We start from the raw sequence: 57671 nt of genomic DNA, 5'->3' as shown, positions 1-57671 counted from the left end.
AGGCTGAAACAATGATGCGCCTGGAATCAGGATCATTTTTCAGTTGCTGGATCACTGTACTGAGCTGGTCAATATGACGACCGTCAGGGGCAGTCCATGAACGCCATTGCTTACCATATACCGGCCCTAAATCACCGTTTTCATCAGCCCATTCGTCCCAGATAGTGACATTGTTCTCATGCAGATAAGCGACATTGGTCTCCCCTTTTAAAAACCAAAGCAGCTCATGAACAATCGAGCGCAAATGGCATTTTTTGGTCGTGACCAAAGGAAAACCTTGTTGCAGATTAAAACGCATTTGATGACCAAAAATAGACAACGTACCGGTACCAGTACGGTCATCTTTTGGTGTCCCCTCTTCGAGTACTGTTCTCATCAAATCAAGATACTGTTTCATGTCACCTCACGACGTTTGTGGTTTGGGGATACCGGCGATAGGCCCAAATCATCATGATAACACCGCCCACAATCATCGGAATCGAAAGGATTTGCCCCATGCTGATGTATTGCACCCAAGTTCCGGTAAACTGGGAATCTGGCTGGCGGAAAAATTCAACCACAATGCGGAACACGCCATAGCCGATTAAAAACAACCCAGAAACCGCACCGACTGGACGCGGTTTGCGAATAAAAACATTCAGAATAATAAACAGCACAACGCCTTCCAGCAGTAATTCATAAAGCTGAGATGGGTGACGCGGCAGCACACCATACTGATTAAAAAGGGATTGCCATTCCGGGTGTTTAGCCAGCAGACCGATATCTTCGCTACGGGACTCCGGGAACAACATCGCCCACTTAAAGCCAGGATCAACACGCCCCCACAACTCGCCATTGATAAAGTTTCCCAGACGCCCGGCCCCCAATCCAAATGGGATCAGTGGTGCAATAAAATCAGAAACCTGGAAAAAGGTGCGTTTGGTTCGGCGAGCATAAATAATCATGACGCAAATGACACCGATCAGCCCACCGTGAAACGACATTCCCCCGTCCCATACTTTGAATAAGTAGAGTGGATCGGCAAGAAAAACAGGGAAATTGTAGAAAAAGACATACCCTAGCCGCCCGCCGAGGAATACCCCGACAAAACCAGCATACAGTAAATTCTCGACTTCATTTTTTGTCCATCCGCTACCAGGACGGCTAGCACGACGACCAGCAAGCCACATAGCAAAGACGAAGCCGATTAGGTACATCAAGCCGTACCAGTGCAGGGAAATTGGCCCAATAGAAAAAAGTACCGGATCAATATTAGGGAAACGCAGATAGCCACTGTTCATCTGTCACCACAAGCCGTTGTTACACCACTATAATTACACAGTGGGATTACAAGTACGCATTATCAAGAATGCGCTCCGAAAGCAGCGCATCATAGCATAAAGGCAAGAATTGATTGATGAAGGAAGTTGTAAAAGATCTGTAATGCTACTTTCCCCATAGACGATAACCGCCTGTCTTAACGGCCCCCACCAATCAGGCCATCTATTCCACGCTTACTCATAAATTCAGCGACTTGCTGATGAACTTCTGCGGCAGTATCCGCCTCTGTGCAACAGATAGCCAAAGCCTCAACCTCTTCTCGCTCAATGTGGCGTAGCAAATACTTAACACGGGCCACCGAGCGGCCATTCATCGACAAATGGCGATACCCTAATCCGATCAGCAGAGCAACACACTGAGGATCCCCCGCCATTTCCCCACATACAGCGAGATCGATATGATAGTCTTTTGTCTCTTTGGCAATCATCGCCAATGCTCGCAGAACCGCAGGATGCAGGCTATCGTAGAGATTAGCAACTCGAGTATTGTTCCTGTCTACGGCCAGCAAATATTGGGTTAGATCGTTAGTACCGACGGAAATAAAATCGACTCGCCCCGCCAGATGTTTAAACATAAACACCATCGAGGGCACCTCAACCATAATCCCTAAACGCAATTGGGGCAGTTCGTACCCCAGTGATGCTTCCACTTCACGCTCTGCACGTTGAATAAGCATGCGTGCTTCATCCAATTCCTCAATGCTAGTTATCATCGGTAGCAGGATACTGAGATTACCTGTCGCCGCATTGGCCCGTAGCATGGCACGAACTTGAATTAAAAAGATTTCAGGCTGATCGAGAGTGATACGGATCCCGCGCCACCCCAGGGAAGGGTTTTCCTCAATAATAGGCATATAAGGCAACGGCTTATCAGCCCCTACATCCAGTGTACGCAAGGTTACGGGCTTACCGTTAAACAGCTGCAGCATGCCCTGATACTGAGCTATCTGTTCTTCTTCTGATGGGAAGCCACTCTGCAGCATAAAGGGGATCTCTGTACGATATAGTCCAATACCGTCAATACGCGCACCGAGATTACCCTCATGTTCTGGGCTGAGTCCTGCATTGAGCATAACTTGAACCCGCTCGCCACTTTTTAACTGACCGGCCTGTTCCGCTTTATCTTCCACCAACCGGGTCAGTTCGTTCTCTTCACTGACCAGACGTTGGTACTCATTTAGCAGCACCTGTTCTGGTTCAACCAGCAATTCGCCACGATAACCGTCAACGATCAACATGCGGCGATGTAATGCCGAAGGCTGAATATCAGCCCCCGTGACGGTTGGGATCCCTAACGCACGAACCATAATCGCAGCGTGGGAATTAACGGCACCATCACGAACAACAATACCAGCAAGACGATTCTGCGGTAACTCAGCCAGAGTTGCCGCCGACAGCTCATCCGCCACCAGAACGAAGCGTTCGGGCCAAGTATTAGGGCTTTGAATCGTATCATCAAGGTGAAAAAGCAAGCGCTGCCCCAGTGCTTTTAAATCCCCGGAGCGTTCTTTTAAATAACTGTCTGACAGGCTGGCAAACTGGGCCACAAATTTCTCAATAACTTTCTTAACGGCCCATTCAGCAACAGAACCACGGTCAACTTCTTCAAACAGCTCGCGACGCAGGTGGACGTCACTGAGTAAGTGAGAGTACAAGTCAAAGATGGCGGCGGTCTCTTTTTGCGCCCCGGCCGAGAAACGTTTACTGTAACGCCGGAATTCTGCTGCGGCCTCTTCCAACGCCGTCATCAAGCGTTCGCGTTCCGAAACAATATCCAGTGTTGATGCTTCAGACACCTGTTCAATGAGCGGGGGCGTCACATCCACCCAACCTTCAGCGATCGCAACCCCAGGAGAGGCGGGCAGAGCACGAATACGTGTGTGTCGATACTGTCTGAATAATGCCGTCAGTTGAGACTGGGATAAGATAGCAGCCACTTGGGTGGCGAGCGTAACCAGGAATGACTCTTCACTTTCATTATACTGACGCAGCTCCCGCTGCTGAACGACCAGAACCCCCAAGAGTTGTCGACGTTGGATAACAGGCACGCCAAGAAATGCGCGAAAACGTTCCTCTTTTACCGCCGGAATATACTTAAAACTGGGGTGTTTTTGAGCATCAGCAAGGTTGATAGGCTCAGCGAGCCGCCCGACCAAACCAACCAGCCCTTCATCAAATGCCAGGGTAACAGTTCGACCACGAGGCTTTTTCAAGCCTCGTGTAGCCATAAGGTAAAAACAACGTCGGCTGTTATCGGCTAAATAGACAGAACAGACCTCAGTGTCCATTGCCTCACAGATTTCAGTAACCAGAAGATCCAGCGCCTCATTGAGACGCGGAGCACTGGCAACCTTTTCGACAATCTCTCGCAAACGAGTCAGCATCTTCCGCGTGACTTAGCCTCTTTTACGTCGCCATGGGGGCGCACTGTTACGGGGGGGAGTCACTTCCTGCAGTGGCATCACCAGGCTGGAAAACTCTTTCATTACACGGCGATAAACATCGCGCTTAAATGAAACAACCTGCCGCACAGGATACCAATAACTTACCCAGCGCCACCCATCAAATTCAGGGGTACTGCTGGTTTGCATATTAATAGCCGTATCATTACCCACCAGCTGCAAAAGAAACCATTTTTGTTTTTGGCCGATACAAACCGGCTTTGTGTCCCAACGCACCAAACGTTTGGGTAATTTGTAACGCAACCAATTTCGGGTTGAAGCAAGAATGCGTACATCTTTTCGCTGTAAACCGACCTCTTCGAAAAGCTCCCTGTACATTGCTTGCTCAGCGGATTCGCCTGGATTGATGCCACCTTGCGGAAATTGCCAGGAGTGTTGACCGAAGCGACGAGCCCACATGACCTGTCCTTGCCGATTACATATTACGATCCCAACGTTTGGGCGGTAGCCATCATCATCGATCACCGGACTACCTCAAAACAAACTTAGATTATGACGATTGTTTCATACAAGTGTCAGGCGGTAAACCACTCTATAAACATGCTATAGATAGAATAACATTTGAATAACTCACAAAAAAATGCAGTGTTATAAACAGGGGAAGCCCATTCCGCTCGATTTTATTCACTTTTTCTGTGGATATCACTGTGCAGAACCACATAATTACATTGGGACAACTTAGAAATCCATTTGAAAAACTCAGGGAGCAAATCATATCAAATCGTTTTAAATCAATGTATTGTGAATTAAATTATCGTTTATAAAATCAATTAAGTGATGTGGATCACACCCTGTCACGCCCCACTGATGAAAGATCGTACAGCGTCGTTTTTATCCACAGTTTGTGCAAACATGTTAATCAAAAAACCTTGTGATATTGATGTTTTCTCTCTCGTCAAGGCTGTAAATGGAACCAGTAGTAAGTCATTTTATCACTTATCCCATTTTTCTGTGGATAACATGGTGTAAGATCCTGTTCATTGTCAGTGACCAGATTGGGAAAAGCTTTTTCCACCACGAGTAACACTGGCAAAATGAATAAAAAAAACCTGATAAATCATAAGATTGAAATTTATCTATTTATCGTTTTTTATCGTTTATTCATTGTGAATAACATGCGTTCATTTTTTAATCAAAAGACAAGTATCCATGATGGCATCAATACGACCTTTTACGTCACCACCGGACAGCGCTTCCGCTTTACTCAAACAAGCACAGTCCATTGCAGGGTATACACTGGGCGAACTCGCCCAGCTTGCTGGCATGCCGGTTCCCCCCAATCTTAAACGTGACAAAGGCTGGGTTGGTGGGTTACTGGAGTTATGGCTGGGTGCCAGTGCTGGCAGCAAACCGGAACAGGACTTTGCGGCTTTAGGTATTGAACTCAAAAGCATTCCCGTTGATGCCCGGGGCAGACCACTTGAAACAACCTTTGTCTGTGTCGCACCACTCACCGGTAACAGTGGCGTCGTCTGGGAAACCAGCCATGTGCGCCATAAACTGAAGCGCGTGCTATGGGTTCCTGTTGAGGGAGAAAGACACATTCCCCTCGCTGACCGGCATGTGGGGTCACCATTACTGTGGAGTCCCAGTGCTGAAGAGGAACAACAATTACGCCTGGATTTTGAAGAGCTGATGGACTTAATTGTTCTCGGGCATGTAGAGCGAATTACAGCCCGACATGGGGAGGTCATGCAGCTACGCCCTAAAGCGGCTAACAGCCGGGTATTAACCGAGGCTATCGGTATTGATGGGGCCCCAATTATGACGTTACCCAGGGGCTTCTATCTGAAAAAAAATTTTACGGCCGCCCTGCTGGCCAGATATTTTAGCCATTAATCTGTTCACCTGTTTGTTATCAGAATTAACTGCTTTTATTACTCGCTATGTTACGTTACTACTAGAGTATGGCTCCAGCAGCTGCTTGCAGGCACGGTGCATCCTGTTAACCAATCAGCTGATTAGGAACGCTTATAAAGGCAATATCCAAGCCAGTTAAAATATGGTGGGTATCAATCATTAATTCCAGACAGGGCTTCATAATGAAAAAATGGGCTGTAGCAATTTCCGCCATTGGCCTGGTATTTGCTGTTTCAGGCTGTAGTAGTAACTATGTGATGGCAACAAAAGACGGGCGCATGATCCTGACAGAAAATAAACCCACGATAGATGAAGAAACCGGGCTTGTAAGCTACCGTGATACCGCGGGTAATGAAATCCAGATAGACCGTAAAGATATCTCGCAAATTATCAAACGATAGTAATAAAGGGCAGTTTTTACGCCGACCTGCCCTGTTTTCTTTCCTTTCCCCTTTTTCTTTATGCGCTCCTCTGCCATGTTATAACACGTGGTCAGGATTATTCCCGACCGTTTAACACACTAAGGAAGCTCACTATGCACTATCACCGTATTCCCTGGAGCTCACTTGAAATAAGTACCCTGGGGCTGGGGACCATGACATTTGGTGAACAAAATAACGAAGCCGAAGCGCATCAACAGCTCGACTACGCCATTAGCCAGGGTATCAATTTAATTGATGTCGCGGAGATGTATCCAGTGCCTCCGCGCCCGGAAACCCAGGGCTTAACCGAGACCTATGTTGGTAGCTGGCTAAAAGCTCGTGGCAACAGAGAAAAACTGGTGATCGCTTCAAAAATTAGCGGCCCACCACGTAATACCGATGCGGGTATCCGCCCGAACCAAATCCTTGACCGCAAAAATATTCGCCAGGCACTCGATGCCAGTCTGCAACGACTGCAGACAGATTATCTTGACCTCTATCAGATTCACTGGCCACAGCGTTCAACAAATTATTTCGGCAAACTGGGTTACTCGTGGAGCGATACGACCACCCTTCCCGTCACCATTCTGGAAACGCTGGAAGCACTCAAAGAACTACAACGGGCAGGAAAAATTCGCTATATCGGGGTATCTAATGAAACCCCGTGGGGGGTAATGCATTACCTGAAACTGGCGGAAAAACATGACCTGCCACGTATCGTCACAATTCAGAACCCTTACAGCTTGCTGAATCGTAGCTTTGAAGTCGGCCTGTCTGAAATCACCCAGCATGAAGGTGTCGAGTTACTGGCTTACTCCAGCCTGGCATTCGGTACCCTGAGTGGTAAATATCTTAATGGCGCCAAACCGGCAGGAGCACGTAACACCCTGTTTAGTCGCTTTACTCGCTATAGCAGCGAACAGTCACAGAAAGCGATAGCCGCCTATGTGGAGATTGCCAGACACCACAATTTAGACCCGGCACAAATGGCACTCGCCTTCGTTCGTCGTCAGCCATTTGTTGCCAGTACGTTACTGGGGGCGACAACACTGGATCAATTAAAAAGTAATATTGATAGTCTGCATCTTGAACTGAGTGAGGATGTCCTTAAAGAGCTTGAGGCAGTACACAATATTTATACTTATCCCGCGCCATAACAATGCTCCTGCCCCTTACGGGGCAGGCCATTATACTACTGTCAGTAACTTGGGCTATTTTTCTGTCTACGCTGCCAGATCCATAGCGCGGCAATAGCCAGTGCGAAGAGAGAACCAAAACCGATACCAATCCCCACTACCGGTAACCCCACCTTTACAGCCAGAGAGTAGAGTCCCAGCATCAGTAACATAGCGGTATTTTCACCGAGATTCTGCACCGCAATCGCATGACCAGCACCGACGGTCTCTTTGCCTTTAGCCTGTAGTAATGCATTCAGCGGCACCACAAAGAAACCGCCGCATATCCCTATTAAGGTGAGTAAGACATAAGCCGGGAGTAACGCCTGCTGGATAGCAAAAAATAGTACGCCAACCCCCAGTATAATGCCGGCAGGCATACACCGTGCCACTGTTTTAAGCGTGACCATTTTCGCCGCCAGGCCCGCGCCAATCACAATACCGACTGCGACCATAGCATTCAGATAGGTCGGGGTGGCATTATCCGTGATTCCCAGAGCGACGGGTACCCAGAGTACCAGCAAAAAGCGTAACGTCACCCCCGCCCCCCAAAACAGACTCGTTCCGACCAAGGTAAAACGTGTTTCCGGGTTTTTCCACAGGATGCGACAAGCAGCAAAAAAATGGCGTAGCACGGTGAAAAAATGCCAGGACTCCCCAGGACGGGCCGGGGAAAGTTTAGGAATAAACAAATTTGCGACCACAGCAGCGGCATAAACCACCACACACACCAGTAATGCCACAAATAGATTCAAATCAGCCAGTATGCCGCCGACAACAGACCCTAACAGAATAGCGACAATGGTTGATGATTCCATCAAACCATTGGCTTTTACCAGGCTTGCGCCAGTAGTCAGCTCCCCCAAAATACCATACTTGGCTGGAGAATAGGCCGCGGCTCCGACGCCCACCAAGGTATAGCCGATAAAGGGATCAAGCCCCACACAGATGCAGCCAGCCCCTAATAACTTAAGACCGTTTGCCAGCATCATAACTCGCCCCTTGGCGAAACCATCAGCGACTTGCCCAACAAATGGGGCAAACAGAATATACGCACCGACAAACATCATCTGGAGTATCGGCTGACTCCAGTCTGGATAAAACTGTTGCTTCAGCACTGCAAGCGTCACAAACAACAGTGCATTATCCCCAAAAGCCGAGAGAAACTGAGCCCCGGTGACCGCGATCATACCCCGGGAGTAAAGTGAGCTTTCTCTAATCACAGAATTAGCCATGGCTATGCTCCACTTCATCCAGCTGTGCTTTCAATGTGATGAAATCAGGCTTACCACTCCCTAATACCGGTAGCTGTTTCAAAAAACGAATGTCCCGGGGAACGGCCAGTTCAGGGATGCCATGCTGGCGGGCATAGCTCAGTAAGCTATCGCGTCTCAAGTCTGCATCACTGGTGAACAACACCAAAGCTTCCCCTTTTGCCACGTCATCTCGTACTACGGTTGCATGCAGTTTTTCCGGTGAAATCGCAATGGCCATTTGTTCAACCATTTCCAGTGATACCATCTCGCCGGCTATTTTAGCAAAGCGTTTAGCCCGTCCCTGAATAACACAGTAACCTTGTGAATCAAACGTGACGATATCCCCGGTGTCATACCAGCCGCTTTCCAGTTTACCTTCCGCATCTTCCGCCACCGGCGGTTCCAGAACGCCAGGGTTGTCGACCCGGAGATAACCATTCATGATATTAGGCCCCTTTAACTGCAAACGCCCGCCCTCTTCAATGCCAGGCACCGCGATCAGACGCGCATCCATCGTTGGTAAGATGCGTCCAACCGTTCCTGTTTTCGAGGCCATGGGGACGTTAATAGACACCACCGGGGCACACTCAGTAACCCCGTAGCCTTCCAGTACACGAAGACCAAATTTATCCTGCCATAACTGGCGGGTGCTCTCCTGCAGTTTTTCAGCGCCAGACACCACATAACGAATACGATAAAAATCATAAGGCGAAGCGAAACGTGCATAGTGGCCAAGAAAAGTTGACGTGCCAAACATCACGGTACAGTTGTTGCTGTAAATCAGTTCCGGGACGATACGGTAATGTAGCGGGTTCGGGTAGAGGAATACCTCTGCCCCGGTCAGTAAAGGAGTGAATAACCCTACAGTAAGACCAAATGAGTGAAACAGTGGTAAAGCCGACATAAAGCGATCATTCGCCGTGAAATCTGAAATCGTGCGAATTTGCTCCACATTCGCCAACAAACTTTTATGACTATGTACCACCCCTTTAGGATGCCCCTCAGAACCTGAAGTAAAGAGGATAATAGCCGCCTGTTCTGGCTGTTGTTTCACCTGAGCCAGACGCGGCATCAGCACATGAGTCATGATCCAGAGTTTATCGCCAGTGGTTACTGTATTTTTTAAATCTTCTAAAAAGATCCAGCGAACCTGAGTTAACTGTTCTGGCAAATGCCACAGTTTTCCTTTATCCAGAAACTGACGTGAGGTAAAAACCGTCTTAATTTGTGCGGCGGTAATAGCACTGGTTAACCCCTTAACACCGGCACTATAATTCATCATTGCCGGGATACGCCCACGTAAAGAGGCCCCAAATATAGCCGCGGCGGTGATAGTCGCATTCGGCAACATCAAACCAATGACTTCACCAGCCTGACTGTACTTGTCCAGAATACGCCCAACAGAAAGACTCTTTTTCACTAAAGTGCGATAACTGTCCGGTTTAAAATTAATGTCTTCAAGACATTTTTTACCTCCACCATAACGGTATTTTGCACCCAGTAACGCGTCAAATAACGTCTCCCTTGGTCTTACAGCCATGCGGGCTTCCATCATCACCTGATGCAACATCTCACCAGCGATTTTCCGACGCTCGCGCGGGCGGCGTGCTTCTGGCATTGGCAGCGTCGTGGGCGGTAATAAATGCAGAGTAATACGTGGAAACAGGCGCTGTTTGACCAATCCCTTCAGACGGCTGAAAAAGGTGAGTTCTGCTCCATCAATACGAACAGGGATCACCGTTGCTTTAGATTTTGCCGCAACGAAACCAGCCCCGTCATAGATTTTCATTAACGAACCACTAACGGAAATGCGCCCTTCCGGGAAGATAACCACCGGACGGCCCTGCTCCACCAGTCTTACCAGATGCTTTATCGCCAACGGACGCGAAGGGTCGAGCGGGACAAAATCGATAATCGATGTCAGCCAACGCATAAACCACTGTTCCGCGATGGAAGAGTAAACCGCAAATACCGGTTTTACTGGCAAAAAGAGCGCCAGCAGAATGCCATCAATAAATGAGACATGGTTAGGTATGATTATCACACGCTGCTGTTTCAGGCTTTGAATATCACCATATAAACGTACCCGAAAAAGCAGGCGAAAAACGGTGCGTAAAAACGTAAATAGCATGCAAAATCCTTTTATTATTCTTGAGTAAGTGGTCGCAACGCACAGAGTACACCAGTTTTGGCATACCCGAAAAATGACAGATAAAAAATAAGAGGGGTACCATCACCATCTACTCACGAGTTGTGATGACACCTCGTTTGAAAATCATGGGAGTATAAGACCATTTACTTGGAACTTGGGTATCGCCATACCCCACAGGAGTTAATGCCCGGGAAAGTATCATCATCGTCCTGGCATCGCGCAGATATCTGCTGACAGTCATTATCAGTAAAAAGCGGGGCAACATGCGAGCAGGAAAACTAACCTCAGGCCATTTTCAACAGGCAAAAAAAAACCTGCGCATATGCGCAGGCTGGTGCAAGTGAACTGTACTCTGTTGAGTAACAAGAATGCTCACCAATCAATACCTCTGGGACAGAAACTCTAGCAGTGGAGTGCATTGTTCATCTATGGATAAATGGCAACAGCGGAATGCAAAATGTAAGGAAAGATTTGACCTGAAATGTTTTTTTGATATGAGTTCATAAATATGAAGTGGTGTTGCTAACGATTTAACCTGCTTTTCATTTAGATGTATTAATTCAATGAGTGATTAGAGCCCATTGCCGTCATTCTCTTGAAGTAAAGGGCAATTTCCGTAACACTGGGCATAATTCAACCTTAACGGAGCAAAAAGGATTTTTATGGCGACAATTAAAGATGTAGCACGGCTCGCCGGAGTCTCCGTCGCCACAGTATCTCGTGTGATCAATCACTCCCCAAAAGCCAGTACTGCTTCCCGGGAAGCGGTAAACAGCGCGATGGAAGCCTTAAACTACCATCCCAATGCCAATGCTCGGGCACTTGCACAACAAAATACCAAAACAATTGGCCTGGTGGTGGGGGATGTCTCCGATCCTTTTTTTGGTGCCATGGTCAAAGCCGTAGAACAGGTTTCCTATGACAGTGGTAACTTTTTACTGATCGGCAATGGCTATCACAATGAACAAAAAGAGACCCAGGCTATTGAACAGCTGATACGTCACCGTTGTGCGGCCCTGGTAGTCCACGCCAAGAAAATCCCGGATTCCAGGTTAATACCTCTCATGGAACAAATACCGGGGATGGTATTAATTAACAGGACATTAAAAGGGTTCGAGCAACGCTGTATTGCGCTTGATAATCCCTATGGTGCCTGGCTTGCTACTCGTCATCTTATTCAGCAAGGCCACCGTCAGATAGGCTACCTCTGCTCTAATCATAAGATTTCAGATGCCCAGGAAAGGTTACAGGGGTACCTTAACGCCCTTCAGGAACATAACATTCCTCCAGACGAACGGCTGATAGCCTTTGGTGAACCAGATGAAAGGGGGGGAGAACAAGCCATGATTGAGCTGTTAAGTCGGGGGAAAAACTTTACGGCAGTAGCCTGCTACAACGACTCAATGGCAGCGGGAGCCATGGGGATATTAAATGACAATGGCCTCGAAGTACCGAGTGCCATCTCACTTATCGGCTTTGATGATATCTTAATTGCTCGCTATATGCGCCCACGACTCACCACAGTACGTTACCCGATCATCAGTATGGCGACTCAGGCAGCAGAGCTGGCGCTGGCGCTGGCTGAAAACACAGCACTCCCTGAGGTGACCCATATATTCAGCCCGACACTGGTACGCCGACAGTCAGTACAGGTGAATAATACCGACACACTATAGGGCACTGGTAAATTAGAAAATTTCCAGTGCCAGTAGTTCAGCAATGGTCTGACGACGACGAATCAAATGTGACTCCCCATTATCAAACAATACTTCGGGCAATAATGGGCGTGTATTGTAGTTAGAGGACATGGATGCCCCATAGGCACCGGTATCATGCAGAACTAAATAGTCACCGACCGCCACAGCAGGGAGTAAGCGATTTTCTACTTTCCCGCCTTCTAGCTGGGTAAAAACATCCCCGGACTCACAAAGCGGCCCGGCAACCACCGTTTCAACCAAGTCAGCGGACGCCAGCGGACGCCCGTCACGGGGTAAAACAGAAATATGATGATAGCTCCCATACATTGATGGGCGCATCAGATCATTAAAACCAGCATCTATCAGGACAAAGTGACGCGTTCCCATCTCCTTCACAGCCCGGACTTGGGCAACCAGTACACCGGCTTCTGCCACCAAAAAACGCCCTGGTTCAATTTCAAGTTTAACCGGATGGCCTAAATGAGAGGCAATCACTTCACGCGCAGCATTCCACAGTCCAAAATAGTGCTGAGTATCAATAGTTTCATCACCGAAATGATAAGGAACAGAGAGCCCTCCTCCCGCAGAAATCGCTTCAATGTCCTGCCCAAAGTCGATCACCTGACGAACCATAGCACCACAGACCTGCTCAAGATGACCATAGTCAACACCGGAACCAATATGCATATGCATACCCACCAACTGTAGCTGGTAGCGCTGCATCACTGCTAATGCCTGGAGCAAATCCTTGTGCCAGATACCATGCTTGCTATTTTCTCCGCCAGTATTGGTTTTCTGGCTGTGTCCATGGCCAAAACCGGGGTTAATACGCAACCAAACACGATGCCCGGGGGATACCTCACCAAGCTGCTGCAGCATGTCGACAGAACCGATATTGACGGCAATATTATATTCAGCCACCAGTGCCAGTGTCGCATCATCAATCACATCAGCAGTGAAAACCACATCATCCGGATTATCCAACGGTTGATAACCCGCCGCCAGGGCACGTTCTATCTCACCCTGGGATACGGCGTCCACTTTAACGCCCTGTTCACGCATTAATTTCAGAATATGAATATTAGAGCAGGCTTTTTGGGCAAAGCGAATCACATCAAACTGACGTAACTGAGCAATTTGCTGACGAATAATTTCTGCATCATAAACCCAGACCGGGCAGCCATATTTTTCAGGCAAAGGCAGCAGATTATGTGCATTCAGAGAGGTAGTGGTATCCGTCAGCAGGCGAGGCATAGTAGAACTCCGGTAAACAATCATTTCCATTATTACGCCATACTTTGTAAAGGATAAAAAATATCGTTTTCTCTTGAGTCTATTCAAATATGATATGGATAAAGGAGAGACTATGGCTACCATCACCCTGCGTCATATTGAGATATTCCGCGCTGTTATCACAACAGGAAACCTGACAGAAGCGGCAACGTTGCTGCATACGTCACAGCCCACTATCAGCCGCGAGCTGGCTCGCTTTGAAAAACTTATCGATTTGCAACTGTTTGTTCGTAGCCGTGGGCGTCTTCATCCCACAGTGCAAGGCCTGCGTTTATTTGAAGAGGTACAACGCTCCTGGTATGGGCTGGATCGTATCCTTAACGCCGCTGACAGTTTGCGTGAATTTCGACAAGGGGAGTTATCTGTAGCCTGTTTACCCGTATTTTCTCAATCCTTTCTGCCACGGTTATTACAACCCTTTTTAGCCCGTTATCCTGACTTGAGTCTGAATATTATTCCCCAGGAATCTCCGTTGCTCGAAGAGTGGCTTTCCGCCCAGCGTCATGATTTAGGCTTGACAGAAAACCAACAGACGCCTGCCGGAACAGAACGCCAAACCTTACTAACCCTGAATGAGGTTTGTGTGTTACCCGCCGGCCATCGATTAACAGCAAAGCCGGTGTTAACCCCCCAGGATTTTGCCGCTGAGAATTATATTAGTTTGTCTCCCACTGACAGCTATCGTCAGTTACTGGATTCGCTGTTTCAGGAATTTAACGTCAAACGGCGCCTGGTCGTTGAAACCCATAGTGCCGCCTCAGTCTGTGCCATGGTCAAGGCAGGGATCGGGATATCAATCGTCAACCCACTGACCGCACTGGATTATGCAGAACAGGGCGTGGTGGTACGGCGATTCAGCGAGACAGTGCCTTTCACTGTCAGCCTGATCCGCCCACTTCACCGCCCTGCATCCGCACTGGTTGATGCATTTAGTGAGCATTTACAACGCAACACTCATCTCTATCGTGATCCACTTTGTTCACTTCTGAACTTATAATCCGGTCACAGAATAAGGCTGTGCCGGGCGACGCTTGAAGGTGATCAGACAAATAATTAAACCGATGACCGCCAGGCCAGCTGCTGCAACGGGTACTGTCGCCAGGCCATAGCCACTACCGATAACGATACCGCCGACCCAGGCCCCCAAAGCATTGCCAACGTTAAAAGCGGCAATGTTCAGAGTGGAAACCAGGTTTGGTGCACCGCTACCATGTGTCAGCACATTAATTTGCAAAGCAGGGACGGTCGCAAAAGTCGCTACCGCCCATAAGAATAAGGTAATTTCAGCCATCCAGGCCGCATGACTGGTCCAGCGGAATAGCAGTGAAAAAAGAGCAATTAAGCTAAAACTCAGTAATAAACTCACCGCAACTCGCCAGTCAGCCAGACGTCCACCTAAGATATTACCAATGGTCAGACCGGCACCAATCAGGAATAGCGTCCAGCTCACGCCTTCAGGTGTAATGCCTGTAATCTCCAACAGCATCGGTGCAATATAACTAAATAGTGCGAACATCGCAGCGGCAAAAAATACTGTCATACTCAGAGACAGCCATAGCTTACCATTAGCCAGGGCTTTGACTTCTGCTTTGATATTCGTGACTTCAGTATTCTTTTGTGACGGCAGGCTAACAAAAAGACAGATAAATGCCACAATGCCGATAACAGCAACCCCCCAGAAAGTCGCACGCCAGCCATACAGCTGCCCAAATGCAGTCCCCATAGGGACACCCAGCACATTCGCCAGGGTCAGCCCGGTAAACATCAGTGCAACGGCTGATGCTTTACGTCCTTCCGGAACCAGACTCGCGGCAACGACGGCACCAATGCCAAAGAAGGCACCATGGCAAAGTGCCGTAACCACCCGAGCCAGCATCAGGAACTGATAGTTCAAGGCAACAGCACATAATCCATTACCGATAATAAAAATAATCATCAATAAAATTAATGAGAGCTTCCGCGGTAAACGGGCGGTCAGTAGTGCCATAATGGGAGCGCCGATGGCAACGCCCAGGGCATAACCACTGATTAACCAGCCTGCTGTGGGAATAGATATATCAAGACTCACAGCCACTTCAGGCAACAACCCCATGATCACAAACTCGGTGGTACCAATGGCAAAGGCGCTGATCGCCAGCGCCAGTAAAGATACAGGCATGAAAAAACTCCGATTAAAAAAGACGCAATAACAACAGCGGAATATCTATTCGCCATGATGACGATGCTACTCATTTCGTACCATAGTGTTCTGCATCTGGCCGATAATCAGTAGCAAAATGTGTGCTGACACTTTTAATTTACAGGCTGATAACAGCCTCGTTCAAGAAATCTGTAACCTGTGCCAGTAAATGGAAAATAAAAACATTCGCTAGTCACCACTAAGCATAAAATCAACCGCAGCCTGCGCGTGAATCCCAGTGGTATCAAAGACAGGTAACACACTGTCATTCTGATTAAGTAATAAGCCAATCTCAGTGCATCCGAAAATGACACCTTCAGCCCCTAACTCCTGAAGTTCACTGATAACTTGTTGGTAGTAGCGTTTTGAAGCTGGGTGATTCATTCCCTTGCAGAGTTCATTGAAAATAACGTGATTAATTTTCATACGCTGCATTTCATCAGGAATAATGGAAGTGATCCCAAAAGACGCTTTCAACCGTCCTCTATAGAAGTCTTGCTCCATTGTATAGCGAGTCCCCAGCAGGGCGACCTGCTGGAATCCTGCCTGCTGGATGGCCAGTCCAGTGGTATCTGCGATATGTAAGACAGGTAACCTGACCTGGTCCTCGATCTGCGAGACAACTTTATGCATGGTATTCGTACATAACATAATGGCATCAGCCCCGGCTTTTTCCAGGCCCAGTGCTGCCTGTGCCAGCAGATCCCCGGCTTTATCCCATTCACCATTGCGTTGAAACATTTCTATCTCATAAAAATCAACACTATGCAGTAAAATTTTCCCTGAATGCAGGCCACCAAGGCGCATGTTAATGCCTTGGTTAATGAGCTGATAATAAGGAATCGTCGATTCCCAACTCATACCGCCTAACAGCCCAATAGTTTTCATCATTATCACCTTTTTATAGCGCGGTTTTAGCTCAGATTGAGAAGCCAAAAAAGCATGTTCTGGCATTCAGCCATCTCTATCCCATTATATTTTATTTGTATTTTTATAAGAAAAATAAAACAATATTTCACTCAACGGTGAAATGACCTTTTTTTATTCTCTTAAAGGTACTGGATCATCCATTGATTAAAAATGCACTCTCGAAATGTCACTTGCAGGAAAAAGAGATAGTCATAGATGATACAAGGTTAGTTCAATACATTACTATATCTATGAGCCGTCGTTTATGTGCCACCTACAGAATCAGAATGGCTCGTTACAGAAGCAAGTTATTTTGTAAAAAATATTTTTTACAAAACAAACATTCATAAAGGTATCGTATCCCTTTCTAATTTTAAAGCTGAATTAATAATTTTATTCCACGCCTCATTCAAAACATATCACAGTCCTCACAAATCCCCGCATTTATCACTCCATTTACAAGGACAACCTGCATTATTAAGTAAATATCTTTACTGAAAGTACATTTTCTTTCCAGGATACAACAAATCGTAAGGAAACTTTTTATTTATATTTAAAAAAGGTAAATATGTTAATTTCAAAAACGATCCTTGCGATACATAACCTACTATTTAGCAGCAGAGAATGCTCATGCCGGTACGGCGATACGATAGTGGATAGTCTGTGCCAGGAACACCCAATTTAATTGAGAAACAGAGTTCGATTTACTATAGAGGATACTATGTTACAAAGCATTACGGAATTGTCGGCTCAAAAGAGCAGTCTGTATGATATTTATCTGCATCATAATAAAAAAACACATGGTAATGAACTCTATGCGTCTGCTCTTTATGAAAAATTGAATAAGGTGAAGAATACACCTTACAATAGGGTACACAGTTCAGCGCATGCATCAAAAGATACAGCGACGAGCAATAAAATAGATTTACTGGCATGTTTACTGGTCTGGAAGACATTGATAACAGGGGTTCAGAAATATACCCCATCGACGGATATCGGCGTCAATAATAATGCCGATGCTTTCAATACATCTAGCCCCGGCCATAAAAAAAATAATCACCACGCAAATACAGAAAAACACAATCAGGACGTTGCCACAAAAATGGCAACAGAGAACCATAAGCAGGCAATAACAAAGCAGCCTGCCTCAAACGTAATGGAAGGTTTAGCAGTCGCTCATTCTGCTCACTGCCCACCGGCAGCATCGAATAACAAATACCCACATGACAGCCAGCGAAATATTTATTATGAAACAGTATCAAAAAATATTTTATTCCCGTTAGGCAGAGAAATATATGAAGCTCTGGATGAATTTTGTCAGTCAGAAATTAAAAGTATTGTTGATAAATCATTCAATGCAGACCTGAATACGCGTCATGAGTTACTGAGTTATATCATAGATAAAATCAGTAACTATAAGTTATCCCAAGATAATCTCAGGGAGATAAATGTTAACAAGAAACATTTATCTCCCAAAGAGCATGCAGAAGAAATTATAATCAGAAGAAAACTGATAGTTCTCTATTTGGCTGCTGAATCGGTCATCAGGAATAATAGTGCAAGTTATTTTCATATGATAGCAACAAGCGATCTTAGAAATTATTCAGATAAGATGCTAATACAAAAAGAGAATAACATCATGCGTTATGCATCCGGAAATGATGTTATGAATGAAGATTAATGCGTCTTTAAGTCATTTATCACAACTGTGTTTATCTGAAATGTTCAGCAACGGGTCAAAACAACTACGCCAGTATGATGCGTAAAGGATACCCGCCCGACATCCCCCTCAGTATTAATCACTGGGGGGGAACCACCGTTTTTAGCGAGGAGCCTGAGTCATTTCACCCATGACGAAAGCAAGATTAGCTGCGGCCACTAACACCGCGGTGCGGGCATCGATCTCCATTTGCTGGGCAAGCAGCAAATTATTAGCCGCTTCATTTACGACGGTGATCGTCCCGACCCCATGCTGATAGGCATCAAAAGCAGCATCATAGGTAATAAGTGCAGTTTTTACCAAATGAACTGCTGCAGTATTAGAGGCGATGGCTGACTCCAGAACGTCACTTGAGACCACGATTTCGCGGGCAGCAACCTCACGGGTTTTCTCAAAAGTGTCATGTGCGGCAGTCGCCCGGGACTGTGCTTCCTGGACCCGCACGGCGCGCATACCGCCATCATAGATAGGCACACTCACGGCCAGTAAAATATTAGAGGCTGAGGTTTGTGGCCCGATAGAAGGCATCCCTTGAATATCAAAGCGGGAATGGGCATCTGCCAGCCCACCTGCCAGTACTATTTTGGGGAAATAATCAGCTTCTGCTGCTGTTATTCCCTCTTTGGCTGCCTGGGCTAAGGCATAGCTTGCCAGGACATCCGGACGACGGGATAACGCCTGCTCGATCACTTTTTGTGTTGGGGCAACAACATGTAACGAGGAGGCTTTATACTCTTGTGCATCTACCCCCAGTTGCGAGGTTGCTGGCAGACCTGTTGAAGCCAGTAATGCCTGCCGGGCATCCCGTTCAGCCCCACGTGCCACGACACGGTTAAGCTCGGCCTGTGCCACCAACTGTGTCGCCTGAGCTACCTCCAGTGAAGTACCAATGCCCTGTTGACGTTTAGCCTCTGCTGCCGCAAGGATACGCTTGCTATTATCGAGCATTTCTTTGGTTATTCTGTACCGAGACTGTGCTGCGCCATATTGATAGTAGGTGCGGGTAACATCATAAATAATTTTCTGATGGATACCGTTAAATCCAATATTGGCCGCAAATGATGCATGCTCCGCCGCATGTAATAATGCGCGGCGCTGCCCAAAGTCAAACACCAGCCACTGTAGTACTAACGCCGGGATCACTGCACTGGTATTGGTTTCCAGATCACTTTTGTCGAGTATATTGGATGACAAAGGTGTGCGTGTGTGCTGATACCCACCAACAACACTCGCTGAAATCATGGGTAAAAATAGCGTTTCGGTTAACCCCACAGCCAACGCAGCTTGACGTGCTTGTTGCCAGGCAATTCGCGTATCCGGGTTTTCCAACTGAGCGATGTTAATCAACTCCGGTAGCGTGTAAGCCCGGCCTTGTTCAATCTTAGGCGCTAGCTGCCCATCCAGTACTTGTAAATTTGTCGGGACAGCAAAAGAGTCCACCACCGTGGTTTTGCCGGCTCCCGAAGGCTGCCAGGGTGTCGAAGGGGATGCTGGTGCACGTTTTATCGAATCGGTCACACAGGCACTGAGCAGAGAAGTAATGGTTGTGACCAGCAGCATCTTTGTGACTATTTTTTTATCCATACGCACCATGGACGTCTTCATTTCAGAAGTCCCTCAAGTCTGATTAAACTACGCCTTAGGGCATCTTGCGCAGCCAAAGGTTCAGGTGGAAGCTTGACCTCAGCCACGTCAGTATTCACACGATCTTCAGCTTTAACTAAGTCAGTACTACACAGGGCTCGTAGCCGCTCATGATCGTCGGCATTCCTTTCCATCGGTAAAAATAGCACCCGACATGCGATATCAATTTCCAGCAATATTTCTGCAAGGCGTTGATACTCTTCTTTCGATGGCCGTAAATACTTCGGCTCAAAAGGGACCAAACGTAATGACTCAATATTCTTCGCGACCGATTGTTCAATACGGGCGGCCTGCAACGTTACCTGCATTCGAGCCTGCGTCGGTAACCCAGCCAATAGCGATAAATTTTTTAAGTTACTGCGGATACCCGAACGAACCGAATCAACAATACCCACAGGCCAAATATGGGTAAAGATAACGTAAATGACAACATTACCCAACAGCACGCCCAGAATACGTCCGGTGGCAGTATCCAGATCATTAGTCGGCGCGAATCCATGCAATACGGTCAGCAGAAATGCCAGCCCTACCTGAATTCCGGCATAAGCAATACGCTCATTCCCCGTTGAAATCCAGGCGGAGAATAACAATGCGATGAAGACCAGAATCATCAGCTGACCAATATCATCCATTCCCGGGACAATAAAAATTAGCGACAACATCCCCATCGTCGCGCCAATCAGACACCCAGTGATCCTTAACACTAATTTATGTACTGTTTCACCGGTAGTGCCCAATACGGCCACATAGCAGGTTATCATGGCGGTATGGATGCTTTGCCATTCCAGCAAGGTATAGGTGAGATAACAAATAAGGCTCGCCAGTGTCGTTTTAAGCGCAAAAAAACGATGTGCTGGGTTAGTTAATGCGTCTGCGGCAAAGAAAGGTATTTTGATCCCGCCTGGCAGTGGCTTGTCATCCGGTGTCGCGAATGCAGCCAACGCACTGGCCACTTCATTATCAGCAATCAGCGGTGACCATACAGGGATCTCGGGTATTCGCCTGTCTTTAAGTTGTTTTGCAGCGACAGAACACCAGTCAGCCATTTCCTTACGCGCGGCTTCGGGCAATGTTTCCGCCAGCTCAGAGATAGCCATCAAAACACGGTAACTATTGATAACCGCCGCTGGTTGCCATTTATTTTCAGCCCCACGCCCGAGATGGAATGTTTTTACAAACATGGCTCGTTGTGCAAGGTCATTTTGATCATCCAATAGTTGCAGGCGAACCTGTCTTATCTGGCTAATATCCGGGTCACGTAACGCCGCTTCAGCGATCAGTAAACGTTCCGTCAGGCTTTCATAGACCAGCATTACGGGGGAACGACCAAACAGATAATTAAAGGCCAGTAGCAATAACATTGGTGACGCGACCATCAGCCAGGCATAAAGTATCGCCCTGGTGGCAATTTCCCCCGTCGGGGCATAACCCACCAGCCCCATAATAAAAGCGATCACCAAAGCAATAATGCTGCCAACTTCCCCTAACTGACTGGCAGATCCAAGCCACAGGAAAACGAATGAACTACCGATTAATATCGTCATCCGTACCGGGCCGTATTCCAGAGTCATCGGCAGAAGTAGCAAAATCACGCCCACAACCACGGTAACCAGTATGATAATAGCCACAGCCATTATCATACTGGTTACTGCATCAGGCTTCATAATAAAGAGGATCAGATAACAGCTAATCGCTGACTCTGGAATGCCATAGAACATGGCAACAAAACTCATCAGTGCCGCTAAAACACCAATGCGCCAGGCCATTGCAAAACGCCCAGGAAAATAGCGTAAATCCGCCTTAACCTGGCGAAACATGGAATGACCTAAATTATCAGCAATCATTGTCATTTCGCACAATAGTCACTGCTGTTGCACCAATTCTCATCAAATCAGGAGGAGGATTGTCTAATATAATTCGGACAGGGAAGCGTTGCTCAACACGTACCCAATTCAGCGATTTGGGTACATAAGGTAAACTACGCGGAATATTAATCTGCTCGTCGGACTGAACCCCCCAGCCAATACCCTGAACTCGACCCGTGATCATTTTATTACGGTTGGCCAGGACATAGACGGTGGCACAGCTACCTATTTTAATATTCTGTAAATCAGTTTCGCGATAATAAGCAGACGCATGCCATTGCTCTGTATCAATCAGAGTAAAGATGACCTGGTCTGGCACGATAAACTCACCGGAAGAGGTTTGGAGCCCCACCACTAATCCATCATGCGGTGCGCGTATTTCAGTATGTGCCAGCATCCTTTCCGCTATAGCCAGTGCTGAACGGCGAGCACTCACTAACGCTTCGGTACTGTCAGTATTACTCACCAGGGCTTCAGCTGCCACCGACTGTTTTAACGCTTGTTGCAGCATAACCTCTGCATTACGCTTGGCGGTTCTCGCGTCATCAACTTGTTGCTTAGTTACATAACCTTTAGTTTCCAATGGTAACAATCGTGCCAAGGTCTGTGTCGCTAACTGCAAGTTCGTGCGCGCAGCAACTATCTGGTCGTTAGTGATCCCCGAGTTAGATTTTTCAGCAATGACATTACGATGCTGCGTATTCATAGCAGCTTCAGCCATCTGCAAATCAGCCCTGGCCTGATCAACCTGAAGGCGATAGATGTAAGGATCGATAGTGAATAACAAGTCGCCTTTCTTGACCCGACTGTTTTCTGCTACGTTGATAGACGCAATACGTCCGGGAACCTCACTGCTAATTTTCACTACATTACTGCCAATCACCGCGTCTTCTGACATCGGACTGCGCGTATTTTCACGAAAAATAAGCCATCCAGTAACAAGAGCAGAGATAACAATAATGACTCCAATAGCAATCGCTATTTTAGATTTCAACCCTGATGAATGAGAATGATCCATTTTTTAGCCCATGAAGAAGAGCAAAGACGAAAGGAATGACACCGTAAGCATCAGACAAAGATAAACCAGAAGCCGCGCAGGTAACACATCATCAATACCGATTTTAATCAAAAAAATCCGCACAATGATCGTAATCACCAGGCCTATCGCTGCGCATACCATCCAGTAAGGAATAAAAGACCCGACCAAGGTAAAAGCAGGTGCGCCCACCTGTACACACCCTGTCAGTACCAACGTACTGACAGAAATGAGGAATAACGAGCGATGACGCAATAAGCTACTGCACAGTTTCAAATAACACTGATGCAGAGATGCCACCGTCTTATGTTCCATTATTTTAACTCCCTGAACAATGTCTATAATATTCAGTCAATAACCAGGCATTATAGGGTATGTTTAAAAATAGCCCCTTCTTTCATAATCAGTTTGAAAGACGCATCTGGTTGGGCGATTAATTCTATATTTTCCAGAGGATTGCCGTCGACAATTATCATATCAGCAAATGCGCCTTCTGTAATCACACCAAGTTTACCGGGATAAGGATTACGTGGGCCTGACATGGCACACAGTTCACCATTGACACTGGTCGCCATTTTAAGTATTTCCAGCGGAGAGTACCAGCGCTTGAGTTTTGCCAGTTGCGCACCCTGCCGGGTCGCCAGATGCTCATTAAATAAAGTGTCAGTCCCCCATGCCGTTTTAATATTATATTTCTTCGCCAGCTGATAGGCATTATCTGTACCATCAGACATTATCCGCTGTTTTGCCTGTGACGCAGGCGTTGCCATTGGGACGGCGTCTTCGTCATTCAAAAAAGGCTGTAAACACCACCACAAGGATTTGTCTGCCATAATTTTTACCGTTTCGTCATCGAGCATTTGTCCATGCTCAATACACTTCACCCCGCCCTTAATGGCCATTTGTACCGCTCGTGGAGTATAGGCATGCACTGTGACATAAGTACCCCAGTTTTCTGCGGCAGTAACAGCCGCTGCTATCTCGGCTACGGAACCTTCGGTGACATCAATACCGTCATACATGGAGGCTACCCCACCACCTGCCATATATTTAACCTGGGAAGCCCCTTTCATGAGTTGCTCACGTGCTTTTAACAACACATTATCAGCCCCATCTGCCAGTGCAGATATTCCCACCTGTTCGGTATAACTTAGTGGCGTACCCGCAGAACGTGGTATTTCATGCAAAAAACGGAAGTCACCATGCCCCCCCGTTTGAGAAATAAAAGCACCAGATGGATAGATACGTGGCCCGACGGTAATTTGCTCATCAATAGCACGTTTGAGGCCAAATACAGGCCCTCCCATATCTCTTACCGTAGTAAAACCGCGCAACAGCGTTGACTGCGCTTCTGCAATCGCCAGGGCCTGGATATAATTAAAATCAGCAGTCATTGCTGTCATCATGGAAGGTCGGGCCATGATTGCATGCCAGTGAGCATCAATCAGGCCTGGCATAAGTACCCCGCCCTGCCCATCAATTACTTCAGCATCATCTGGCAGTGGCGTATGGGCAGGCAGTAATGCGCTAATCGTGTTGCCCTGAACAACAACCTGCAATCCCTCTTTCAGCTGATCCGAAACACCATCAAAAATACGCACGTTAATAAGTATTTTGACATCACGCGTGTTAGCTGTGTTTTGCCCCTTCGCCGAGATGGCATCAGGCACAGCTGTTCTGACCGTAGCGGCACTAATCGGCGGAGCTTTGGCAGCTTCTTGTGTCAGAACAGTGTTGATGCGTATAAATGCCTTGCTGTGACAAAGACAGGGCTCATCATGCTCATGACGATGATGATAAGTGGTGGCAGTATTTGACATCAGGCGAAACTCCTTATGGCATTGCTCTTCAAAATAGGGATCACATTGTGTGATGGTTCTGGCAGTATGATCGATTATTCTCGATATCGTGCAGGTAATACCATCCAGGCATCTCAGCGTTACAGAAAAATTTCATGTAAGAGAACGTGTGATTATAAAAAATGACAAGCCAGTTCCCTATTTCATCGCTGTGAAAGGAATCATATTATCCTTCACGGCAAGGTTAAATAGCAATTTAAAATTATTTCATTGATAATTTCTCATAAACTGACCAGAACTGACAATCGCTGAAGCCCTGGAGAAAATATAATATATCAATCAATTTTTTCCAGGGCTCTTTTTCACATAAATTAGTTAACGATACAGACGAACAACGGTGAGTGAAGATTGTTAATAACATAGCTATTTTTCATTTTGGTCACACGCATATATTGCCCACCTTCTTGAGTGGTACTAAAAAACAAGCTATTCATCAACTTATCATCAACCGTTTCAGGGCTTCGCCGTGAAATATTCATCTGGGTCAGGTGATAAACTGAATCACTTTCTTTTTGATAATTAAAATGATACGTTCTGGCCACATCATAAATTTCACCAAGGTAATCAACCTTACCGATAATATCAAAAAAAGCGCTACCATCTCGTTTTACCTGCAAAAAAATATTTAAGCGCGCAACGAAACCAGGATCATTATGCTGCATGCGAAATGATGTTGAACAATGATAATCAACTTTATCATTCGCATCTCTATTATGAGACATATATATTACAAATAATGAAATTACCGCAATCAATCCGGATAACAGTAACATCAATTCATTTCTAGTCATTCGTTTCATAATCGGTCCCGTAGTAATTGTAGCATGATGACAAGGACCCTGCCTTCCTGTCTCTAATAGAACAGTCGGCAAGAAACACTCGACCTGGCTGATGATAAATAACATCGTCTGAGAAACGAACATAATAAAGACTTTCTGCTTCACAAGTAATAGAAAGCCTTTTTAATATATCCCGGGTTATTTCCATATTTCGCGGTTTAAGATTTTCCGCAATAGGTTTTAAAGCAACAACAGGGCACGCATCGATCATACCAATAGGATAAGTTTCCTGGGCAGTCGTATAGATATCCTCACCGCCATCATTAGTATCAGTGTAGAAAGTATAAATTAGTGCCCCCAGAAAGAAGACAACCATCGCAATTAATAAAATTACTCTGTAGTTATTAAAGTAATAACTTTTTCCCTTCGGTATACTTTCTGGAGCAGGCAAATCATCCAGCCCCCCCTTGCTAACCAATAACGAAACCATGACAGTCTCAGGAATGGAAAAACCCACTCTCGGGATGGTCACAATCACTTCCTCACTTACCCCCAATGTTCTGAACATTTGACGTAGCTCGGAGATATATTTATTCATACTGTGTGTTGATGCACGTAAACCATGAGTTTCCCAAACCTGGCTGAGAATCTCATCTTTCGTCACGTTATTTCCGTGATGCTCAATTAAAAACTGAAGTAAGCGAGACATCGTCACCGTCAGAGTAACAGACGCAAACGGTTCACTAAGCCGTTCAAGCGTAAAATCATCAGTATTGAACTCAATTATCTTATGGATAGTGTAATGCACTCAATGATCCTCGCGTGAAACTGCCTGGTCAGTAGCCAGGCTACATTTAGTATACTTAATATCAGCAAAAAACAAAAAATTAAAAACCCACAACATACAAAATAACAACCTCAAAAACCTTTGTATATGACTGTAATTTAGTGTTTAATTCTGTTTTATCGTTATAAATCAATACAAATAGCCAATCAGATCTTAAGGAAATAAACTTACTCCAGTTTCCAAAAAGAGCTATAACCAATCAATTAAACATTTTATGCCGGCTATACCGGAAGTAAATGTGGAGATAACACAGATGATATAAGCAGCAAAAAAAATAAATGAGGGGATCTTATTCATAGCAAAAACTATATCTCATTCATTATCAATGAATGTAAAATTTCCGCTATACCCTTAAATCTGCACGGGTAAATTAGAAAAAGACTACGCCATAGTAATTATTTTTTAAAGAAAACCCAGGCAAAATAAATAAGAATACTTTTCAGGTTTATTCTGATTCGATTGCATACTTTCAGCCACTAAACATAAAAATGGAAAATAATAAATTGAGCATAGCAAAATCTGTTTTATCAAATAATCAATTTTTTATTATCGGTATAAAAAACTTACTCAGTAAAGAGCTTCTCAACGACTACTATACAATTCTCGATCTTGATAACATCCCTCATACTGAGGGTAAAAAAATGATCAAAAAAGACAAAGAGATTATTGCTTTCGCCTCTAACGATTTATCGTCTTTAAAGGCCGAAAGTTTTGGGTCAATTCCTGTGTTAGATAAACGATGCAGTGTTAAAAATATACTAAGTTATTTCATGCTTAAAAATCAATCCGGTATTTATCATGCAACTATAGTACTGACGAAAAGAGAGAGAGAAATTCTCTATTGGTTAAGAAAAGGTATCAGTCATGATGAAATATCCAATAAACTCAATATTAAAAGTAAAACAATATATACATACAGAAGAAACATCATGAAAAAACTGGGCTGTGAAAACCGTATTGATTTTCAAAAGCAACTATTAAGAACTCAATAAAAAACGTTAACTTTCATTGTTCTTAACAACTAAATATCTGTTCACATAAAAATAACATCCTTATACATTTCACATCCTTTTACATACAGATAAATATGAAAAACCTGCGTTCTGAAAAAGTAACCTGAAGAATATTATTATTACTTACTACACCATGGGCATGGTTTTATTTTAAATAACCACGCCACATTCAAAATACCTGTTAAACATAGTATCTCATGGCAGAGTAAGCAGAAATATAACAACCGTCCATATTCAATGCATCAGAGAAACATACCAGCATTTACTTATGAGTATAAATGCCGGGAAAAAACCATAGCAATGTTTTACCGGTGAAATTGAATGCTGACACAGAGAGATCTGGTTATTAAAAACATAAGACAAGTCATTTTTTAAACAATCTAACTAATACATGGTGTTGATGCAGGTAAATTTACCATTCAGATTAAAAAGATAGAACCTAAAGTTCAAAAAATTACAAAAAACCAAAAAAAATAACATAGTTAACATAAAAAAAAGAAATATCAGCGCATAAAAAAATTAAATGAAAAGTAAATAAGAATAATCTTTTTTAAAATAATAAAATCAATTGGTTTCAATTATTAACGATGACCCGAACGATAGTCATAATCTTCTTGTGGTTTTATGACTTGGGTCATTTTCTTAGAAATCTGGCAACCAGAGATGATCGAAGCGATCGAAAACCCTACTGGGTTCCCTGAATTTTTAACGAGGAGTTTCATTATAATGATGTGATGGACATCCCTCCCCCCATCTGCGGTAGTCAATAAACCCACTGGTGTTCCCTCATATCCCCCTCTCTGAAACATCAATCCGAAGCCATGGAGGTGACAAATGAAACGCATTGCACCGGAGCGTCAGCCTTGTAACACAGGCAAAATGGTTACCGCCCTGTAATATGACCGTGACAGCCGTTATACAGATGGAAGGAATATCGGAAGCGACTCTCTATAACAGACGTAATCAGGCTAAATCAGAGGGGGACATATCGGTGGCAAAAGTGTATACGCTGACCATAACCAGCAGATCAGCGTTCAGAGTACGGTGAGTTAATCCGTTAGTGCTTGTGCGTGTTTTTCACACTATCCACTGTTTTCTTGAAGCTGGCTGTTTTATCTGCTTCACAAGCCTGTATGACCAATGGGGTCAACGTTTGAATACCGTCAACGTCCAGGACAGCATCTTCAGGCTTATCTTTATTATTTAATGCTTCACTGAAACCAACTGCCACAGGCTGAAAAGTTGAGTCAATATCCAGAAACTCTTCACATGTCCAGTTGTTAACAGGCTTTTTCTGATCGGCTGCCTGCGACATTGCAGGGATGATGAGTGATACGCCAAGAATAATACCAAGTACTTTTTTCATTTCAAACACCCTCATTTATCTGAATAAAAATCGAACAATGGATTTTTGTATCGCTTTTTATTTATAGCCAAATTCGGTCAATTTGCCATAAAAAATGACTCTTCAGCGTTTAAAAGACGACAAAATAGAGTCTCTGACAGAATGTCAGCCCTCAAGCAGCCTGCTCATTAAGGAACTGACTGGCTGCTTGCAAGGCTGATACACAGGTTTTTAATTCAGATCGTTGAGAATAAATTTTGCCAGCCTTTGCTCTAGTCTGTGTTTTTCGCTGCGCAGAGAATTATTGTCATCCAGCAAGGTGAGCACAATTGCGATACCCGGCCAGTCTAGCGCCAGTTCACGACGCAACCGTACGGCGCGATGCACAATCACAACATCATTATCGACAAATATCCAATGTCTGGTTGATGTTAGCTGTGGCTCAATGACGCCAAGACCCACAATTTCTAACAGATCTTCCTCCGACACCCCAGTACAGAAACAGAACTCACTGACATTATGGGTCGTCACAGTTATTTCAGTCATTATACTTTCCCCCACTTTTCACGTGGATCAAAGGATGTTTGTGCTTCAGCTAATGTTTTCCAGTACTCTGCAATTTTTTCATCAGGTTTTGGCGGCATGACTATTTTAATCACAGCATATAAATCACCAGTCTGGTGTTTATTCACTAACCCTTTACCCTGGATACGTAAGCGTTGTCCCGCCTGACTACCTGCTGGGATCGTTAAGCGAATACTGTCTTTCAAAGTAGGCAGTGTGACCTTCGTACCCAGCGCCGCTTCCCACGGAGCAAGTGGCAAAACAATTTCCAGGTCATGCCCAATAATATCAAACAGCGGATGGGGTGCCATACGAATGATAAGCCATAAATCTCCGTTAGGTCCGCCATTTTCCCCGGCGGTTCCCTGGCCTTTGAGACGAATTCGTTGCCCGTCCACGACACCTGCGGGAATAGTGACATTGAGTGTTTTCGCCGTTTCCTGGGTCACTCGGCCAAACATATCGTAAACAGGTAATTTAAAACTGATCGGCCGTTTGTGTGCTTCCAGTGTTTCTTCAAGGAATACGGCAACTTCTATTTCAACATCATGTCCACGTGACTGTTGTTGACGGGCCTGCTGCGCCCCCCGACGGCCAAAAATGGAGGAAAAAATATCATCAAAGTCTTCCGGACTATGATAATTCTGGCCAGGCTGCTCCTGACGGCTATACTGCCCAAACCCGGGATCATTGCGGTGCTCCCAGAGTTGATCATACTCAGCACGACGCTTATCATCGCTAAGAACTTCCCATGCCTCAGCAATCTCTTTGAAACGTTCTTCCGCATCCCCCTCTTTGCTGACATCTGGGTGGTATTTCCGCGCCAGACGGCGATAAGCGGTTTTGATAGTCTTCAGACTATCTGTGCGCTGCACGCCCATGATGGCATAATAATCCTTTAATTCCATATTGTTATCTCGCATTTCTCAGATTTACAGAACAAATTATCAGCGTAGAATTCACCCTTAAGTGTAGGATAAATGACGCAATGTAGTGGGAATAATCTCTGCTGAAGTGCCTTTACTCTACCCAGCAAAGTACTTAATTATCGACATAATACGTTCTATGATTAAAGCTACCGGGGAAGATGGTGTCCCCCATAACCGTGCCCTGTTGCCATGATGCACCAGAAATTGACCAGGTCAAATAGCCACTCGGATTAACATGCTATTCTGTTAACGGTCCGGTGTTAACCACCACACCAGACATTCGCCCATTAACCTTCTATCACGTCTCGTTAACCCCTGACGGGAAGGCTGATGACTAGTTTTAACTGTTACAGTGACAGTCGTATTTGTGTAAGGCTTCTGCTATGAGTGAGAAAAGTACAGTACAAGACGCTCCTTTCGGTACATTGTTAGGTTATGCTCCTGGCGGTGTGGCTATTTACTCTTCTGATTATGACTCTCTGGAAAATGCAGACCGTCTGGATGACTCTGAATTCCGCCACTATCTGGATAATGAATATATGGGTTATAAGTGGCAATGTGTTGAATTTGCACGCCGCTTTCTCTATCTCAATTACGGCACTATCCTGACCGATGTCAGAATGGCCTACGAAATATTTTCTCTCAGGTATCTGCGTCAGGTCGTGAATGATAATTTGTTGCCACTTCAGGCATTTGCCAATGGTAGTGAACGCTCACCTCAGACTGGTGCATTACTTATCTGGCAGGAAGGCGGGGAATTTTCGCATACGGGTCATGTCGCCATTATTACTCAAGTTCTCAGCGATAGTGTACGTATTGCAGAACAAAATGTTATTCATCATCATTTGCCAGAAGGACAGCAATGGACTCGTGAATTACCATTGCAAAAACACGAAGGTAAGTACTTTATACAGGACACATTCGACGATACGGAAATCTTAGGCTGGATGATTCAGACGGCGGATACGACTCACAGTTTACCCCAGCCAGAAGTACCAGCTCCCTACCTTGCAATTCATGAAATAGAAGTACCACGCAAAGGGCAACTTGAAGGAACCTGGCTTAATGACGAGGATCCTCTGGAGCACGCTTATATACAGGCAAATGGCGGTTGCTCCATTAATGACAACCCGTACCGCTATCTGACCATTTCCCGAAGTGCTGAACAAGAGCTGATCCACGCCACGAATGAAATGCACTTAATGTACTTACACGCCACTGACAAGGTGATGAAAGACGATAATCTGTTAGCATTATTCGATATTCCAGAAACTCTCTGGCCTCGTTTGCGTCTTTCCTGGCAGCGTCGTCGTCACCATATGATCACAGGCCGTATTGATTTTTGTATGGATGATCGTGGCCTTAAAGTCTATGAATACAATGCTGACTCTGCTTCTTGCCATGCGGAAACAGGGTTAATACTCGGTAAATGGGCTGAACAGGCGGGCAACATACCAGGGCGTGATCCCGGTAAATACTTATTAGATATGCTGGCAGAGGCCTGGAAACACAGTGATGCTTGTCCGTTTGTACATATCCTTCAGGATAATGATGCTGAAGAGAGTTATCATGCTCAGTTTATGCAGCGGGCACTGACCAAAGCAGGCTTTGAGAGCAAGATCATTCATGGTTTTACAGAATTACGCTGGGATAAAAGCGGCCAGTTAGTTGATGCTGAACAGCGTCCGGTGACTTGTGTCTGGAAGACATGGGCCTGGGAAACAGCTCTTGACCAGCTACGGGAAGAGAGTGAGGCGGAACATGCCGGAGTTCCGATTCGCACAGGACATCCGGAAGATAGCGTGCGGTTAATCGATGTACTGCTACGCCCTGAAGTCATGGTTTTTGAACCATTATGGACGGTCATTCCAAGTAATAAGGCTATTTTACCGGTACTATGGTCTTTGTTCCCGCATCACCGTTATTTGCTGGATGCAGATTTCTCTTTAAACGCAGAGCTGGAAAAAACCGGTTATGCTGTCAAGCCTATCGCCGGCCGATGTGGCAGTAATATCGGCCTGATTAACCATGAAGATCAGGTTATTGATAAAACCCTCGGTAAATTTGATACCCAAAAAAATATCTACCAGCAACTCTGGTGCCTGCCAAAAGTCGGTGAGCGCTATGTTCAGTTGTGTACCTTTACCGTTGGTGGCCATTATGGGGGCGTCTGCGTACGTTCAGAAAAAGGGCTGGTGATCAAAAAAGAAAGTGATATTGACCCATTACGTGTCATTGATGACGAAAACTATTTATAAATAATAGCGCGTCATTAATTACTTTCTGAGGTGTGTCGTTTATTCTACACGACACACCTCCCCCACAACATTCAGTGTAATACATCCCTATTGGAATATGAAAGGGAGAATGAGAATAAGAAAAGGGAGAATGAGAATAAGAAAAGGCATAATGAAAGGCTAGTATTATTATAATTAACCAAAGCATCATACAGGGTATTTACAACTTATTATAAGGAATATAAATATTCAGGATGAACATCCCCCTGGCCTGCTGAAGCATTTACCCCCTATTATCTTTAAGAAATATGGGGTTATACAGTGATGGAAACATGTATCTTCCCCCTCTGAGAGGGGTAAGCATAACTCATTGAATGACAAGTTAAATACCTTAGATTATCCTTTTAAAAATAAGCCATCGGTGCTGCAAAGAAGAGCGCCAGGTAAATTTATAAGAACATATTCAGGCCACAAATATGGGGAGTGAGCGCCACGCGTGTAATATCGAAATATGGGCTAAAACAGATTCCTGACGGAATTATTTTTTATCCATGCTTTATTAACCACTCGGCATAGCGTTCCGGCCACTCTATCGTTGCGGTACCTGGTCTTCCCATACCAAAACCATGCCCACCATTCGGGTAACGATACATTTCAACCGGGACATGTTCTCGCTGACAAGCAGCGAACATAATTAATGAATTATGCGGATCCGAGACCGGATCATCCTCAGCCTGAACCAGGAAAAAAGGTGGGGCATCTGGGGTAACATACTGTTGCACTGACCAGGCTGTATTCTCAGCCGTGGAAGCATTTTTCCCGACGAGAACGCGGTGTGTCGAAGTATGGGTGTAAGGTGCTTCCAGGGTAATTACCGGGTAAATTAGCGCGGCCGCATCAGCAGATGCGGGAATTAAATCCAGCTTGTCGCGTGCCGGATAAGAGTGAAAATCAGGCCGGGTCACCGCCATTCCCAATAAATGCGCCCCCGCAGAAAATCCCAGAACACTGACACGTTTTTCACGCTCTCGAACTATTCTTAAAGCACGCTGGGCATCCTGGAGTGAGACCATTGCCCCATCATACCAGCCCTCAGTCGGTAAGCGATAACTGAGGACATAAGCAGTATAGCCTCTGTCAACCAGCCAGTTAGCTGCAGGCAAAGACTCCTTACCCGTTTGAATCTGCTTGTAGCCACCGCCGCCAGCAATCAATACCCCATGCCCATTAGGTTTATCAGGCGACAGCACACTCAGCATCGGCATGGCAATATGACGCTGTGCACCAGCAGCTGAAGTATGCATACTGCCACCAGGGCCGCCTCCCCCAGGAGGCTCCCCTGACCATAAGGGGATTTCCTGCCATTGTCTATGGCTGGTGGCAGCCCATAAAAAACGGGATTGCAGAGTCACCATTGAGCTGGCAAGCAGTGTTAAAAAATGACGGCGATTCATAATATGATTATCCTCTTCGAGGAATGGAAGGTAGTACATTAGATAAAATCAGAGAATAGATAATTTGTTGTAAGTTGTTTCATTATAAAAATCCCCATGACCAATATGGACACTATTCTCTGAATCGGCCATAAACTTTTTACCTGTTAATTCAGTCAGAATTCGGCATTACGAACCCAGGCCAGCACAACGATTCCTTATCGGGGCGGATAAAAATGAAGTTTACAGGTGCCACAGGGTGAATTTTCTGTATTATTGGTCTTTTCAGCTGACTTCTGTTAGATAATCAGGATGCCGATAAAAAAGACTGATGTATTTTTTATAAAAGAATGCCAGATGAAATATACCGTACATATTAAAATTACCGTTAACAATATAATCAGTCATTATTATTTTATAGTAATGACTGATTAACAATTACATTATTCTGACATTGTTATCAGCAGGTATCTTGCTGTTTCTCACATTGTCGCTACATCAAAAACAATCGGGGCAATAAACTCCACTCTACCATCAATCAACACGCTTTCCGGAGGCGGCGGAAAAGGTGCAGCACGATAAATAGTGGCCAACGCTTCTTTATCGAGGATCTTACTTCCTGATGACGTCTGCAGTGTTGCACTAACAATCGCACCATCACGGTTAAGGGCCACTTGAATATGTGACACCCCCGTTGATCGGAAGCGCATGGCCTCTCTGGGATAACGTTTGACCTTTCCCAGACGCTGGTGAACTTCGCTATGCCAGCTCTGCTGACCACTCACCGCTACCGATGCACTACTGGTAAAGGTGGCACTGTTTTTTTCGGTGCTTCCGGATGCGGGGACTGACGTTACCGCAGCCTCCAGAATACTTTCAGGTGCCTCTTCCTGCACCTTTCTGACCGGTTGTATTTTCTTTTTTTGCAGCGGTTTTTTTTCGCTCACATGCGCTAAATTACCGTTTTCCACCACCGGTGTTTTCGGTAACTTTTCCATTTCATGTACCGGATCTGGCAAAACTTCCTCCCGGTTTGCCATTTGTTGCTTAGGTGCATGATTAATTTCAGCTTCCGTTTGTTGCTCTAGCTGATAATTTCCGATCTCAATAGGAATCGCCGGTGGTAATACACCTGTTACTGGATTCGCAGTAGTTAAGTAACCAATAAACATCAGGGCAAGCATCCCATGGAAAAGCACACTTAAAAATACGCTACCCAGCGGAGGAAACAAAGAACGCTCTGACATTTCCGCGATACTGCTCATAACCAACAGCCTCATGACTTTATTTTTTGCGAATTATAGGCATAATACAAAAAAAAATGATATTCCATAAAGCCATTATTAAATAAATGGTCAATCTTATTATCAAAGCAACCTGAGCAGATTTTTCATTCGCATTTTCACAATGCGCTTTAACTTTTCGATACCAATAAAATGACTATTGATAAATCTTTTGCCCATAAAATCAGTGGTGCATATCAGTCAACATATAGCCAGCTGGTGCGTTTTTTTCGCAACCGGTTAGGTAACAGCAATGATGCTGATGATTTATCACAGGATGTGTTTACCCTCTGGCTTCACCGTAAATCAGACACCCCGATTAAAGAAAGTCGGGCCTATTTATTTAAAATCGCCAATAACGTGCTGATTGATCACTGGCGGCGTAATCAGCGGAAAAACTGCAATGAAATTGATGTCGAAGAGAGTCAGCTGGAGAGTCAGGCGAGCATTGCTCAAAGTGATCCCAGTGAAATACTTGAGCAACAGCAGCGAATCCAAAAATTGACTGAAGCCATTGCATTACTTCCTCCTCGTCGTAGGGAGGCTTTTGTCCTCTACCGTTTTGATGGCCTATCACAAAGTGAGATTGCTGAACGCATGGAAATTTCAGTAAGTATGGTAGAAAAGCATATCGCTGCTGCATTAGTTCACTGTAAAAATCATCTTGCTAATAAGAGTAGTAATCCGTCATGACCGACCGGCATTCCTCCCATACAGAGGCAACTGACACCATTGATGAACAGGCTTCTTTGTGGTTTACCCGAAGACATGGCCAGCGAATGAGCAGCGCTGACTTGCGTCAGTTTGAACACTGGTTAAATGCCTCCCCTGAACATGCAAGAGCCTATGAATCCATTGCCAGTATATGGCGAGAATTTGATGCCATGCCAAAACCCACGATGGAAACATCGTCCGTACGCAAGACGCTGTTCCCCCCACTTTGGCGTCTGTTAGGACACAGCCTTGCGGCCATATTCATCGCCACCATTTTATTATTACCTTACAGTAAGTTGCCAGCATTGCTCTTCAACAACATGACGTTAGTCGCTACTGATAATCCGAAGGAAGTAACACTGCCTGATGGTAGCCAAGTCTTTCTTAATAATAAAACACGTCTCCGTGTTGCTTATGAAACCACAGAGCGTCACATCTATCTCGATGAAGGTGCGGCCTATTTCAAAGTGAAGTCTAACCCCTACCGCCCGTTTATTATTCAGGCCGATGAACGGCGTATCACTGTCGTGGGAACCCAGTTTGAAGTACGCCATTTTCAGCATCAGGTCGCGGTAAGTGTCAGTCAAGGAGTCGTCAATTTTCAGACGGGTGAACAGCAAAAGCCACAGTATTTATTGGCAGGCGACAGTGCAGTAAGTCCGGAAGCCAATAGCGCAATAACACGCAGTCGAGTCGATCCTCAAGAGGTGGCAAGCTGGCGTTTTGGTGAATTAATTTTTACCGATAAACCACTGGCAGAAATACTCAACCAGCTTAAGCCCTATTCCCCTTTCGAGGTGGAGTTATCCCCCCCTTCACTGGCTCACCGCAAAATATCCGGGCGCATCGATTTACACCAGCCTGAGAGTTTTTTCCAGGCATTACCTCAGCTTCTTCCTGTACAAGTGGTGTATAAAGATAAAAATAATCTGTTAATTATCAATAACAAAAATAATAAATGAAAATTATTTTTATTTACATGTGAGGATAATTCTCATTTCCCTATCTTCTTAAGCAGTGATTCATTTTTGGTGGCTCGTTTTAGCACTATTTTGCGCCTCTGTTTAAGAACTAGGGAAATCTATGTCCATTCACGTTACTCACAAACGGCTCACGCCCCTTGCTTTTTTGATTGCATTCAGCAGTTCAACAGCGCTTGCCCAGGACGTTACTTTTGACCTTCCGGAACAAGCGCTGGCAACATCGATAGCACAAGTTAGCCGTCAGGGACAAATTCACCTACTGTATAACCAAAAACAGCTTGATGGGTTACGTGCCCCTGCTCTTTCCGGTAATTACACCCCACAAACCGCATTACAAAAAATACTCATTGGTAGTGGACTGGAATTAGTCAGCGAAAATGACGTGTATGTGATTCGCCAGCAAAATATTGGTCAAAATACGTTGGTTCTTCCCGCCACTCAGGTCTCTGGTGTTACTCAGGCTAACCCTGCTACGGATATCATGTCAGCACCTCAGTATGTCACCTCCGAAGAGATACGCCAGCGTAATACCGGTGATGGTAATATCACCGATTTAATGAAAACCAACCCCGCGGTACAGTTTGCCAATAACGATAGTAACTCAATGAATCAGGGGGAAATTAAGCCCTCACGCATTTCGATTCATGGTTCAAGTAGCTATCAAAATGCCTATCGTCTGGATGGTGTCAGTTTTAACAACGACTTTGACCCGGCGGATAATGGCCTGGGGGAAACGGCGTCTCGTCTTAGCAGTAGCGATCAGGGGATTTATATTGATAGCCGCCTTATCGATAGTATGTCGGTCTATGACAATAACATTCCTGTCGAATTTGGCGGCTTTACCGGTGGTACTGTCGATGTCTCAACCCGTCGCTGGCAGGGGGAAGACAGCGCCCATGCTTATTATCGTTTAACCCGTTCAGGCTGGAACCATTTGTTCAACGATTCGCAACAGGGTATTGATTCATCAAAAAATGATGTTTCACGTCCTGCCCGTTTTCAGAACCGTTACAATAAAAATGATTTTGGTGGCTGGTTTGAATTAGGGGTTAGCGAAAACTCAGGGATCGTCTTCTCTGCTTCGCGCCGTAATTCAAATATTCCCATGACATTGACCGGGGGGCTATCAGCGATTCTGGATAGTAACAACGATGTGAAACTGGTGGATTTTAATTCAGGTAACAAGCAACAGCATCGAACCTCTGATAACTACTTTCTGAAATATTCACTTAACGCCTCGGACAGAACAACATTCGATTTATCAACTAACTATGCTACATACGATAGTTATATGTTTTCTTCTAATGTGATGAACTCGGCTTACAATACCAAGCATAACGGGCTGGGGATTACCGGGGTACTAAAACATAAATTTGATATTGGCCAACTGGAAATCACGGCCAACAGCCAGGATCTCAAAGATGACCGTAAAAATGAACAAAAATATGCCCTGACTCTGCGGGCTTTTGATGAAGACTGGAATACGCTGGAACTTAATAGTGGCGGTTTAGGTGACTTAGTTACTCGACAAAAGAATAACAGTCTTAAAACGGTTATGCGTTTTGACTCAATGGAGGATGGTTCAGGCCTGACGCACAGCCCAACGCTCGGCGGTGAACTTGCCTATACCAAAGGAACGTTTAAACGGGATGAGGACTATTATCGGTATACCTACCAAGGGACAATCGATAAAAAAACGGATATTTATTATGGTTCACTGGATTACATAACACGCTTTCGTTCAGGTGAATATTCTGCGGACTACACTAGCTATGCCTTATTCCTCGATGACAATATTGAGTTTGGTAAGCTGACTCTGCGCCCAGGTGTGCGCCTGGATCGTGATGATTTTGTTAATCAAACCAATGTCGCACCACGCTTATCCGGCGTTTATGATGTGTTTGGTGACAGCCATACGCAAATTATTGCCGGCGCAAACCGTTACTATGGCCGTTCAATGCTGACCTATGCCTTATATGGCGCCCAAAATGGGGGGATGCAAAACTGTTACTACTGTTCAGAAAATCCCGATGATGATGAATGGGATAATAAAAAAGACTATGAAGGGATGGACACCCTTAAGACCCCTTACAACGATGAGTTAACGCTTGCACTGCAGCAAGATATTCTGTCAACAACCTGGCGGCTACAGTATGTCCATCGCGAAGGTTATGACGAAGTAAGGACCCGCACAAAATATAATACCCGGGATACAGATAAACGTAGTATTCGTGTCTACGATAACGGAGGGCGTAGTTCCCATGATACGGTTACCTTGTCCGTCAGAAATAGCCAGCCTTGGGAATGGGCACGGGCTTCCCACGTTATGAATGCCTCACTGAGCTGGCAAGAATCAAAAAGTAATACCCCAAAAGATACGGGCTATAACGATTTTGAGTCAAATAACCAGATCAATCTGAACAAAGTATGGTACGACGGCAAAGTGATCGATGCCACTCAACTGCCCTCAACCAGCTTTAATTCCCCTTTTAAAATTAACCTCGAACTAACCAGTGTCTGGGATGAATACAATGTGACTTGGTATAACCGCCTCCAGTGGTGGGGCTCACGTCACCAGGCCATTCGTGATGATGAGAGCAGCTATTCAGATCCTGAATATGGCTTACTGCGCAAATATACCAGGCAAAACTTTGCCAGCAAATACACCTGGGATACCCGCATTGGCTGGAAGCCTGACTTTGCCTATGGTTTCGGCTTCTCCGTTGAAGTTAACAACGTGCTGAATAATAAAAATGTGGCGGACGTCTTCCCATTCGATGGCAAAACGTTGAAGTCATATGATCCAGGCCGTCAATTCTGGTTACAGGTTAATTACGATTTATAAGTTCCCATATAAAGCAATGTGATCCTCTGGAATAAAACTGAATTAACGTCATGAAGACATTGAAACAATTTTTCTACTTAGTTAAACCTTTTTTAGGGCAGCGTGCTGCCCTTTACTGCTGGGTTCTGCTCCTGGCCTCCCTGACCCTGACACTCTCCTCCGTCTGGTTCAATGTACAAATGAACATGTGGAACGGAGATTTTTATAACGCTCTGCAAAAGCTGGACGGTCAGGCGCTTTACGGTTTGCTACAGCATTTTGTCGTACTGGTCAGTGGGCTGATTTTCGTCGTTGTGATGGGTAACTACCTCAAGCAGATGTTGATCATTCGCTGGCGAAAAGGCATGACGGCGCAAATTCTGAGTTACTGGCTGTCGCCCCATAGTAAACATTATATGTTGCGACTCACCGCCCAGGAACCGGACAACCCCGACCAGCGTATTGCAGAAGATATTCGATTATTAATCGAATCAACATTAAACCTGTTGGTTACCTTCCTGCATTCGGCTCTGACACTGGTTTCCTTTGCGGCCATTCTCTGGACGCTTTCCGGCAGCCTCAGTATTGAGTTTGCCGGGCACACCTGGACCATTGCCGGGTATATGTTTTGGGCCTGTATCATCTATACCCTCGTCGGCATTGTCCTCACCCAGTGGATTGGTTTCCCGCTGCGACGTTTGCATATGGAGAAACAACGTCGGGAGGCAGACTACCGCAGTATGCTTATTAGCTGCCGTCAGCATGGGGATGCCATTGCCGGACAACGCGGTGAAAATCAGGACAAACGAGAATTGATGCAGCGTTTTAGTGAAATCATCAAAAACTGGAATCAGCTTATTCGTAATGAACGTAATCTGTCGTTTTACACCGTTGGCTATCAGCAGGTCACCGCCCTGGCTCCCGTGCTCCTGGCACTGCCTAAATTTCTCGCTGGGGAGATAATGTTAGGGGGACTGATGCAACTGCGTCAGGCGTTTAGCAGTGTAGCCACATCGTTGGGATGGTTCATTTTCGCCTATAAAGAAATTGCTGCCTGGCAAGCTACGGTATCCCGTCTGTACAACTTTGTCGTACTGTTAGAAAACGATAACGCGGCAAAAGCAAAAGTCACGGAAAATGATTCCCCACTCCGAGCCTCACTGACAGTAACAACAGCCGATAATAGCTGCTTAATACCTTCCGTTAGCCTTGCCATTCAGCCTGGTGAGCTACTGCTGATCTCAGGCCGTTCAGGCATCGGTAAATCAACGTTATTACGCACACTAAGTGGCCACTGGCCTTATTTCAGTGGCGACATCATTCGCACGCCAGATCTCATGTGGATCCCACAACGTCTCTACTTACCGGTCAGTCGACTGGATAACTTACTGGCTTACCCTCGTGATGCCACCCAATTTAGCGAGCGCGATTTACAACACGCACTCACTAAAGTCGGCCTGGAGAAATTGCATCATCAGCTCCCGTTAGAGGCTGACTGGGGTAACCGCCTTTCTGGCGGCGAACAGCAACGAATAATGTTCGCCCGTTTGCTACTCAATCGCCCCAGACTACTGTTGCTGGATGAAACAACCTCTGCACTGGATGAAGCCAGCGCACTGGAATTATTAGAGAAACTAAAAATCGAACTACGGGACAGTGCCATTATTCTGGTCAGCCATCAGCGTTTTCTGTCGTCGTTAGCCGATAACACGTTACGTCTCGGCTATCAGCCTGACGCCTCACCTTTAACCTCAGGAATACCTGAATATGTTGCGTAAATTTATCGTCCTGACCCTCTGTGGTATTGCTCTGACTGGCTGTGTGCCCAACACATCTACCCTACCTGCGTCCGGGGCAGAAAACCAAAACAGTCTGTTGCCCGTGCGCAATAATCTGCAGCATTTCACCCTGGATAATGGCTTACAAGTCTATTTATTGCCGCGTAGCCAGCCTGGTGTCGAATTGCGGTTACTGGTGAAAAGTGGTTCAGTACAAGAAAATGAACAGCAACTTGGCCTGGCGCACTTCACCGAGCATATGGCCTTTAAAGGAACATTGCATTTCCCGGGTACCACAGGTTTCAGGCAGTTAGAACAGCAAGGGTTCAAGCTAGGCAGCCATGTTAATGCGGCCACCAGTCTGAATTCGACCCTGTATCAGCTCTCTTTACCGGAGGCCACGCCCAGCCAAGTGTCTACCGGCTTACAAATAATGTCCGACTGGGCTTCAAACCTGAGCTTTGATCAACAGGCTTTCGACACCGAGCGCCCCGTTATTATAGAAGAATGGCGACTGCGTCAGGGAGTAGGATTCCGCATTAATGATAGCCTGGAAAAATTACGTTATCACGGTAGCCGTTACGCTGAACGTAACCCCATTGGGTCCCTGGATATTGTGAGAAAAGCGCCAATTGAACAGGCCATTCAGTACTATAAAACCTGGTATCAACCACAACGCATGGTGCTGGTTTTAATGGGTGACTTCAATGCCTCTGCGGTACACAAAGAAATCGATACTCTCTTTTCTTCGCCCAGAGTCAGCGCCCCTTCCACAGATGATCCTGACTGGAAGAAATTTAACCACACTACTCAAATGTTGGTGCAGCCTATCTTCGATAAAGAACAGGGGCAGCGGTTTATTCAGTTTGCCCTGCAAAAAGATATAGCAGCACCATTGAATACTCGCCAGGGACAATATGATGACTTACTGGATAGCCTGTGGCTGGCCATTCTGAATCAGCGTTTCTCAGTCCTGGTCGATAACGGTGTACTGCCTTCCATCAGTATTAATGAGCAAGGTTCAATGCTGGATAATCGCCGTTTACAGCAATTAATGATAGTCCACCCAAAAGGGGATGATTATTCCGGTGCTACGCAAGTGTTATTCACCGAACTCCAGCGCCTTGCGACCGAGCCTGTCACCCAACAGGAACTGAAAACGGTCAGACAAGCTATCCTGAAAAAACTCAGCCAACAAGCCGCAACAGAGCAGCGTTACGGGAATGACTATCTGGCGGGGCAACTCACGACGGCATTGCAGTTTGATATGCCAATGTGGAACAAACGTCAGCAGTTAGATACAACATATCAGCTCATTAAGAACGTGAAACCACAGGACGTGCAACAGCATGTGGCAAAATTTTTAACCCTTGCATCCCCACGTCTGGCGCTGATTGGCCCGGATAGTGATGCCGTGAAAGTAAACAGTGATAAGTTTGCCAGCCAATGGCAACAAACACGCGAGACGTCACCGGGCCCCTTCACCAGTCGCTCGCAGAGCATCAGTTTGCAACTACCATCCCCCGCAAAAGGAAGTGTTATCGCACAAAAAACGCTGCCAGTAGAAAAAACGGAACAATGGCAGTTAAGTAATGGTATTAACGTCATCGTGAAGGCAGATAAAAACTTAAAAGACGATGTTCAACTCAAACTACAGTTGCCAGGGGGCCGTTCATTAGAAACACGGCATACTGCCGGTCTGACTGACTGGGCTCTGAAACTGCCTGAAACCAGTGGCTATGGTCAATATAGCGCTCGTGAGCTGGCATTACTGGCTAAACAAAATCAAATTACTCTACGCCCTTACAGTGAACTTCTTACCCATGGTTTCAGGGCTAAAACTCCCGTGGATAGTCTGGGAACAACCTTGCAACTCTTGTATCTCAAGCTAACCGCACCACAGTTTAGCGGTGATAAGCTGGAACAACAGAAACAAGCCTTTGCATTGAGCCAATCAAAAGTACCAGTAGAGCGGACTTTCCTCGATAGCATCAATAAAGAAAGCTATAACAACGGTGAGTTGTTGGTCATTAATCCTCAGGGGGGGTGGCGTAATTTCACGGCGCAGCAGTTACAGCAGGCTAACCGCCAGTTACTGACATCAACAGCCGATATGACACTGGTGATAAGCGGCGCGATTAATACCCGGGAGCTGAAACCGCTACTGGAGCAATGGGTCGGTTCTCTGCCAGCTAAGAATGGACAACTTGCCTGGCAGGATCAGGGGATCACGCCCAAAATGAGCACGATGAGCCATCATTACCCGATCAGTAGTAGTGATAAGAGTATGGTCAGTATGCAATTTTCTGCACCTGCTCAATGGACACAAAAAGACCAACTAGCCCTACAATTACTGGACTCCATAGTAAGTCAGCGCTTACGTTCAGAGTTGCGCGAAAAAGCGAGTGGTATTTACGCACTCAGTTTTTCACAAATGCTGGTTAAAAAACCAACGCCTTACTACTCTGCACGCTTAAACTTCACCACGTCACCCCAGCGTACTGAAGAGCTGAGTCAAATTGCTCAAACAACGCTGCGAAAAATTCATCAGGTGGGTATCAGTGAAAAAGAGTTAAAAGAAGCAAAAAATATGTGGGTGACTGAAAATTCACAAGGAATAGACAGCTCGGGCTACTGGACGGAGGCTTTGGCACAGATTGCCGCTGACGATGCTCAATACCAGCGGCTGAACCAGGAAAATTCGATTATTAGCCAGCTAACTGTGGATGATATTAATAAACTGACTAAAGAGTATGTAGGGAAAAATCAGAAAGTTTTTACCATGACACCTTAGTAGTCTGTTGGTCTCCTGATACAGAAAATCAGGCAAGCTCGACAATCTGACGGTTCTTCATCACTCTTAAGGCTCCAGCAGGAGCCTTAACGCTTTCTAGTGAACGGAGCTTTTTGACAACAAGTTAATGATCATGACACCAACGCAGATAAAACTGATACCCACAATGGCAGGAAGGTCCAATTTTTGCCCACTGAAGATCCAGCCCGCCAGACTGATCAAAACGATCCCAACTCCCGACCATATTGCATAAGCAATACCTGTGGGCATATGACCAAGCACCTGGGATAACATATAGAAAGAAACACCGTATAACGCTAATGATCCCAGTGTAAACCCAAGTTTTGTTGAGCCTTCAGAAAATCTCAGCAGGGTAGTTGCAATCACTTCAGTCACAATAGCCACGCCTAAAAAAACATATGTATTCATAAAGTTATCTCTACCACCGCATTAAGGTATTTTGACTGTAACCCGTTAAAGTTATTTATTTGATTTTAACGAGAGTCAAATGAATCTATATTGATTCATTTTGTACTAATATGATACAAATATCCACAGAATAATTTACAGCAGTATGACAGGTTTTTAATTTATGGTGACGCTAAAAATAGAGAGTGAACTCGCGAATAAACTGGCCTTGTCTTTGAGCCAAAAACCGCGAGCAAACCTCCAGCAGCTGGCTACGATGGTCGGAATAAGTAAAGCAACACTGTATAGAATCGTTCCAACCCGGGAGCAGCTGGTCGCAACCTTGCAACAACAGGCAGAACAACATATTACCGATTCATTACTGATGGCTGACCTCTCGGTGCCCCCCTATTTAGACGCATTAAGCCGTTTTATTAAGCATATCTTACTCAAAAAAGAGTTATACATTTTTTGGACCATCTCACTCGGGATGAACTCAGATTACGGCCATGTATCAACCGCACATCACTCTGCTACCATGTTTTTAGTCAGTCCATTAGAAGCATTTTTTTTAAAAGGACAACAAGCAGGCATTTTCAGAATCGATATGCCCGCAGTCTGGCTTGCCAAAACCCTGGACTACCTTGTGTATGCGGCTGCCGACTCGTCCCTGCGTGGGGAAATTGCTTCTTTAAAGTCCGTTGAATTAGTTGAAAAAATGTTTATTGCTGGTGCCACAACGACTGAACCTCATTAGGTGATAATATTCGATTACGGAATACCGCTATCATCAGGTAACACACTCTATTAGGGACAGGTATCAAACCCCATGATCTGGATAATACTGGCTACACTGCTTGTCGTTTTCATTATTGGTTTCAGAATATTAACATCAGGAACCCGGCGCGCCATTCGTCGCCTGAGTGAACGTTTAGGTATTAGTCTCATCACTGTCGAATCAATGGTAGACCAAATGGGGAAGCATCCTGGTGATGAGTTTTTGCAATACTTACATCGCCCTAATGAATCCCATCTGCAAAATGCTGCGCAAGTCCTGCTGATCTGGCAAGGGGTGATGATTGAGGGTAGTCAGCAAAATTTACAGCACTGGTATCGTTTACTGAAAAAAAGTCGTCTTGCCGCACCGATAACTGATGCACAACTGCGCCTGGCGTTAGGATTTCTGCGCGAAATGGATCTAGAAATGCAGGATATCAGAGACTTTCAGGCACGTTACAATGCCTTATTCCAGCCTGAAGATAGCGTTGTCTGGCTGCATTAATCCCGATGCAACCAGCGCTATTCTGATGCAGATAAAACATCACACCGTCAGCGTAAACTCCTGCTGTAACCAGTATTTGACCTGCTGAATGTCCTCCCGTCCGCTTTTCTGCTGACTCGTGACAAAATAATAATTCCCTCCGGGTAGGCTACCAGGAAGCGCAATATGTAATAACCCTTGAGAAAGGGCGTGCTGGATCAGTAATTCACTTGCCAGTAATACACCCTGCCCACCTATAGCCGCATGAATAGCATGCGTCTCATCATCAAAACGAATTCCAGACTGAATGGACAAGTTAGCCGGGCCAAAAGCCGCCTGCCAATGATACCAGTCCGGCTCCGGGGCCGGTATATGTCGATTTTCAATGTGAAAGAGTGTGAATTGCGCTAAATCCTCCGGGCTCTGGAGCACCAATTGTGGGCTGGCTACCAGCACAAAGCGATCCTGGTAAAGCAAAGTACTGTCGAGAGACTCATCCGCCTGCATACTATAGCGAATGGCACAGTCAGCCATGGGACCATGAACATCAACCAAATCAGTGCTGCTGTGCAGTCGTAACGCCAGCCCGGGATACTGGTGATGAAGATGCGGCAAGCGCGGAACAAGCCAGTTAGTGAGAAAATTAGATGTGGTACTCAGGGTCAGTGTATCCGTCTCACGGCTATTTTGTATTGTGTTTACCGCTTCACGTAACGTAGTGAATATCGAGCCTGATGCCCGAAGCAGGATCTCTCCTGCCTCCGTCAGCACGACCCCCCTGGCAGAACGAATAAATAGTCGCTGTTTGAGTGACTCTTCCAGCGCGCGAATTTGATGGCTGATCGCTGTTGCAGTGACGCCAATCTCCTCTGCTGCGGCTTTAAAACTGGCATGGCGGGCAACCGCATCAAAGACACGAATGGCGGTTAAAGGTGGTAAGCGTTGTTGTTTCATGGATGAATTTAGCTCATATTATGCTGAATTATATGACTTTGATCTGCTTTATATGTAGGGCGTAGTCTATTTATCACTATCAAGAATAGATGAATATTTCTCATTGCATACTATAAAACAGGAAAATATTATGGCGCAACTCCCCTGCCCGGCGTCCCGATCATCTGTGTCTCTTTTGCCTTTGCTCGCACCGTGCATCGCCCAGGCACTGATCGCACTGGACTACGCCAGTATATATGTGGCCTTGCCAGCGCTGACACATCAGCTGGCGCTCTCCACGAGTGAAATGCAGTGGGTAATCTCTGTGTATGGGCTCAGTTTTGCTGCGTTGTTATTACTGGGTGGAAGCTTGTGTGACCGTCTGGGAGCAAGACTGGTTTTTACTGCAGGGATTTCAGTATTTTTACTGGCCTCAATGCTTGGTGGCATGGCTACTGATGTCATGCCGCTACTGATTGCCAGAAGCGGACAAGGCCTGGGAGCAGCAATGCTACAACCCGCAGTGATGGCGTTAATCGCTCAGAACTTCCAGGGTAAATCACATAACCGGGCTCTGGCTATATGGGGGGCGACAGGGGCATTGGGGCTCGTTTCTGGTGTGATGCTGGGCGGAATACTGACAGCAGTAAGCTGGCGTATGATCTTTTTCATTAATGTTCCACCGGGATTACTGGCGTTATGGTTGGTAAGACGCCACTATCTGCCAATACATACGCGGGAAATCACATCCACGTTGGGCATCGGCGCTCTGATGGGGTGTGCTGCAGCAGGTTCCTGCGTCTGGGCTCTGATGCGTTACTCAGATACGGGCGTCGCGGATTTTTTGGCGAATCGAGTAGCTTGCGTGATGTTACTGTTGTTTATTTTTCACGAACGTTATGCTGCCGAGCCTCTACTGTCCCGCACACTACGCCAGATTCCCGGACTGCAAACAGGCTGGCTATGCAGCGCACTCTATATGGCAAGTGTCGGCAGTCAGTTCTATGTAATGACTTTACTATGGCAACAGATGTTCAGTCTGGATACGATTCGTACCGGTTTGCTCTTTACCCCACTGGCACTGCTAATCGTGGTGGGCAATATTATCTATAGCCGACTCAGTGCACGTTTTACCCACGCCCGGTTGTTAATGGCAGGGTTCGCCTGTGCAGGCATAGGGTTAAAGCTACTTTCTGTTGCGTTGACTGATTCATTTTCACTCACTGTTATCACCGGTCTTGCACTGAGTGGCCTTGGTCATGGACTTATCTACCCGGCGATGTTTGCGGTGGGATTAACCAATGTCCCTCTGGCACAACAAGGGCGTGCCAGTGCACTCATGATAACCAGCCAATATATGTCGGGCGCTGTGACGCTAGCCATTATCTCGGTATTACTTGGTGTTGCACCTGCTTTCAATGACTGGTCAAGCGTGTTTGATCTACTCAGTGCCCTGGCATTTATCGGGATGATGGTTGCTATCTGACCTCACGGGATGACCGTACAAAGACATGATGAAGGGGCATAAGCAGGCCCCTTTATGCCCAAAAAGTGATTAACGATGCAAGGTAAACACGCGAACGCTCTCCAGCAGCATGCCAGACTGCTCTTTGAGTGACCCGCTCGCTGCAGAGGACTCTTCAACTAACGAGGCATTCTGCTGGGTCGTGGTATCAATTTGCCCCATTGCCGCATTAATTTGTGCAATGCCGTCACTTTGTTCATGACTGGCTCGGGCTATTTCATCAACCAGTTGCTGTACTCGTGTAACATTGATCACAATATCCTGCATGCCATCGTCAGCCTGAGCCACTAAATTACGACCATGGGCAATCCTGTCGACTGAAGCGCCAATAATATCGCGGATCTCTTTAGCTGCCACAGAACTTCTCTGTGCCAGCGTGCGCACTTCGCCAGCAACAACAGCAAAACCACGTCCCTGCTCACCGGCACGCGCAGCTTCTACTGCGGCATTCAGTGCCAAAATATTGGTCTGAAAGGCAATGCCTTCGATAGCAGTGATAATATCTGTCATCTTCTGAGTCGCGTCATGTATATCACTCATGGCAGAAGCCACCGTATGCATACGTTCGCTGCTTGCTTTTACCATCTTTCCGGATTCAGTGAATAACTCATTGACTAAGTGTGCATTGCCTGCGGTGCTCTGAATCGTGGAGGTCAGCTGTTCCAGGGTTGCAGCGGTCTGTTCTACGCTGGCTGCCTGTTCTTCCGTTCGCGAAGCTAAATCCTGATTTCCAGCGTCTATCTCATCGGCCGCCAGGGCTATACTTTCAGCCCCGGAACTAACGTTTCTGACGGTCTTTGCCAGCGCATCCAGCATCTCTTTCATCGAATGCATCAACTGACCGAGTTCATCACGAGAATGGACACTAACCACAGTGGTCAGATCCCCTTGCGCCACTCTGCCAGCCACATTCACCGCATGTTTTAAGGGGCGAGTAATGCTGAGGGTAATGATTCTGGAGATCAGTAATCCCCCTCCGACACCAATGACTAGCATAAAAAGTATGAGCAATTCATTGTGGTATGATGATTTTTTAATATTAGCGTGCGTATCATCAATAAGTTTCTTTTGGAAATCTAACAAATTCTGCAAGGCCTGACGGTAATCATCACTTACTGGAATAAAGGTTTGCCAAATAAACTGTTCAATAGCGTCATGTTGATCGCTCCCCGCAAGAGCCAGCCCAGTGGAACGTGCCTGTAAGTATTTTTCCCGTATTAAAGAGATACTATCGAGTAATTCTTTACCTTTTTGCAATTGAATAAGTGAGACCAGCTCTTTCTGAACTTTACTCGATTCCACCGTATTCTTTGCAATACTGGTCATAATTTTTTGACGTATTACTGGGTTTTCTGTGGTCATAGCGGCGATCGTATTACCATTATTTTTATCAACTTGGGCCACCCACTCTTCCACCAGCCGTTCTTTCAATAGATGTTCATTTATCATTTCGTCCACATCATTGACATTATCCCGGCTAAACCAAACAGAGCCCCCTCCCATAACAATCATCAATGCCAGTATCAGTAAAAAACCCACATTAAGTCGTACACCTACCCGCATGTTGCTTAGTTTCATTCTTTTTCCTTATTATGAAGTTAACAACGTCAGAAAAACCGACTACCACGGATGCCATTTATAGTGTTATCGGATATAAATCTAATTTCTACAGGTATAAACCAGGATAAATATTATTTTTATTTTTCATTTTATTAAGGAGAGTTGTGACATACATCACATGATTAAATGGAAAAATAAGAGTGGCATCTTTTTTGGCATTAATGCGTTTCGCAATCGAAAAAAGGTCATCCTTGTTTTTCAAAACAATCTTTCTCAGAATAAAAAAACCACCCGCATGCAGGTGGTTAATCTATAAGTTATTCATTGAAACAGGTTATTAATAACTTCAGTCATTGATACTTCGTTTGTTCAGCACCTGTCACTAGAATGTTTGCCAGTGTCCTTCATCTTCCGTTGATAATTTAACACGAGTCGGAACAATCGGCCTTATCACCGCCTGGAACTCTTTATGATCATTCCCGTCACCCAGTCGTAACTTGCTGGTTTTTTTCTGTAACTCAGCCACCTGTTGATTCAAGGTATCAGAAGAACCCGCCAACTCTTCAACCACAGAGACATTGCTTTGCGTTACCTTTTCCAGTTCCGACAGGGCAATAGTAATTTGATGAATCCCTTTTTCCTGTTCAGCTGTAGAGATAAAAATATGTTCCATCAGCGTTTCGATATTGCCCGAACCAGCCACAATATCTTTCATATTTTTCTCTGCCTCTGCTACCAGGTTTGCGCCTTGAGTGACATTTTCGTTAGTTATTTCGATCAGTGATTTAATACTCTTCGCAGATTCAGAACTCTTATGAGCTAAGTTACGTACTTCCCCTGCAACAACAGAGAAGCCCTTGCCATGTTCACCCGCTCTGGCCGCTTCGACAGCAGCATTAAGTGCTAATATATTGGTTTGAAATGCAATGTTATCAATAATGCTAATAATCTCAGTCATTTTATTTGCGCATTCGGAAATCGATGTCATATTGCTGGTTAACTTATGCATCAAATCGCTGCCATGATTTGCTGAAGCGTGGGCACTGACGGTTATCTCACTCAACTGGCGAGTATTCTCTGCATTATTTCTGGTTCCGACAGAAATCTGTTCCATACTTGCTGCTGTCTCAATAAGCATGGCTGATTGCTGCTCTGTTTTCACCGATAAACTAGCACTTTGATTGGCCAGATTATCAGATAAACTTTTTGCTGATTGTGAAGAATTCCGGATATCAAGTACCAAGTTTGTGATTTCGGAAGAGAGTTTATTGATGCCCGGGATTAAGCGGCCAGCACAATTATTTCCAAACTCGACTACATGAACAGATAGGTTTCCAGAACTAATTTCATCAATATTTTTCTTAACTTCATTGATAGGCTTAACTAAATAGAATGTCATATACGACCACAGGCAAATAAAAATAATCGCCCAGGCGATGTTTAATGTGAATAAAACGGGCAAACTCGCCGATAAAAGAAAAACCAGTATATCAATGATTACAAAAGCTAAAATCATGAATGAAGCGATGGCACTTCTCACACTGATGTTTCTAAGCATAACTCATCCTATAGTTATTATTTAACCCATACATTAGTTATCGTCTATTTTTTCAAAAAATCCAATTTTTACTGAAAATTAAAATCATCATTCGTCATCACCGTAAGAAAGCGCATTTCATCACCATAAATTAACTAAAAATCAACAGTTACGCTATTTCCCCGCCAGATCACAACAGATAAACCTGGTACATTTTCAGTTCTGGCTGTAACCGTCATTCTGGTGACAATCATGGCAAGGTCTGTAAATAACCACTCAGTCTTACGCCATCGCGTTGTTCCCTCTCTGGAGGGGCATGGCTCAGACCTTAACGAAAGCAGCGAGTCATCATTCAACAATCACCGCTAATGGACTCTGTATTGCCGTGTGAATTTGATATGCCATCCTGCTGGTAGCCAGCCCTGGCAACCACTGAATACCCCGCCGAGTACAGAAAAATACCGGGAGTTATTTTTCTCACCATGATTTAAACAGAAACAAGGGGAGATATCCGATCATCTTCTTTCGTGATAGAGTACCTGGACAGTCTGGCCATAATCTGAAAGGTGGGGTGATAATGCACAGGGATTTTTTTACTATTAGTGAAAATAAAGTGAGTTTCAGCCAGCCAGAGATCTCACTTCCTATCGGCTACGCTGCTATTTCCCGGCAGTTTTTTCACCGTGAAATACCCTCACCCTATGAAGTCGAAATGGCCATTTCGACCATTGAAGATCATATTCAGGCGACCCCGCAGTTACACCACCTGCCACCGGAGTTTAATTGTTCTGATGATTATCTGAAGCTGATTTTACATATTGCCGGGGAAGAGCATGTGATAACACAGTCCCAGCTTGAGCAAGTATTTAATCGTGTCGCAGATGTTATTTCTGGCAGCCCTAAACATGAAGGTGAATTTCCTGATGATAGAAACTTCATCAGTTACCTGATTATCATTCGAGAACTATCACATCATCTTAATATTAAATCAGTGATCAATGCGTAATTTATTACTGTAAAAAGCCACTACGATTATAACAGCAACTGACTATTACGTGAGTTGCTGGTACTTTTTTTACCAGGCATCCCCGATACTTATCACATTATATTCATACCTCAGGAGGGGGGAACACTGCGGGGCTTTCTGTACCCACGGAATATCTTACATCCCCCCCGGCAGGATACTGATAGAGCCGTAGTGAGAATTGCGCTGAAATCGCCATGATATACTCGAAAATAGCCGACTGCGTATTTTCATAACCCATCCAGAGTGTGGACGAAGTAAAACAATAGATCTCCAATGGTAAACCCGCCGGTGAAGGCTTGAGAGTCCGCACCATGATGTACATATCTTTGACGATGTCTTCTCTCTCAGCCAGATATGTCATCAGATAGTGACGAAATAACGTCAGGTTTGTCAGACCATTTTCGATAAACCAGCTATCGGCGATTCCTGTAGGATCCCTGCCATCCACCAACTGACTTAGTGGTTCACTGACACCGCGTAAACCGAGTACCGGTTTCAGGTTCTGCTGGGTAAGAAAAGCCACCGAATGCTGGTCAAGGAATATGCTGCGCATAATACGCCGGGAGCCAGAAGAAAACATGGCCTGCCAGTTAGTATAGGTTTCGGTCAGAAAATTCTTCGTCGGGATCCGCGAAATAGTATTGTCCCAGTTACGAATGGTGATGGTATGCAAGGCAATATCAATCACTTCACCACTGAGATTTTTATCTGGCATTTCAATCCAGTCGCCCAGCTGTAATACATCATTTGAGGAGAGCTGAACATTGGCGACCAGTGATAACAGAGTGTGCTGAAATACTAACATCAATACCGCCGCCGCCGCCCCCAGGCTGGAAATGATAATCACGGGGGACTTATTCGACATCACCGCAAGGATCATGATAGCGGCAATAATATGGATAAGAATTTTTCCTATCTGAATATAACCCTTGATAGAGTGATTCTTTCGCTTGGCCTTTCGTACATATGAAATATTAATAATATCCAGCAGCTCATTAAAGAAGACTGACAGATAGATAAAAAATAAAATACCGCACAGGGTATGTATCGCTGTGATCCATGGCGTGGGCATATCAGGCATAAATTGCAGCAAATAATAAACCGTTAATACGGGAATAAAGTTAGATAACTTCTCAGCAATACGCCGGTCTTTTTCGAGAGGGATACCTTGCTTTTGGCTACTAAAAAAAACTCTTCTGACAATTCTGATGACAAAAAATTTGCATAAAATGTGTACTATCATCCAGGCGGCTACTAACAAAATAATATTGAAGCCAATAGAAAGTATCTGGTCACCTTGAATATAAGTCATCATTCTTTGCAAATACACCATATCGTTACGCCTGCCGAATTAAAAAAATCATAGTGACAATTATAAGATAGGGATCTATATAAAGCGTATCTGACAGTGTTATTGATAATAATAACGCTTTATCTATATGTATAATAAGGGTATTTTAATTCTGATTACCACAACTTCAAGTGGGCTGCCTTCTGAATACCGGCGTCATACTGGTTCTGTCATGTTACTGGAATGCTTGTATCAATACGTGCGGATATTAACTGCACAGATACTATTCACGTTCGTTCTGGACGAAAAATGTGCCTCTCATCAGGTACTGTGCCTTGGCTCAAACTTATAACTGAATATCTGACTCAGTGGTTTATCATTCTCGTTGCGATCATCATCATTGAGCAGATCGATCAGCATTCTACCCGCTTCTTTGCCCATTTTTTGGTAATCAATACGCATAGAAGTCAATGTGGGATGGGTTTGATCACAGCTCTCTGAGCCATCAAGACAGGCAACCGCAATATTACCGGGAATTTTCAGCAATCGCCGCTGGCATTCAAATATCACACCAAGTGCTATCTCCTCATGGCTACAAATCACCGCATCTAAATAGGGCTGGGATTGCAGTATTTCTGTCAGTGCATAACGACCGAACTGCAGACTCGCTGAATCCGTAGTAGTGATAACGGTTTGGTCCGCATTTTTGTAATGCTCCAGCATGCCTTTATGCCAGCCATTCAATTGCTGACGTTGTAAGCGATTATCCATATGCGCCCCGATAAAACCTATGTTTTGATAGCCTCGATCCAGTATATGGCACGTGACATCATAAGCTGACTCAAAGAGTGCCGCTTCAAAGGTAATTGTCGCCCCTTTAAAATATGAACCCACCACATTAACTGTCGGAATGTTCCCCCTCTCAAGGAGCTGGTAGGCTTTCTCTGTTAACTGTGAACCAAATATCACTACTGCCGCAGGATTACTTTGCAGCAGTGTCATTACTATTTCTGTTTCTTTGTTCTGATTATATTCGTGGCAGCCCAGTAACAGCTGAAACTCATTTTTATTGAGAATTTTTTGCAGGGCCTGCATAAATATGGAGCTTGCTTTATCGGTCAGGGAGGGAATAAGAACCGCGATGATATCACTGTTCCCGGAAGCTAAAGCCCCCGCAGCACGGTTAGGAATATATCCCAGGGTTTCTACTGCCTGTTCGATTTTTTCACGTAGCTTATCAGAAACCTGTTCCGGCGTTCGCAGTGCCCTGGATACCGTCATTGAACCTACACCGGCAAAATTAGCCACATCCTGCAGAGTAACCCGTCCTGTATTACGGCGCTTACGCGTTTTTTCCATCGAGATTCCTGCCCACCCAAAAATCCTGCTTTTTTTCAACAGGCCATAACACGTTCATCCAAACAGATAACACCACGTTTATTCTGCGGCATACTTAATATGGGTATTGTATATGGCTTCCCCCTTGATAGCCAAAAGCTATCGGATAATAAATGATAGCGCTATCACAAATTTTGGTAGCGCTATCAGATAGCGCTACCAAATGAGATTTACATCACATTAATGGTGTGAATAACACTCTACTCTCAGGTTAACAGTCATCAAGAGTCATAAACATCATGTTAAAAACACTGTTAACCTCAGAAGTCATTCAGGTTGTTAACCAAGCCAAAGACTGGCGTGATGCCATCGCTATTGCATGTGCCCCACTCATTCAAAACGGGTCTATTGAACCACGTTATGTTGACGCTATATATCGCTCTCATGAAGCAATCGGCCCCTACTACGTCGTAGGCCCTGGTATTGCAATGCCTCATGCCCGCCCTGAAGAAGGCGTTAATAAGCTCTCGATGGCGTTAACAGTTATTACAGAGGGTGTCACCTTTAACTCAGAAGGTAACGACCCTGTAAAACTCCTCATCGTTTTAGCCGCGACAGACAGTAATAGTCATATCGAGGCTATTTCCCAGCTCGCTCAATTGTTCGACAACGAAAATGATGTACTCACTTTACTTGATGCCAAAACGCAGCAAGACATTCTGTCTGTTATTGCCCGCTATGAATAACGGCGTTCAATACAAAAAATAATTTTAAGGGGAAAGAAAATGAAAATTACTGTGGTCTGCGGAAACGGTTTGGGTACTAGCCTGATGATGGAAATGAGCATCAAAAATATCCTGAAAGATCTCTCCGTGAGTGCCGAAGTGGATCATGTTGATCTCGGTTCAGCCAAGGGAACCCCAAGTGATATTTTCGTTGGTACCAAGGATATTGCTGAACAGCTAGTTGCCCAGGCCGTCAGTGGCAAGATCGTCGCCCTGGATAACATGATCGACAAAAAAGCAATGAAAGAGCGTTTGTCCGTCGCATTGACTGAATTAGGCGCGTTGTAATCGGGAGGGGCTATGGATTTCTTTCGTTTTTTAATGAGTGATGTTCTGTCTGAACCGGCTGTTCTGGTGGGATTTATCGCACTAATCGGCCTGATAGCTCAAAAAAAGCCCGTGACAGAATGTATTAAGGGCACCGTAAAAACCATTATGGGTTTTGTTATTTTAGGTGCCGGAGCCGGGTTGGTCGTCTCTTCACTGGGGGACTTTGCCAATATCTTCCAGCACGCGTTCCATATTCAAGGTGTGGTGCCAAATAACGAAGCGATTGTGTCCGTGGCACAAAAAAGCTTTGGTAAAGAGATGGCAATGATCATGTTTTTCGCGATGGTTGTGAATATCTTGATTGCCCGCTTCACTCCGTGGAAGTTTATCTTCCTGACAGGTCACCATACTTTATTCATGTCTATGATGGTGGCCGTGATTTTGGCAACGGCGGGGCTCAGTGGCATTACACTGATTGCTATCGGTTCCCTGGTTGTCGGCGTCGCAATGGTATTCTTCCCGGCTATTGCTCACCCTTACATGAAAAAAGTTACCGGTTCCGACGATGTGGCAGTGGGGCACTTCTCTACCCTGTCTTATGTATTAGCCGGTTTTATCGGTAGCAAGTTTGGTAATAAAGAACATTCGACTGAAGACATGAACGTGCCGAAAAGTCTGCTGTTCTTACGTGATACGCCGGTGGCGATATCCTTTACCATGTTTATCATTTTTGTTGTGACGTGCCTGTTTGCCGGTTCAGATGTGGTAAAAAGCCTGAGTGGTGGCAAGAACTGGTTTATGTTCTCACTCATGCAGTCCATCGCCTTCGCCGCAGGGGTTTATATCATTCTGCAAGGTGTTCGCATGGTCATTGCGGAAATCGTACCTGCCTTTAAAGGTATCTCAGACAAGCTGGTTCCCAATGCCAAACCGGCCCTGGACTGCCCAGTGGTATTCCCCTATGCACCAAATGCAGTGCTGGTTGGTTTCCTGAGCAGTTTTTCCGCAGGGCTGATCGGCATGTTTGCGCTCTATTTAATGGACATGACTGTCATTATCCCTGGTGTAGTACCTCACTTCTTTGTTGGTGCTGCCGCAGGGGTATTTGGTAATGCAACAGGTGGACGCCGGGGCGCCATATTAGGCGCTTTTGCTCAAGGTCTCTTAATAACCTTCCTGCCTGTTTTCCTGCTTCCTGTACTGGGAAATATCGGTTTTGCCAATACCACATTCAGTGATGCTGATTTTGGTGCCGTGGGTATTTTGCTCGGTCTTATCGTGAAGTAATTCACTTATGCAAAAAGGCCTGGGGAGAATTAATCGCCCGGGCCTTTTGTTTCAGCAAACGCCTCAAACCACAACCAT

At 45.3% G+C, this 57671-nt stretch carries 47 protein-coding genes (1 of these 47 only partly in view); 20 read left to right on the top strand and 27 right to left on the bottom strand.

What is annotated here, in order from left to right; genetic code table 11:
* The 4 genes from thyA to rppH form a co-directional block, all read right to left on the bottom strand.
* Positions 1-397 carry the beginning of a thymidylate synthase gene (thyA, locus tag JK154_RS13835; RefSeq protein ID WP_211993140.1) on the bottom strand. 398 nt of this gene lie to the left of the window's left edge, so 397 of the gene's 795 nt are visible here — the first part of the coding sequence; it begins with the start codon at positions 395-397; the stop codon falls past the left edge of the window.
* 1 nt (position 398) lies between these two features.
* The gene (gene lgt, locus JK154_RS13830; protein ID WP_211993139.1) at positions 399-1280 is read right to left on the bottom strand and encodes a prolipoprotein diacylglyceryl transferase; all 882 of its coding nucleotides are present in this window, start codon (positions 1278-1280) and stop codon (positions 399-401) included.
* Between the two features lie 176 nt (positions 1281-1456).
* Positions 1457-3703, bottom strand: a complete 2247-nt coding sequence (gene ptsP / locus JK154_RS13825) for a phosphoenolpyruvate--protein phosphotransferase (RefSeq protein ID WP_211993138.1) — start codon at positions 3701-3703, stop codon at positions 1457-1459.
* Positions 3704-3715: 12 nt separating this feature from the next.
* Positions 3716-4246 carry an RNA pyrophosphohydrolase gene (gene rppH / locus JK154_RS13820; RefSeq protein WP_211993137.1) on the bottom strand — a complete coding sequence of 177 codons (531 nt, stop codon included), beginning with the start codon at positions 4244-4246 and terminating at the stop codon, positions 3716-3718.
* A gap of 687 nt (positions 4247-4933) precedes the next feature.
* Here rppH and mutH point away from each other — a divergent pair.
* The 3 genes from mutH to JK154_RS13805 all read left to right on the top strand — a co-directional run bounded on the left by mutH (position 4934) and on the right by JK154_RS13805 (position 7220).
* Positions 4934-5620 carry a DNA mismatch repair endonuclease MutH gene (gene mutH, locus JK154_RS13815; protein WP_211993232.1) on the top strand — a complete coding sequence of 229 codons (687 nt, stop codon included), beginning with the start codon at positions 4934-4936 and terminating at the stop codon, positions 5618-5620.
* A 203-nt stretch (positions 5621-5823) separates the two neighbouring features.
* Complete coding sequence (locus JK154_RS13810) at positions 5824-6042, top strand: YgdI/YgdR family lipoprotein (RefSeq protein WP_211993136.1); 219 nt, start codon at positions 5824-5826, stop codon at positions 6040-6042.
* A gap of 134 nt (positions 6043-6176) precedes the next feature.
* On the top strand, positions 6177-7220 hold the full coding sequence (locus JK154_RS13805; protein ID WP_211993135.1) for an NADP(H)-dependent aldo-keto reductase: 1044 nt from the start codon (positions 6177-6179) through the stop codon (positions 7218-7220).
* 41 nt (positions 7221-7261) lie between these two features.
* On the opposite strand, the gene lplT is transcribed toward JK154_RS13805, so the two are convergent.
* Positions 7262-8473 carry a lysophospholipid transporter LplT gene (lplT, locus tag JK154_RS13800; protein WP_211993134.1) on the bottom strand — a complete coding sequence of 404 codons (1212 nt, stop codon included), beginning with the start codon at positions 8471-8473 and terminating at the stop codon, positions 7262-7264.
* On the bottom strand, positions 8466-10625 hold the full coding sequence (aas, locus tag JK154_RS13795; RefSeq protein WP_211993133.1) for a bifunctional acyl-ACP--phospholipid O-acyltransferase/long-chain-fatty-acid--ACP ligase: 2160 nt from the start codon (positions 10623-10625) through the stop codon (positions 8466-8468). The genes lplT and aas overlap by 8 nt, the downstream gene beginning before the upstream one ends.
* Before the next feature lie 683 nt (positions 10626-11308).
* Here aas and galR point away from each other — a divergent pair.
* A complete protein-coding gene (gene galR / locus JK154_RS13790; protein ID WP_211993132.1) occupies positions 11309-12322 on the top strand; it encodes an HTH-type transcriptional regulator GalR in 1014 nt (337 codons plus the stop codon).
* A 12-nt stretch (positions 12323-12334) separates the two neighbouring features.
* Here galR and lysA read toward each other — a convergent pair whose 3' ends face one another.
* The gene (gene lysA / locus JK154_RS13785; RefSeq protein WP_211993231.1) at positions 12335-13597 is read right to left on the bottom strand and encodes a diaminopimelate decarboxylase; all 1263 of its coding nucleotides are present in this window, start codon (positions 13595-13597) and stop codon (positions 12335-12337) included.
* Between the two features lie 112 nt (positions 13598-13709).
* Between lysA and JK154_RS13780 the strand changes: the two genes are divergently transcribed.
* A complete protein-coding gene (locus JK154_RS13780; RefSeq protein ID WP_211993131.1) occupies positions 13710-14633 on the top strand; it encodes a LysR family transcriptional regulator in 924 nt (307 codons plus the stop codon).
* Here the strand turns inward: JK154_RS13780 and JK154_RS13775 are convergent.
* Both JK154_RS13775 and JK154_RS13770 read right to left on the bottom strand, forming a co-directional pair.
* On the bottom strand, positions 14628-15794 hold the full coding sequence (locus tag JK154_RS13775) for an MFS transporter (RefSeq protein WP_211993130.1): 1167 nt from the start codon (positions 15792-15794) through the stop codon (positions 14628-14630). The two genes, JK154_RS13780 and JK154_RS13775, sit on opposite strands and share 6 nt — an antisense overlap.
* A 210-nt stretch (positions 15795-16004) precedes the next feature.
* Entirely contained in the window at positions 16005-16703 is a 699-nt protein-coding gene (locus JK154_RS13770) for an amino acid racemase (RefSeq protein WP_211993230.1), read from the bottom strand.
* A gap of 742 nt (positions 16704-17445) precedes the next feature.
* Between JK154_RS13770 and JK154_RS13765 the strand changes: the two genes are divergently transcribed.
* On the top strand, positions 17446-18405 hold the full coding sequence (locus JK154_RS13765; RefSeq protein WP_211993129.1) for a hypothetical protein: 960 nt from the start codon (positions 17446-17448) through the stop codon (positions 18403-18405).
* Between the two features lie 141 nt (positions 18406-18546).
* Here JK154_RS13765 and JK154_RS13760 read toward each other — a convergent pair whose 3' ends face one another.
* The 7 genes from JK154_RS13760 to JK154_RS13730 form a co-directional block, all read right to left on the bottom strand.
* Positions 18547-20049 carry a TolC family protein gene (locus tag JK154_RS13760; RefSeq protein WP_211993128.1) on the bottom strand — a complete coding sequence of 501 codons (1503 nt, stop codon included), beginning with the start codon at positions 20047-20049 and terminating at the stop codon, positions 18547-18549.
* Positions 20046-21932, bottom strand: a complete 1887-nt coding sequence (locus JK154_RS13755; RefSeq protein ID WP_211993127.1) for an FUSC family protein — start codon at positions 21930-21932, stop codon at positions 20046-20048. The genes JK154_RS13760 and JK154_RS13755 overlap by 4 nt, the downstream gene beginning before the upstream one ends.
* Positions 21922-22971, bottom strand: a complete 1050-nt coding sequence (gene mdtN, locus JK154_RS13750) for a multidrug transporter subunit MdtN (RefSeq protein ID WP_211993126.1) — start codon at positions 22969-22971, stop codon at positions 21922-21924. Before mdtN ends, JK154_RS13755 begins: the two co-directional genes overlap by 11 nt.
* Before the next feature lie 3 nt (positions 22972-22974).
* Entirely contained in the window at positions 22975-23304 is a 330-nt protein-coding gene (locus tag JK154_RS13745; RefSeq protein WP_211993125.1) for a YtcA family lipoprotein, read from the bottom strand.
* 50 nt (positions 23305-23354) lie between these two features.
* Complete coding sequence (locus tag JK154_RS13740) at positions 23355-24809, bottom strand: amidohydrolase family protein (RefSeq protein WP_211993124.1); 1455 nt, start codon at positions 24807-24809, stop codon at positions 23355-23357.
* A 350-nt stretch (positions 24810-25159) separates the two neighbouring features.
* The gene (locus JK154_RS13735; protein ID WP_211993123.1) at positions 25160-25648 is read right to left on the bottom strand and encodes a hypothetical protein; all 489 of its coding nucleotides are present in this window, start codon (positions 25646-25648) and stop codon (positions 25160-25162) included.
* Positions 25632-26435 carry a winged helix-turn-helix domain-containing protein gene (locus JK154_RS13730; RefSeq protein ID WP_211993122.1) on the bottom strand — a complete coding sequence of 268 codons (804 nt, stop codon included), beginning with the start codon at positions 26433-26435 and terminating at the stop codon, positions 25632-25634. Before JK154_RS13730 ends, JK154_RS13735 begins: the two co-directional genes overlap by 17 nt.
* A 527-nt stretch (positions 26436-26962) precedes the next feature.
* On the opposite strand from JK154_RS13730, the gene JK154_RS13725 reads away from it, so the two are divergent.
* Positions 26963-27466, top strand: coding sequence for a helix-turn-helix transcriptional regulator (locus JK154_RS13725; protein ID WP_211993121.1), 504 nt, complete (start codon positions 26963-26965; stop codon positions 27464-27466).
* 1078 nt (positions 27467-28544) lie between these two features.
* On the opposite strand, the gene hdeA is transcribed toward JK154_RS13725, so the two are convergent.
* From hdeA to cbpA, 3 genes are all read right to left on the bottom strand, one after another.
* The gene (gene hdeA, locus JK154_RS13720; RefSeq protein ID WP_211993120.1) at positions 28545-28853 is read right to left on the bottom strand and encodes an acid-activated periplasmic chaperone HdeA; all 309 of its coding nucleotides are present in this window, start codon (positions 28851-28853) and stop codon (positions 28545-28547) included.
* Positions 28854-29063: 210 nt separating this feature from the next.
* Entirely contained in the window at positions 29064-29378 is a 315-nt protein-coding gene (locus JK154_RS13715) for a chaperone modulator CbpM (protein ID WP_211993119.1), read from the bottom strand.
* The gene (gene cbpA / locus JK154_RS13710) at positions 29378-30304 is read right to left on the bottom strand and encodes a curved DNA-binding protein (RefSeq protein ID WP_211993118.1); all 927 of its coding nucleotides are present in this window, start codon (positions 30302-30304) and stop codon (positions 29378-29380) included. The genes JK154_RS13715 and cbpA overlap by 1 nt, the downstream gene beginning before the upstream one ends.
* 404 nt (positions 30305-30708) lie before the next feature.
* Between cbpA and gss the strand changes: the two genes are divergently transcribed.
* Positions 30709-32583 (top strand): bifunctional glutathionylspermidine amidase/synthase, encoded by a 1875-nt coding sequence (gene gss, locus JK154_RS13705; RefSeq protein ID WP_211993117.1) that lies wholly within the window; start codon positions 30709-30711, stop codon positions 32581-32583.
* A 524-nt stretch (positions 32584-33107) separates the two neighbouring features.
* On the opposite strand, the gene JK154_RS13700 is transcribed toward gss, so the two are convergent.
* Both JK154_RS13700 and JK154_RS13695 read right to left on the bottom strand, forming a co-directional pair.
* Complete coding sequence (locus JK154_RS13700) at positions 33108-34016, bottom strand: alpha/beta hydrolase (RefSeq protein ID WP_211993116.1); 909 nt, start codon at positions 34014-34016, stop codon at positions 33108-33110.
* A 461-nt stretch (positions 34017-34477) separates the two neighbouring features.
* On the bottom strand, positions 34478-35260 hold the full coding sequence (locus JK154_RS13695) for an energy transducer TonB (RefSeq protein ID WP_211993115.1): 783 nt from the start codon (positions 35258-35260) through the stop codon (positions 34478-34480).
* 171 nt (positions 35261-35431) lie between these two features.
* Here JK154_RS13695 and JK154_RS13690 point away from each other — a divergent pair, with 171 nt between their 5' ends.
* The 5 genes from JK154_RS13690 (at position 35432) to JK154_RS13670 (ending at position 44371) form a co-directional block, all read left to right on the top strand.
* Positions 35432-35971: an RNA polymerase sigma factor gene (locus JK154_RS13690; protein ID WP_211993114.1), complete on the top strand. Its 540-nt coding sequence runs from the start codon at positions 35432-35434 to the stop codon at positions 35969-35971.
* Positions 35968-36954, top strand: coding sequence for a FecR domain-containing protein (locus tag JK154_RS13685; protein WP_211993113.1), 987 nt, complete (start codon positions 35968-35970; stop codon positions 36952-36954). The genes JK154_RS13690 and JK154_RS13685 overlap by 4 nt, the downstream gene beginning before the upstream one ends.
* Positions 36955-37075: 121 nt before the next feature.
* The gene (locus JK154_RS13680; protein WP_211993112.1) at positions 37076-39820 is read left to right on the top strand and encodes a TonB-dependent receptor; all 2745 of its coding nucleotides are present in this window, start codon (positions 37076-37078) and stop codon (positions 39818-39820) included.
* 50 nt (positions 39821-39870) lie between these two features.
* Positions 39871-41577, top strand: coding sequence for an ABC transporter ATP-binding protein/permease (locus JK154_RS13675; protein ID WP_211993111.1), 1707 nt, complete (start codon positions 39871-39873; stop codon positions 41575-41577).
* Complete coding sequence (locus JK154_RS13670; RefSeq protein ID WP_211993110.1) at positions 41567-44371, top strand: insulinase family protein; 2805 nt, start codon at positions 41567-41569, stop codon at positions 44369-44371. The genes JK154_RS13675 and JK154_RS13670 overlap by 11 nt, the downstream gene beginning before the upstream one ends.
* Positions 44372-44467: 96 nt before the next feature.
* Here JK154_RS13670 and JK154_RS13665 read toward each other — a convergent pair whose 3' ends face one another.
* Complete coding sequence (locus tag JK154_RS13665; protein ID WP_211993109.1) at positions 44468-44800, bottom strand: SMR family transporter; 333 nt, start codon at positions 44798-44800, stop codon at positions 44468-44470.
* Between the two features lie 163 nt (positions 44801-44963).
* Between JK154_RS13665 and JK154_RS13660 the strand changes: the two genes are divergently transcribed.
* The gene (locus tag JK154_RS13660; RefSeq protein ID WP_211993108.1) at positions 44964-45536 is read left to right on the top strand and encodes a TetR/AcrR family transcriptional regulator; all 573 of its coding nucleotides are present in this window, start codon (positions 44964-44966) and stop codon (positions 45534-45536) included.
* Positions 45537-45608: 72 nt separating this feature from the next.
* Positions 45609-46061, top strand: a complete 453-nt coding sequence (locus JK154_RS13655) for a DUF1198 family protein (RefSeq protein WP_211993107.1) — start codon at positions 45609-45611, stop codon at positions 46059-46061.
* Between the two features lie 39 nt (positions 46062-46100).
* Here JK154_RS13655 and JK154_RS13650 read toward each other — a convergent pair whose 3' ends face one another.
* A complete protein-coding gene (locus JK154_RS13650; RefSeq protein WP_211993106.1) occupies positions 46101-46994 on the bottom strand; it encodes a LysR substrate-binding domain-containing protein in 894 nt (297 codons plus the stop codon).
* Positions 46995-47124: 130 nt separating this feature from the next.
* Between JK154_RS13650 and JK154_RS13645 the strand changes: the two genes are divergently transcribed.
* Positions 47125-48459 (top strand): MFS transporter, encoded by a 1335-nt coding sequence (locus tag JK154_RS13645; protein ID WP_211993105.1) that lies wholly within the window; start codon positions 47125-47127, stop codon positions 48457-48459.
* Positions 48460-48528: 69 nt separating this feature from the next.
* Here JK154_RS13645 and JK154_RS13640 read toward each other — a convergent pair whose 3' ends face one another.
* Together JK154_RS13640 and JK154_RS13635 are read right to left on the bottom strand one after the other, a co-directional pair.
* Positions 48529-50076 (bottom strand): methyl-accepting chemotaxis protein, encoded by a 1548-nt coding sequence (locus JK154_RS13640; protein ID WP_211993104.1) that lies wholly within the window; start codon positions 50074-50076, stop codon positions 48529-48531.
* 364 nt (positions 50077-50440) lie between these two features.
* On the bottom strand, positions 50441-51616 hold the full coding sequence (locus JK154_RS13635) for a methyl-accepting chemotaxis protein (protein WP_211993103.1): 1176 nt from the start codon (positions 51614-51616) through the stop codon (positions 50441-50443).
* A 556-nt stretch (positions 51617-52172) separates the two neighbouring features.
* Between JK154_RS13635 and JK154_RS13630 the strand changes: the two genes are divergently transcribed.
* Positions 52173-52601, top strand: coding sequence for a hypothetical protein (locus JK154_RS13630; protein ID WP_211993102.1), 429 nt, complete (start codon positions 52173-52175; stop codon positions 52599-52601).
* A 103-nt stretch (positions 52602-52704) separates the two neighbouring features.
* Here JK154_RS13630 and JK154_RS13625 read toward each other — a convergent pair whose 3' ends face one another.
* Both JK154_RS13625 and JK154_RS13620 read right to left on the bottom strand, forming a co-directional pair.
* Positions 52705-53955, bottom strand: a complete 1251-nt coding sequence (locus JK154_RS13625) for a mechanosensitive ion channel domain-containing protein (RefSeq protein WP_211993101.1) — start codon at positions 53953-53955, stop codon at positions 52705-52707.
* Between the two features lie 279 nt (positions 53956-54234).
* Positions 54235-55272, bottom strand: coding sequence for a LacI family DNA-binding transcriptional regulator (locus tag JK154_RS13620; protein WP_211993100.1), 1038 nt, complete (start codon positions 55270-55272; stop codon positions 54235-54237).
* A gap of 278 nt (positions 55273-55550) precedes the next feature.
* On the opposite strand from JK154_RS13620, the gene JK154_RS13615 reads away from it, so the two are divergent.
* The 3 genes from JK154_RS13615 to JK154_RS13605 are packed head-to-tail and all read left to right on the top strand — an operon-like array spanning position 55551 to position 57593.
* Positions 55551-55997 (top strand): PTS sugar transporter subunit IIA, encoded by a 447-nt coding sequence (locus tag JK154_RS13615; RefSeq protein WP_211993099.1) that lies wholly within the window; start codon positions 55551-55553, stop codon positions 55995-55997.
* 39 nt (positions 55998-56036) lie between these two features.
* A complete protein-coding gene (locus tag JK154_RS13610) occupies positions 56037-56324 on the top strand; it encodes a PTS sugar transporter subunit IIB (protein WP_211993098.1) in 288 nt (95 codons plus the stop codon).
* Between the two features lie 12 nt (positions 56325-56336).
* Positions 56337-57593: a PTS ascorbate transporter subunit IIC gene (locus JK154_RS13605; RefSeq protein WP_211993097.1), complete on the top strand. Its 1257-nt coding sequence runs from the start codon at positions 56337-56339 to the stop codon at positions 57591-57593.
* Positions 57594-57671 lie beyond the last annotated feature (78 nt).

Source organism: Citrobacter sp. JGM124, from assembly GCF_018257795.1.
Taxonomy (GTDB): Bacteria; Pseudomonadota; Gammaproteobacteria; order Enterobacterales; family Enterobacteriaceae; genus JGM124.
This window is presented reverse-complemented; position numbering and strand designations above follow the sequence as displayed.

Bases quoted from the DNA above. Each gene is read 5' to 3' on its own strand.
- hdeA (WP_211993120.1), bottom strand. From the start codon at position 28,853: ATGAAAAAAGTACTTGGTATTATTCTTGGCGTATCACTCATCATCCCT.
- JK154_RS13690 (WP_211993114.1), top strand. From the start codon at position 35,432: ATGACTATTGATAAATCTTTTGCCCATAAAATCAGTGGTGCATATCAG.
- lgt (WP_211993139.1), bottom strand. From the start codon at position 1,280: ATGAACAGTGGCTATCTGCGTTTCCCTAATATTGATCCGGTACTTTTT.
- JK154_RS13655 (WP_211993107.1), top strand. From the start codon at position 45,609: ATGATCTGGATAATACTGGCTACACTGCTTGTCGTTTTCATTATTGGT.
- JK154_RS13675 (WP_211993111.1), top strand. From the start codon at position 39,871: ATGAAGACATTGAAACAATTTTTCTACTTAGTTAAACCTTTTTTAGGG.
- JK154_RS13685 (WP_211993113.1), top strand. From the start codon at position 35,968: ATGACCGACCGGCATTCCTCCCATACAGAGGCAACTGACACCATTGAT.
- JK154_RS13630 (WP_211993102.1), top strand. From the start codon at position 52,173: ATGCACAGGGATTTTTTTACTATTAGTGAAAATAAAGTGAGTTTCAGC.
- JK154_RS13715 (WP_211993119.1), bottom strand. From the start codon at position 29,378: ATGACTGAAATAACTGTGACGACCCATAATGTCAGTGAGTTCTGTTTC.
- mdtN (WP_211993126.1), bottom strand. From the start codon at position 22,971: ATGGATCATTCTCATTCATCAGGGTTGAAATCTAAAATAGCGATTGCT.
- JK154_RS13770 (WP_211993230.1), bottom strand. From the start codon at position 16,703: ATGAAAACTATTGGGCTGTTAGGCGGTATGAGTTGGGAATCGACGATT.
- JK154_RS13700 (WP_211993116.1), bottom strand. From the start codon at position 34,016: ATGAATCGCCGTCATTTTTTAACACTGCTTGCCAGCTCAATGGTGACT.
- JK154_RS13740 (WP_211993124.1), bottom strand. From the start codon at position 24,809: ATGTCAAATACTGCCACCACTTATCATCATCGTCATGAGCATGATGAG.
- cbpA (WP_211993118.1), bottom strand. From the start codon at position 30,304: ATGGAATTAAAGGATTATTATGCCATCATGGGCGTGCAGCGCACAGAT.
- JK154_RS13620 (WP_211993100.1), bottom strand. From the start codon at position 55,272: ATGGAAAAAACGCGTAAGCGCCGTAATACAGGACGGGTTACTCTGCAG.
- JK154_RS13645 (WP_211993105.1), top strand. From the start codon at position 47,125: ATGGCGCAACTCCCCTGCCCGGCGTCCCGATCATCTGTGTCTCTTTTG.
- JK154_RS13735 (WP_211993123.1), bottom strand. From the start codon at position 25,648: ATGAAACGAATGACTAGAAATGAATTGATGTTACTGTTATCCGGATTG.
- JK154_RS13780 (WP_211993131.1), top strand. From the start codon at position 13,710: ATGGCTACCATCACCCTGCGTCATATTGAGATATTCCGCGCTGTTATC.
- JK154_RS13805 (WP_211993135.1), top strand. From the start codon at position 6,177: ATGCACTATCACCGTATTCCCTGGAGCTCACTTGAAATAAGTACCCTG.
- JK154_RS13660 (WP_211993108.1), top strand. From the start codon at position 44,964: ATGGTGACGCTAAAAATAGAGAGTGAACTCGCGAATAAACTGGCCTTG.
- JK154_RS13810 (WP_211993136.1), top strand. From the start codon at position 5,824: ATGAAAAAATGGGCTGTAGCAATTTCCGCCATTGGCCTGGTATTTGCT.
- JK154_RS13725 (WP_211993121.1), top strand. From the start codon at position 26,963: ATGGAAAATAATAAATTGAGCATAGCAAAATCTGTTTTATCAAATAAT.
- JK154_RS13610 (WP_211993098.1), top strand. From the start codon at position 56,037: ATGAAAATTACTGTGGTCTGCGGAAACGGTTTGGGTACTAGCCTGATG.
- lysA (WP_211993231.1), bottom strand. From the start codon at position 13,597: ATGCCTCGCCTGCTGACGGATACCACTACCTCTCTGAATGCACATAAT.
- JK154_RS13635 (WP_211993103.1), bottom strand. From the start codon at position 51,616: ATGCTTAGAAACATCAGTGTGAGAAGTGCCATCGCTTCATTCATGATT.
- JK154_RS13605 (WP_211993097.1), top strand. From the start codon at position 56,337: ATGGATTTCTTTCGTTTTTTAATGAGTGATGTTCTGTCTGAACCGGCT.
- JK154_RS13625 (WP_211993101.1), bottom strand. From the start codon at position 53,955: ATGGTGTATTTGCAAAGAATGATGACTTATATTCAAGGTGACCAGATA.
- JK154_RS13760 (WP_211993128.1), bottom strand. From the start codon at position 20,049: ATGAAGACGTCCATGGTGCGTATGGATAAAAAAATAGTCACAAAGATG.
- JK154_RS13650 (WP_211993106.1), bottom strand. From the start codon at position 46,994: ATGAAACAACAACGCTTACCACCTTTAACCGCCATTCGTGTCTTTGAT.
- lplT (WP_211993134.1), bottom strand. From the start codon at position 8,473: ATGGCTAATTCTGTGATTAGAGAAAGCTCACTTTACTCCCGGGGTATG.
- JK154_RS13665 (WP_211993109.1), bottom strand. From the start codon at position 44,800: ATGAATACATATGTTTTTTTAGGCGTGGCTATTGTGACTGAAGTGATT.
- JK154_RS13615 (WP_211993099.1), top strand. From the start codon at position 55,551: ATGTTAAAAACACTGTTAACCTCAGAAGTCATTCAGGTTGTTAACCAA.
- galR (WP_211993132.1), top strand. From the start codon at position 11,309: ATGGCGACAATTAAAGATGTAGCACGGCTCGCCGGAGTCTCCGTCGCC.
- JK154_RS13765 (WP_211993129.1), top strand. From the start codon at position 17,446: ATGTTACAAAGCATTACGGAATTGTCGGCTCAAAAGAGCAGTCTGTAT.
- JK154_RS13775 (WP_211993130.1), bottom strand. From the start codon at position 15,794: ATGCCTGTATCTTTACTGGCGCTGGCGATCAGCGCCTTTGCCATTGGT.
- JK154_RS13640 (WP_211993104.1), bottom strand. From the start codon at position 50,076: ATGAAACTAAGCAACATGCGGGTAGGTGTACGACTTAATGTGGGTTTT.
- ptsP (WP_211993138.1), bottom strand. From the start codon at position 3,703: ATGCTGACTCGTTTGCGAGAGATTGTCGAAAAGGTTGCCAGTGCTCCG.
- JK154_RS13695 (WP_211993115.1), bottom strand. From the start codon at position 35,260: ATGAGCAGTATCGCGGAAATGTCAGAGCGTTCTTTGTTTCCTCCGCTG.
- mutH (WP_211993232.1), top strand. From the start codon at position 4,934: ATGGCATCAATACGACCTTTTACGTCACCACCGGACAGCGCTTCCGCT.
- JK154_RS13745 (WP_211993125.1), bottom strand. From the start codon at position 23,304: ATGGAACATAAGACGGTGGCATCTCTGCATCAGTGTTATTTGAAACTG.
- JK154_RS13755 (WP_211993127.1), bottom strand. From the start codon at position 21,932: ATGATTGCTGATAATTTAGGTCATTCCATGTTTCGCCAGGTTAAGGCG.
- gss (WP_211993117.1), top strand. From the start codon at position 30,709: ATGAGTGAGAAAAGTACAGTACAAGACGCTCCTTTCGGTACATTGTTA.
- aas (WP_211993133.1), bottom strand. From the start codon at position 10,625: ATGCTATTTACGTTTTTACGCACCGTTTTTCGCCTGCTTTTTCGGGTA.
- JK154_RS13680 (WP_211993112.1), top strand. From the start codon at position 37,076: ATGTCCATTCACGTTACTCACAAACGGCTCACGCCCCTTGCTTTTTTG.
- JK154_RS13670 (WP_211993110.1), top strand. From the start codon at position 41,567: ATGTTGCGTAAATTTATCGTCCTGACCCTCTGTGGTATTGCTCTGACT.